The sequence below is a fragment of the Arthrobacter sp. SRS-W-1-2016 genome, from assembly GCF_002009585.1.
GTDB lineage: Bacteria > Actinomycetota > Actinomycetes > Actinomycetales > Micrococcaceae > Arthrobacter > Arthrobacter bambusae_A.
The window spans coordinates 1-55,647 of the sequence record NZ_MTPV01000045.1 but is presented as its reverse complement, the minus strand read 5'-3'; the positions used below and the strand labels follow the sequence as shown (position 1 = coordinate 55,647).

Below are 55,647 nucleotides of genomic sequence, written 5' to 3'. Positions count from 1 at the left end.
ACATCCGCCGCGGCCAGCGCGGGGGCGTCGTTGGTGCCGTCACCGGTCATGGCTACCAGCCGGCCGTGCGCCTGCTCGTCCTTGATGACAGCAAGCTTGTCTTCGGGGGTGGCCTCGGCGACGAAATCGTCGACGCCGGACTCCGCAGCAATTGCTTTGGCCGTGATGGGGTTGTCGCCCGTGATCATCACCGTCCGGATGCCCATCCGGCGCAGTTCGGCGAAGCGGGCGTGCATGCCCGGCTTGACCACATCGGCGAGGTGGATCGTGCCGAGGACCCGGGCTCCGCCGTCGTGCCCGACGCCGGCCACCAACAGCGGTGTGCCGCCCTGGGCGGAGATTTCCCGCACCGCGCGGTCCACCTCGGCAGGCGTCTGGCCGCCGGCATCCGCCACGAACTTCGCGACGGCGGTTGCGGCGCCCTTGCGGATCTTCCGTCCGTCGAGGTCCAGGCCGCTCATGCGCGTGCTCGCACTGAACTCGACAACCGCGAACTCTTCCGAGCCTTTCAGGAGTGCGGCGAGGTCAGGGCCGCCGACGCCCTTTTCCGCCGCGAGATCCACGATCGAGCGTCCCTCCGGCGTCTCATCGGCCAGGCTCGACAGGCGCGCCGCTTCGATGAGTTCGGACCGCTCGACGTCGTGGGCCGGGAAGAAGTTGACCGCGCGGCGGTTGCCGTAGGTGATGGTGCCGGTCTTGTCGAGCAGCAGGGTGGTGATGTCTCCGGCGGTCTCCACGGCGCGGCCGGACGTGGCCAGGACATTGTGCTGCACCAAGCGGTCCATGCCGGCGATGCCGATGGCCGGCACGAGCGCCCCGATCGTCGTCGGGATGAGACAGACAAGCAGCGCCACCAGCACGATCGGCGACGGCGTTGCCCCCGGCAGCGAAGCGAACGGTGCCAAGCTCATGGTGACGGCAAGGAAAACGATGGTCAGCGAGACAAGGAGGACGTGGAGTGCGATTTCGTTGGGCGTCTTTTGCCGGACGGCGCCTTCCACAAGCCTGATCATCCGGTCGATGAACGTTTCGCCCGCCTCAGCCGTAATGCGAACGGCGATGCGGTCCGAAAGGACCTTGGTGCCGCCGGTTACCGAGGAGCGGTCGCCGCCGGATTCACGGATCACTGGCGCCGATTCACCGGTGATGGTGGATTCGTCCACGCTCGCCAGGCCTTCGATGATCTCGCCATCGGAAGGGATGACGTCCCCGGCTTCGCACATCACGACGTCGTCCTTCCGCAGTTCCGTTCCCGGCACTTCCTTGAGGGTGCCGTCCTCAAGCCGAAGCCGGGCAACGACGCCTTTCCTGCTGGCCCGGAGACTGTCCGCCTGGGCCTTGCCGCGGCCCTCGGCGATGGCTTCCGACAAGGTACCGAAGAGCACTGTCAGCCAAAGCCAGATCGTCACCGAGATGCCGAACACGGCGGGTTTGAGGATGCATATAGCGGTGCAGAGAGCAGCGCCGACCAGCACGGTGAACATCACGGGCGAATGGATCATCTGGCGCGGCCCCAGCTTCCGCACTGCGACCGGCAACGCGGTCCGGATGCTGGCAAAGTCCAGCTTCGCCGGCGCTTTGGTGTGGTGTTTGTGCTCCCCCGGAGTGCCCAGAGGATTTCCGTCTGCGTAGGTCTGGGCGGCGGTGTCCGTTGTGGACGGGGTCATTTGAGGAGTCCTTCTGCGAGGGGGCCTAGGGCGAGGGCAGGGAAGTAGCTCAACGCCGTCATGATCACGGTGACGGAGAGCAGGAGCGAACCGAAGAGCCAGCCATGGGTGGGCACTGTTCCGGAGGATGCCGGGATCCGGGGCTGTTTTGCCATGGAACCCGCCAGAGCCAGCACCAGCACGATGGGCAGATAGCGGCCCAGGAGCATGGCGATTCCCATGATGGTGGACAGGTAGGGGCCGGAGGTGGTGATGCCGGCGAACGCGGAGCCGTTGTTGTTGGCTCCGGAGGTGAACGCGTAGAGCACCTCACTGAATTGGTGCGGACCGGAGGCCGGCGCGTTGGCCATGGCGTCCGGAAGCAGGACTGTGATTCCGGCCGTGGCCAGCACCACCACCGGCGTCACGAGGATGTACATGGCTGCGAGCTTCATTTCCCGTGGCCCGATCTTCTTGCCCAGGAATTCCGGTGTGCGGCCCACCATGAGCCCGGCGATGAACACGGAGACGATCGCAAGGATGAGCAGGCCATAAAGCCCTGACCCCGTGCCGCCGGGGGCCACTTCACCGAGCATCATGTTCACCATGGCCACGCCGCCGGCCAGGGGCGGCAGGGAATCGTGGGCCACGTTGATCGCTCCTGTTGAAGTCAGGGTGGTGGCCGTGGCAAAGATGGAGCTCTGGGCCGCGCCGAAGCGCTGTTCAAAGCCCTCGCCCAAACCGCCGGCTGCCGCGGTTGCCGTTCCCGCAGCCCCTGCAACGGCCCAGCCCATCAGCACCGTGGACGTCAGCCAGAGCGTGCCCATGACGCCGACTACCGTGTACCCCTGCCGTTGGTCCCCCACCATGCGGCCATAGGCGTACGGCAATGCGGAAGGAATGAGCAGGATCAGGAAGACTTCGAACATGCTGATGAAGACGTTCGGGTTCTCGAACGGGTGCGAGGAATTGGCATTGAAGTAGCCACCGCCGTTCGTGCCGAGGATCTTGATGGCCTCTTGGGAGGCTACCGGGCCGCCGGGGATGGTCTGGGTGACGCCTGTTGCTTGATTGACGACGTCGGTGGACCAGAAATTCTGCACCACACCGCCGATCACCATCACGATGGCCGCGAGCGCAGCCATCGGGAGCAGCACGCGGAACGAAGTGCGAGCCAAGTCCACCCAGAAATTCCCCAGCCTGTCCGTCCGGGTCCGCGCGATGCCGCGGATCAGGGCGACCACCACCACGATTCCGACGGCGGCGGAGAGGAAGTTCTGCACGGCCAGCAAGCACATCTGCGCGAAGATGCCCATGGTGGTCTCCGGCGTGTACGTCTGCCAGTTCGTGTTCGTAGCAAAGGAGATGGCCGTGTTCATGGCCGTCCAAGGATCCACGCCAGGGAGGGAGTTGTTCCCGGGGAGGACGCCTTGGAGCCGTTGGAGAAGGAAGACCAGCAGGATGGACACGGCAGAGAAGACCAGGACACTGCGCAGGTATATCGACCAGCGCTGTTCGGTATTTGGGTCCACCCCGGACAACCGGTAGAACAGCCGTTCCACCCGCGTTGACTTCTTGCCCTCAAACACGCTGGCGAGGTAAACGCCCAGCGGTTTGTGCACCAGGATCAGCAGCAAAAGCAGAACGGCTACCTGGGTGACGAAGGAGGCAATGCTGAAAACCATCCCGAATCACCACTTTTCCGGGTGGATCAAGACGGCCAGCAGGTAGCCGAACAAACACAGGCCTGCAATGAACAGGACCAACCACATCACGGCGTCCGCGCTCACTGCCCGTTCACCGGCCCATCGCCGTCGATGATTTTGCCCAGCAGGTGGGCAATCCACATCACGATCCCCATGGACACCACGAAGATCCCCACAACAGCCACGTCGGCCATTGGAACGTCCTTTCATCCGTGCCCCGTTTGCGGGGCTGATGCCAGTCAACTCCTCGGTTGGTAGCGAAAATCGGTTCCTGATGGTTCCTTAACACGGCGGGGCCGAATCTTGACGGCTTCTTAACAAGTGCGGGTGGATTCCGGGAAATCGACGTTAAGGATTCGTCAAGATCGGCTTCAACCAGCGAAAACACCTCTTGTCGGTGTTATGTTCAGCAATGATCGCGGTGCCTGCGCGTCGCGCGGAAAGGACACCATGACTACCTTGAGCAGGCCCCCGGCTGATCCTTCGGCCCCACGGCCCGGCGGCATGGCCTCCCTGCGGACATGGCTGCTGTTCGGACTGCAGGATTCCAAAGGTTCGCACCAAGGACCCGGCGCGGTGGGCGATCCCCATCTGAAGAAGCACTCATGGTGGCAGGTCATGTGCCTCACCGGCGTCGACTATTTCTCCACCCTCGGCTACCAGCCCGCCATCGCTGCCTTGGCCGCGGGAGTGATCTCCCCTTTGGCCACCATCGTCCTGGTGGCCGTCACGCTGCTCGGCGCCCTGCCCGTGTACCACCGCGTCGCCGGTGAAAGCCACCGCGGCGAGGGATCCATAGCGATGCTCGAGCGTCTCTTGCCCCGCTGGGGAGGGAAGATCCTCGTCCTTGTTCTCCTCGGGTTCGCGGCGACGGACTTCATGATCACCATGACTCTTTCGGCCGCTGACGCCACCGCACACGCGATCCAAAACCCGCTCGCCCCGGGCTGGCTGCAGGGACAGAACATCCTGGTTACTTTGTTCCTCCTCGCCCTGTTGGCCGCCGTATTCCTGCGCGGATTCAAGGAAGCCATCGGCGTGGCCGTCGTCCTCGTCGCGGTCTACCTGGGCCTCAATGTCGTCGTCGTATTCTCAACGTTTGTAGAGGTGTTCGCCCATCCGGTCGCGGTGGGCGACTGGTGGCATGCACTGTCCACTTCGCACGGAAACCCGTTCATGGTGATCGGCATCGCCCTGCTGGTGTTTCCAAAACTCGCCTTGGGCCTGTCCGGTTTCGAGACCGGTGTCGCCGTGATGCCCCAGATCCGTGGACGTGCCTCGGACACCGAGGAGAACCCCGCCGGACGGATCAAGGGGACCCGCCGCCTCCTGACCACGGCGGCCGTCATCATGAGTTCCTTCCTGATCGCTACCAGCTTCACCACTGTTGTGCTGATTCCGGAGAAGGAGTTCCAGCCCGGCGGCCAGGCCGATGGACGCGCCCTGGCATTCCTCGCGCACCAATATCTCGGCGTCGGGTTCGGCACCGTCTATGACCTGAGCACCATCGCGATCCTGTGGTTCGCAGGCGCCTCCGCCATGGCCGGGCTGCTGAACCTGGTCCCGCGGTACCTGCCACGATATGGAATGGCGCCTGGCTGGGCCCGTGCGGTGCGCCCGTTGGTCCTGGTGTTCACCCTCATCGGGTTCCTGATCACGTTCCTTTTCAACGCCGACGTCGACGCCCAGGGTGGCGCGTACGCCACCGGCGTGTTGGTGCTGATGACATCTGCCGCTGTGGCGGTGACCCTCTCGGCGCGCCGCTTGAGGCAGCGCAAGCGCACTGTCGGATTCGGGATCATCGCCGTCGTCTTTATCTACACAACGATTGCCAACATCTTCGAACGTCCCGAAGGTATCCGGATCGCCGCGATCTTCATCGTGGGGATCATCGTGATCTCGCTGCTTTCGAGGATCCGGCGCTCGTTCGAACTGCACGCCACCCACGTCCATCTGGACCGCCAGGCGCTGGAATTCATGTCCACCAATTTGAGCGGCCCGATTGCGCTCATCGCCCACGAACCCCTCCGACTCACCGCGGAGGCCTATCGGGACAAACTCACCTCGGCCATCGAAGTCAGCCACATTCCGGTGGATTACCAGGCGCTCTTCCTGGAAGTGATCGTGGACGATTCTTCCGACTTTGAAACCGCACTTGAGGTCCATGGCGTGGTCCGGCACGGACACCAGATACTGGAAGTCCACGGTCCCGTGGTCCCCAACACCATCGCGTCAGTGCTGCTGCACATCCGTGACGTGACAGGCCTCATGCCGCACATCTACTTCCGCTGGACCGAAGGAAACCCCGTCATCAACCTGCTTCGCTTCCTGTTCCTCGGCGAGGGAGAGATCGCTCCGGTCACCCGCGAAGTCCTGCGTGAAGCCGAACCCGATGTCAGCCGGCGCCCGTGGGTCCACGTCGGCTGAGCGCAGCGTAGGGGGCGCCCAGAAAGCACTGCTGTCAGGGCCGCTCCGGCATCTCGCCGTTCGCTACCGCTTCGATCCAGTCGACCGCCTCGTCCGAGAAATAGAACCCCGAAGGCCCACTCCGACCAACCCACCATGGATCCGAAGCAATCGGGCCGCCAGCTTGGGTGATCTCGACTACCACTTCCGGCGGAACCGCGTCGCCGTTGTTCTCAATAAGCCATTTCTGGGTAGACGGCTTCAGCTTCGACCACCAGTGCTCGATACTCATGGCCGAAGTCTGCCATGCCTGCCGCCATTGCTCGAGGCCTGGCCGTTAAGAGAGTGCTAAATCTGCGTCTGTTGGCATATGGAAACCATTAAGACCGCAGGCGGCGGATCCTTTCGGTGATCTGATCGAGGAAGTAATTCATGGCCAGCCTGGCCGTGGACCGGTCCTTCCGCAGGAGCTGACGCAACCATGAAACCCAACGGCTTTTCTCACGGAATGGCGACCGACGCCACAGTTCCGGGCATCCGTCCGAACGATTACGTGGTGGTTGATGAGGTCGGTGATTTCTCTTACTATCCGTCCGAGGCCGCAATGCTCAAAGACTTGGAATACGTGGACGAAGCATCATGCATTCTTGACCGACCCGGCAACGACTACCGCCTGACCATGGATACGGACAGGCACCTGCATCTGGGTCCCTCATTGGGCACGGTGGAATTCAACTGGCTCCGCCAAGCGTGGACGAACAACCAGCAGAGAAACATGCAGGCCCATCCCTTGCAGCGGTTCCACGCGACAACGCTGGAAGCCCTCCTTGAGGGACTATTTGAAATGCTTTACCTCGAACATGCCGGCAGGACCACGGACGCGCCGTGGGTCTTGGAGGTGGACGGCGAAGTAACCCACCCCGCGACTCTCCACGAAGTCAGTAGCCTCCTCACCCGCGTTGATCACCTCGAACGAGTCACGGTGCATGATCCCTTCGGCCACGACTACCAGCCAATCCGACACGCGGGGCATCGCTTCTTCTTTCCTGCGGCGGGGTCGGTCTATTACGTCGAGGTTGCTGGACGGTCCAAGGGGAGCGGCGCCTCACACTGAGGCACCACGACGCCGGCGGCGCCGTGGATTCACCGGATATCCGTCGCGAATAGCCAGCCGCGTGTCGTCAGCTACTTCCCCGCCGGCCATCCGGTGTACGACTCCGCCAGGTACGCCCGGGCATGCCGGGAAGAGACCACGGAGTGGAGCTCGCCGAGCTGGCGTGCGCGGCCGAAGTCGTCCGAACCGGGCGCGGTGTGCAGCATGGACGTCATCCAGTAGGAGAAGTGCTGTGCCTTCCAGACACGTTCCAGGGCACGGTCGCTGTAGGACTCGAGCTGCGCGTTGGAGCCGTTTGTGTAGAAGGAATCGAGGCCTTCGAAGAGAACTTTGACATCATGCAGGGCCAAATTGAGCCCCTTGGCGCCCGTCGGCGGGACGGTGTGGGCAGCGTCGCCGGCCAGGAACAGGTTCCCGTGGCGCATCGGGGTGTGGACGAAGCTGCGGAACGGCAGGACCATCTTCTCGAGTACCGGCCCCTCCTTGAGCTCAAAGCCGTTTCCGTTGACGCGCCTGCGGAATTCGGACCAGATGCGCTCGTCGTCCCAATCGGCCACGTTTTCCTTGGGGTCGCATTGGAAGTACATGCGCTGCACGTTCTCAGTGCGCTGGCTGATCAGGGCGAAGCCGTTCTTGGAGTTGGCATAAATCAGTTCGTCTGAGCTCCGCGGTGCCTGGGCGAGGATGCCGAACCACGCGAAGGGGTATTCGTGGAAGTACCACTTGCGGTTGGCCTCGGGGATCTGGAAGCGGCAGTGGCTGCGGGAACCGTCGGCGCCCACCAGGAAGTCCGCCTGGATTTCGAACTCCTGGCCCTCGGCGTCGGTGAACCAGACCTTGGGTTTGCCTTCGAGGTCGTGGATGGTGGTGTCCGTGACGCTGTACCTGACGTCGCCCCCGTCGTTCTTGCGCCGTGCGGCGAGATCGAGGAAGACCTCCGTCTGCGGGTAGAGCCACACGGATTCGCCTACGAGTTCCTTGAAGTCGATCCGGTGGCTTTCGCCGTTGAAACGCAGTTCGATCCCGTCGTGCCGGTCGCCGTCGCGCAGCACCCGGTCGGAAACACCGCTGTCCACGAGCAGGTTCACCGAGCCGTGTTCCAGGATGCCCGCACGGACTGTTTCGGCGATCTGCTGATGGCTACGGACCTCGATGACAGTGGATTCGATCCCCGAGGTGGCCAGCAGATGGGAAAGCATGAGCCCGGCCGGCCCGGCGCCCATAATGGCCACTTGGGTGGTGATGATCTTGCGTGCCATGGTGTTCCTCGCTTCATTGCGGAATCGCGCCTCACGGGCTGCGGTGGTTCTGCTGACCAGTGTGACCCCCGCCGCATGGTCGGCGTCATACGAATTCCGTTCAACGGAAAAAGCTAGGCGTCCCGACGCTCCCCAAGTTGGCGGGCGATTCCGCGTGCCGCAGTCTGCAGCGCAGGCACCAGGGCCTGTAGGCGCATTTCCGCGAGCGGAACCACGACGCCGAGCGCGGCTACCGTGCGCCGCTTGCTGTCCGTGACCGGCACCGCGATGCCCCACGTGTCCGGATCCACCACGCCCGCGAGCTGGGCGTACCCCTGCTGGGCGGTTTCCGCCAAAAGGTGACGGACGACGTCGGCCGTCACCTTTCCCGCGGGGTCGCTGAACTGCTTGAGGTACTCGGCCTGCTGTTCCCTCGGCTGGCCAGCCATCAGTGCCAGCCCGGCCGAAGAGATGTGGACCGGCATGCGTCCAGCAACGCGGGCGCGGTTGGCCACAGATCCCCGGCGGGACAGCCGCTCGACGAACAACGCTTCCCAGCCATCGAGCACGGCAAGGTTCACGTTCTGGTTCAGGACCTGCTGGATGTCCTCCATGAACGGCAGGGCCGCTTGCCGTAGGGCCAGAGTTGGCGAATTCCGGTTCACGAGTTCCCACAACCGCAGGCCCAAGCGGACACTACCGCTCGCGCCAAGCTCCAGGAGTCCGTGATCGGCGAGCTGCCGGACCAATCGATGGGCGCTTGCGAGGGGCAGGCCGGCGGTGTCCGCTAGTTCGGAAAGCCGCAGCGACGTGGAGCCTTCGGGGAACGCCTCGATAATCCGGACGATGCGGTCCACCACTGAATCGCCCGATGCCGAGTTTGCCAATGCGCCTTCACCGCTTCCATGTATTCCATTGAATGGAGCACTAGCTTAGACCGGCTCAGGCGCATCCGCTGAGCCGTCCTTGGTTTCCCGCCGCGAGATCTCCAAGCCGATCGCGTCGTAGTGAGCCAGCACCACCGGAGAGGCAGCTGTGCCGGGCTGGTCCAGCAGGCCGAAGGCGAAATCGCTCGCGGCAAGAAGTTCTTCATCGGAGCATTTGTCCAACGGCTGGAGTCCTGACGCATCGATCGAGGCAGTGAACTCGCCGGCGATCTCGATCGATTTGACTCCCGTTGGGGCCCCGAGCGGGAAACCGGCAGGCCTCTCGGTGAATTCCAACGAAACTCCGGATCCAGTGGCGAGGCCCACTTCCGTGGTACCGCCGTCGATCGCGTTGAGGTCATTGCGGAGTCCGGCCAAGGCCTGCGATTCGACCATTGCGGCGTGGGACAAGCCCACTCTGATGTGGGAGGTGATGCCCATTCGCCGAATCCGGCGAACGATCTGTACGAGTGCGGGCCTCGAATCTTGATTCAGGCTTCCCCGAACATCGATATCGACGGCGTCGGTGGAAACATCGAATTTAACGAGGGCGTGCAATCTACGGTCCATAGGTACTCCAAATAAGGGTGTCTATGGCCGACGGCTCAACCTCAAGAAGGTTATCCTCTGGCACCGCCGTTGTACACCCCGCGAGGTGGCCAACTGCGGTCCGGACTCACCCTGCCCGGGTGCGGCCGGGCTCCTGGGCCGGTTCTTCGAAGTGGGTCAGGGTGCCCGCCGCGTCGACGGAATCCACCAAGGACTTGGCGATATCCCGCAGTTTCAGGTTGCGGTTGCTTGAGGCCTCCGTCAGGATCCGGACGGCGTCCTCCTGGCTGCAGCGGCTCTGTGCCATGACAATTCCAACAGCGATATCGATGACCGTTCGGGACTCCATTGCTGCCCTGAGATTCTTTGCACTGTCCGCATGTAGGGCGAACCTGATCGCAAGACGCAAGGCCTGCGATACCTCACGGGTGTACCCGCGGGCCCGATCTGCGGCCCTTTCGTCGAACTTGTACGGGGCCTCGGAGTACAGATTGAGGGCTGCTTTGGCCTCTCCCTCCAGGTCGAACGGCAACGACAACACAGACCTCAGTCCGTGCGACGCAACGGCGTTCGCATAGTCAGGACCCCATCGGTTCTCCTCAAGGAGATCCGGCACGTGGACTTCGCGTTCCTCTTCGGCTGCCGTCAAGCATGGCCCCTGGGCCAAGGAGTACTGGATCTCGTCCACTTCACGGGCCTCATCACTGCTCCAACCAATCGTGAGTGCCTTCCGCTCGCGCAAAAGCGTGATCCCGCAGAGTGCGTCATCGCCGTCGCCCGCCATCTGGTGGGCAGAAAACCGTGCCAGCTCGTTCAGGAAGTCCTCAAAGTCGGCACTCTCCAGGATCAGGTTCTGGATCCGGTCGATGGTGGTCCAAGTGGAATCTGCAGGAAGCATGGCACGTTCTCCCGATGAATATGCTGATTGGGGCATGTGGAAATAATAAGTCCCTTTACATAAGGTCCCACACCGCCGGCGATAGAGAAATGCCTAGCGGGGAACGAGTTCCCTGACCCGGGACCATGCCGCAGGCGCCAGTACCACCGCGACGCCGACGGCGGCCCCGATCACCGTCTCGACGATGCGGTCCCGCAGCAAGAGCCCGGGCGGGACGTTGGCAACCAGCAGGGTGGAAATGAGCGCGAGCGGGGTGACGAATATCTGTGCCACGAGATATTGGCGCGCAATGAAGAGCTCAGCCCCGAACTGGCATACGGCAATCACCAACACCATCTGCCATGGCGCCGGGCCGAGCCAGAGGATTCCAGCCAACACCAGCAACCCCAGCAGGGTCCCCACGATCCTCTGGATTCCCCGTTGCACCCGATGCCTTGTGCTGCGCCCCACCAAGGGAACCACTGCCGCCACCATGGCCCAATAGCCGTGTCCGAACCCGAGCCACTGCCCGGCCAAGGTAGCAAGCGTTCCAGCCAGCCCGGCAGCAACGAAGTAGCCCAAGCCTTCCAGCCAAGCTGCCCGGACTTCCTGAGGAAGCAACCGGTCCGCCGCCGGCCGCTTCCAGGGTGTCCGGTGGCTCGGGACGACCCGCGCCGACATTCCGATCAGCAACGCCAACACAGCAGTCAAAACGGCGGCAAGCATCCCCTCCCAAAGCGGAGGCTGCTGAGGCACGGAGGCGATCGCGGCAAAAGCGAAAATGTGGAAGAGGGATCCTGCTGGGCGAAGCCGCCACAGCGCAGTCACGACGGAGCAAAAAGCTGCAACCAACGTGGTGCCCAGCGTGAGGATCCACACGTAGGCGTCCGAGCCCTGTCCGATCCTGGCGGTGAGGGTGGCGAGCAGGATGATGCCGAGCAGGAGCGATCCGGCCCGGAGCTGGCTTCGAAAACGGTGGCTATGGGGCTCGTTGCGGCCATAGATATTCGTAAACGCCGCAAAGCTGGCGAAAACAACAAGGTCCAGCCGTCCAAACAACACGAGGGTGATCAATGGCAGGAAGACGCCCACGGCGCAGCGTACAGCCGGGTGATGGTCCTTGTTGCCGGGACCGATCCTGAACATCTCTGCCAGCGCGTTCACTGGATTGCCTGCCTCTGTTTTGCTTCTCTTGAGCGCTGTAGGGCTCAACTAATACTGCCCGACGGCGGCACTGGCATCCGGTCCGAGCTTACGCCGGACGGCCCCGGGAAGCCCGATCGCCTTCCGTTGAATGACGTAAAAATTGCCGGGGGTGTGACGCCTGAACGGCGTCGATTGATAGTCTCGTTTCGGTTGTCACCAGCCGGGCCGGGGGCTCATTCCGGCCACCGCACCCGTACCCATTCACCGGAGGTCATTCCATGCTCAAAGGTTTCAAGGACTTCGTTCTTCGCGGCAACATTATCGAGTTGTCCATCGCCGTCGTCATCGGCACTGCGTTCACCGCCCTGGTCGCAGCGTTCACCACCAACATCATCAACCCGGTTATCGCCGCCGCCGGCGGAGTCAACGCGCAGGGACTGGGCTTCTCTATTTGGCCTGACAACGCGAAGACTTTCGTCAACTTCGGCGCCGTCATCACCGCGTTCGTCACCTTCCTGATCACGGCCGCCGTCGTGTACTTCATCTTCGTGGCGCCCATGAACAAGATCAACGAACTGACCAAGCGCCGTGCGTCCATCGAAGAGCCCGAGGACGAACCGCTTCCGGCCGACACCGCCCTGCTTGTTGAAATCCGTGACCTGCTGACGGAGCTCACCGCCGCCAGCAAAAGCGACGAGACCACCCGCTAAGTTCGCGCCCCAGGGCCAGTTCGGCGCATCCGGTCGGCGCCGAACTGGCCCCGATCAGGGCTGCCCAAGATCGTGACGCAGGCGCAATCCGCCTGAAACAGGGTTCGGGCACGATGGTGCCATGAAGCCGAACAAGAGGACTTCCATTACCGCTGAGCTCTCCTGCGAAGTGTGCGGCGAGATGCCCGAGGCCCCGAAGGCCAGGGTAACCGTGGCCCAAATCGCGGTGATGCTTCCCATCGAACTTCTTGTCCACGCCATTGTGGTTGAAACGCAACTGCCTTACCTGGCCAAGGTGCTCCTCCTGACCGTGACCGCAACGGTCCTGGTCATTTGGGTTGCCGAGCCGTCCGCAGCCAGGATCCTGCAGCGCTGGATCCACGCGCCTGCCCTCCGCCATCGCAGGAAGCTCGATTCGGCCCCGGCGCTTTGGCGGGCGAGGACGGTGCTCCGCGACCAGCCAGGTTCCCTCCAACGGATCACCCACTCGCTCGCCCGGATGAACATCAACATCCTCAGCATCCATGTCCACCCCATGGATGGAGCCGTCATGGACGAATTCGTGTTGTCTGCTCCCGGCCACCTCGGCGAGCAAGAGCTACTGACAGCGCTCGACGACGGCGGCGGCCGGGATTCGCACGTGTGGCCTACCACTGCACTCGCCATGGCGGACGGCCAGACCAAGGCCCTGAGCCTGGCTGCCCGGATCGCCGACAACCCGGACGAACTGCCGCTGGCGGTCGCCGAGCTCTTGTCGGCGAAAATCATCGCCCCGGAACCCGAAGGCCCGGCCGCCGGGGCGCGCGCCGCCGTCGGGCCCTCCACGACGCTCCTCAAGATCCCCACCGCCTGGCACGGGCCGCTCCTGTTCTCGCGACCGGACGAACCGTTCACGCCGGCAGAATCGGCACGCGCACATCGGCTTGCCGAGCTGGCTGAAATCCTGGCGCACACCCGGAGGGGCAGCCGACCCTGAGCAGCCCTGCGCCCCGTATTTCGCATCGTGAACGCCACCCCGGTGCCCGCGATCTCCACAGGTACAGTTTGTCGGGTGACTACGAACATTGATCTTGAGCGTGCTGCCAATACCCTCCGGGCGTGGGCATTGGATGAAGGCCTCAAGCAACGCGTCATGTCCACACCAGCCTTGGCGACAATGGCTTCACGCGTGGCAAGTCGGTACTCGGCCGGGGACACAGCCGCGGAGGCCATCGAGGTAGCGGCGGCGGCGGTGGCCCGCGGGCATGCCGCCAGCATCGAATATGCCGGCGAGAGCGTGCGCAACACCGACCTCGCACGCTCTGAAGCCGCAGTGTTCCTTGAGTTGGGCGCCGGCCTCGGGAAGGCTGGCCTGCCGAGCACCGTCTCCTTCGATCTCTCCCACCTCGGCGCACTCGTTGACCGCGATCTGGCGCTCAACCATGTACGCCAGCTTGCCGCGATAACTGAACCGTATGGAACGGGACTGATGATCTCGGCCGAAGGTTCGGATCGGACCGATTTGGTCCTCGACCTGTACGACGAACTCGTAGCCGAGATCCCCCGCGTCGGCATCACACTCCAAGCCCGCCTGCACCGCACCCCCGGAGACCTCGAGCGGGTCCTTCGCCATCCGGGTACCGTTCGCTTGGTCAAAGGCGCGTTCCTCGAGCCCGAGTCTGTCGCCTACCCCCGCAACAGTGCCGAACTGACGGCTGCGTACCTCGATCTGGCGAGCCAGCTCATCCTCTCGGGCCACTCCCTGTCCCTCGCAACCCACGACGACGAGCTCGTCAACACGCTCATCTCCAGGCACGGAGAGTCGCTGAAGACAGACGCGATCGAATTCGAGATGCTGCTCGGCCTGGGGACCGACCTTCTCGATCGGCTCCACAGGGACGGCTACAGGACCCGGGAGTACGTCATCTTCGGTGGCGAGTGGTGGCTGTACGTCCTCAACCGCATCGCGGAACATCCCGAGCGGGCGCTGACGGCTCTGGCCGACCTCGACCCGAGCTAAGCCCTCCCGAGCCGGCCCTAAAAGCGCCTGGCGACACGGAAAATTCCCTGCGGCCTCGGAATTCCGGCGTCGGCGAGGCTTCTCCGCATCGCGTAACAGGTTGCGCGTCGTGAGGTAGGGAGAGCGCCGGTATCCCATCCCGACATCGCTTCCGGCGCCGGCGGCCACATGTCGCCAGACTTGACGCCCGGTCACATTCCGTTTCTTCACTTTGTATACCAAAACCCTTGACAGTGCGCCGGGTCACATCTACTTTTGATTTTGGGATCCCAAAACGGGATCCCAAAACGGACTCAACGAACCGGCAGCGTCCCTCCTCCCAGAAAGAGGACCGGGCCGCAACTGCTGCCGCCGGCGCGAGTCCAGCTGCCGCGGCAACCCGCACCCAGCACAACAATTCAAGACTTTCCCCGCTCCTCAAACTCCCCCTGAAGGAGAAACTGTGTCTCTCCAAAACACCGAAACTGACGCGCATGTAGTCGAAGGAAAAGCAGCAGAAAAGGACGGCGTGCAGCGACGCACGAGTGTCCGCTGGAGGCTCTTCGTCCTGCTGCTCATCCTGGTAGCCGTCAACTACATCGACCGCGGCTCCATCTCCGTGGCATTGCCCATCATCCAAAAGGAATTCAACCTCGCGCCGGAACTCGTCGGGCTCCTGCTTTCGGCATTCTTTTGGACCTATGCCCTCATGCAGATCCCGGTCGGATTGCTCATCGACAAGTTCGGCCCCCGCAAAGTCGTCACGGCCTCGTGCATCGGCTGGGGTGCCGCCACGGCAGCATCCGGCCTGGCCGGCGGCTTCCTCAGCATGTTCATCGCACGCCTGGGCATCGGCGTCGCCGAGGCGGGAGTCATGCCGGCCGGAGGGAAGCTCAACGCGATCTGGATGCACAAGAAGGAGCGCGGCCGCGGCGCCACGATCCTTGATGCAGGCGCCCCGCTCGGCGCCGGCCTGGGCGGCATCCTCATCACCTGGCTCATCGCCTCAACGGGAAGCTGGCGCTTCTCGTTCATCATCGCCGGCGCCGCGACAGTCCTCATGGGCCTGGCCGTCTGGTGGTACGTCCGCGACAATCCCCGCAACCACAAACGCGTCAACGACGCCGAGGCCAGCTACATCGAGGCCTCCCACGCCGAGGAAGACGCCGAGGCCAAGAAGGACGGCGTCCAGGGCAAGCGCGCCCTCCTCCCCTACCTGAAGTTCCGCTCCTTCTGGGCAATGTGCTTTGGCTGGCTTGGCTTCAACGGCGTCTTCTACGGCCTCCTGACGTGGGGCCCGCTCTACTTGGCCCAGGCCAAGCACTTCAACCTGAACACCATCGGCTGGTCCACCTTCGTGATCTTCGGCGCCGGATTTGTCGGCGAAATCCTGGGCGGCACCATCGCGGACAAATGGCGTGCGGCCGGCGCGTCGGCAAACAAGGTCATGCGCACCCTGCTGGGCATCTCCAGCGTCGTCGTGATTGGCGGCCTGGTAGGTGTCACCATTGTGGCAGACCCGACGACGGCGGTTGTCCTGCTGTCCGTAGTCATGTTCTTCCTCCGCTGGGTTGGCCTGTTCTGGAGCATCCCCGCCATCTTGGGCGGCCGAACCAACTCGGGCGTCCTGGGTGGCGCCATGAACTTCAGCGGCAACATCTCAGGCTTCGTCACCCCGATTGTGGTAGGTCTGATTGTCGGGGCCACAGGCTCCTACACCTGGGCCCTCCTATACTTTGTCGGCTCCGCGATCATCATGGGCGTGTCCGTGCTGACGCTGGACTACGGCAAACGACTTCCGGTCTAACTCGCCTGACCGGTCTGGCCGGACGGTCCTGAACCACCAAAGGCCAGACGCCCGCCGGGAATGCCGGGCGCAGTGACCCAAGAGAACACGAATGGAGCAAAAATGCTGATTGCAGATGAAACCCCCACCACGGACCGCCCCCTCCGGGAATCCGTGCGGGACGCCATCCGTTCGCGAATCTTCGAGGGTCATTACGCGCCCGGCACCCGGCTGGTGGAGCGGGACCTCGCCGCAGAATTCAACGTGTCGCGACTCCCCATCCGCGAAGCGCTCCGCATGCTGCGGCAGGAAGGCCTCATCCAGGACCGGGCCTCCCGCGGTTCCGAAGTCGCAGGGCTGAGCCCCAAAGACGTCGAGGACCTCTTCGATGTCCGCCAATCATTGGAAGTCCTCGCCTGCCGCCTGGCAGCGACCCGCGCCACCGACAAGGACCTCAAGCACCTGGCTGGGCTCCTCGACGAGGCCGATCGCTTCCTCGCGAAAGGCTCAATCCTCGAAGCACACCGCGCCAACAGCGAATTCCACGATGCCATCACGGCCATCGCCAACAACGATTTTCTCCGCACCGCGCTGGAACCGCTCCAAGGCCGCATGCACTGGCTTTTCCGCCATGTGGACGACCTGCCGGAACTGATCCAGGAGCACCGCGATCTCTACGCCGCCATCGCCAGCGGCGATCCCGAGCGCGCCGCAACCCAATCGGCGTCGCACATTGGAAAGTACCGCGAGCAGTTCCCCCAGAACGAGCCCGCCACAGAACTCAAATTGCAAGGCAAACGACCATGAAATTGCTAGTCATCAATCCCAACATCAGCACGGATGTCACTGCGCTGATCGACGCCGAAGCCCGCCGCTCGGCGGGGACTGACACCGAGCTGATCGTCAGGACCGCCGGACATGGCGTCGAATACATCGAGACCCGCTTCGAATCCCTCATCGCAGCCGGAGCCGTCGCCGAAATCATCGCCGAGCGCTGCGGGGGCGATCCGGCAGCGGACCGCATAGACGGCGTCGTAGTGGCCGCATTCGGCGACCCCGGTATGCCTGCGCTCAAGGAACTCACCGACGTGCCGGTCATCGGCATCACGGAAGCCGCCCTTTGCGCCGCGGCCCTGCAGGGCCAACGCTTCTCCATCATCGCCATTTCGGACCGCATCACCGCTTGGTACCGGGATTGCGTGGAGCATTTCGGACTTGGCGGCCGTCTTGCCTCGATCCGGTCCATCAACCAGAGCCTCAACGGCATCGGCACCGTGCAGCAGGATTTCAAGGAAACCCTCCTGGCGCTGAGCCGGCAGGCGGTCGCGGAGGACGGCGCCGACGTCGTCATCCTGGCAGGTGCGCCGCTAGCCGGACTCGCGCGCGAACTTGAAGGACAGATCCCCGTGCCCGTGGTGGACGGAATCTCAGCCGGGATCCGCATGACCGAAGCGGTCGTGGCCCTTCAGTCAGGCTTCCATCGCCAAGGCGCTTTTGCGCCGCCGCCCGTCAAGCATCGCCAGGGGCTGTCCGAAAACCTCGACGCCGCCCTGACCGCCATCCAGTCCGCCGCTCGCGCCTCAGTTACTGCCAATGCTGTCGCAGCTGCCGTTCCAGCCGGAAAGTAGGATCACCGTGACCATTCCCGATCTCGTCATCGCCCACGGCATGGTGGTCAACAGCTTCGGCCGGCAAGAAGCCCACGTCGTGGTCGACGGCGGCCGCATCACCCAGCTCATTGACGCCGCGGAACCGGTCCCCGCCGCCTCCCGCACCATCGACGCCTCCGGCAAGTTGGTGATCCCTGGCGGCGTGGACGGCCATTGCCACGTGGCCCAAGTGACCGGCCGCTTCCGCACCCTGGACGACTACCGCACTACCTCCACCGCGGCCTTGTGGGGCGGCACCACAACGATCATCGACTTCGGAATTCCGCGTGATGCCCAGGAATCTCCGCTGTATGCAGTCCTGAACAAGAAGCGCTTGGCCGCCGAGTCCCGCTGCGACGTCGCGCTGCACGGCTCCGTGGTCAGTTGGGATGACACCGTGCCCTGGCAGCTCGAGCAACTCGCCGCCGAGGGCGTCCGTTCAGTGAAGATGTACACCACCAACCGCGGCTCCACCATGGCCGACGGCGACACCATCCTGAAGGTCATGCGCGAAATGGCGCGCCTGGACGGACTGACGTACATCCATGCCGAGCACGATCCCATCATCGCCGACTGCACCGGGCAGCACGCCGCGGACGGCCGGATCGGCATCGAGCACTTGCATTCCACACGGCCCGAGCTCGCCGAGGAAGTCTCGGTCAAAGAGACCCTCGCCATGGCCGAGTACACCGGGGCGCCCGTCTACTTTGTGCACCAGTCGACCCCCGGTGCCGTGGATCTTGTCACCGAGGCCCGCGGGCGCGGCCAGGAAGCCTACTCCGAGACCTGCCCGCACTACCTGACGCTTGATGACACCGTCTACGGCTCAGAATTCCCGGAGTGGTATGCCTGCTGCCCGCCCATGCGCAGTGCCGAAACCGTAGCGGCGCTGAAGGAACGCCTCGCGGCCGGAGCCATCCACACCGTGTCCTCGGACCACTCCTGCTACGACCTCTCACAAAAGCGCGAGCGCACCGACGATATCCGCTTCATGCCGCACGGGCTGCCCGGCGTCGAAACCAGAATGCCCGTCACGTTCACCGCGATGGCACCCAACAGCACTGTGGAGGACTTCGTCGAGGTCTTCTCGGCCGGCCCCGCGCGGATCAACGCCGTGCCTGGCAAGGGCACCATCGCGGCAGGGTTCGACGCCGATCTGGTCATCTTCGATCCCGCCGAAGAGCGCGAAGTCGACGGCGGCGCCCTCCACATGGGAACGGACTTCTCGCCTTTCGAAGGGAAGACGCTGAGCGGCTGGCCCGCCGTCGTCGTCTCCGCCGGACGCGTGGTGGTCGACGACGGCGGTTTCCACGATCCCGGCCCGGTGGGCCGTTTCGTTGCCCGCAACGGCTTCGCCGCCCACCGCGACGCCCTGTCTGCTCGAAAATCGCCCTCCGTTCACGCCACCGTTTCTGCCTAGGAGAACCATGCCTTCCGCACACCGCCCCACCCGCATCGGCATGATCGTGCCGTCGTCCAATACGTGCCTGGAGCCGCAGAGCTATCGGATCCTTGGTGAGCGCCAGGATGTCACGATCCATTTCACACGGATTCCGGTTACCCGGATTGCGCTGGATGATTCCTCGGACAAACAGTTTGATCCGGCCGTCATGCGGGAGGCCGCCGCATTGCTCGCGACGGCGGACGTCGACGTCATCGCGTGGAACGGAACCTCAGGTTCCTGGCTCGGCGCCGCGCATGACGAGGCCTTGGTCCGGGAAATCACGGAGGAAACCGGCATCCCGGCCACGACCTCGACCTTGGCCTACCTCGAGGCCTTCCGGACGTTCGGCACGGAAAGGATCGGCATGTTCACGCCGTATACCGGGGACGTGAACGAAGCCGTCATTGAGTCGTATGCGAGCGAAGGAATCAAGACGGTTGGCCACCGCCACCTGGACCTCAGCAACAACGAATCCTTCGCCCGCGTCACGGACGCGGAAATGCTGCCCGGGTCCTTGGAACTTGCCGCCTCGAACCCGGACGCGCTCATTTATTTGTGCACGAACCTTTACGGCGCCAACATCACCGCGGAAGTGGAGGAAACCACCGGAGTGCCGGTGCTGGATTCCGTAGCGGTGACGCTGTGGCATTGCCTCAAGCTTGCCGGGGCGCCTTTATTGGCACCCACGTGGGGCCGGCTGCTTGCAGAACTGCCTTAGGAAAAGTGCCCTACTGTCACAGGGGATGGATGTTCTCCGCCTGGGGGCCTTTCGGGCCCTGGACGACGTCGAACTGGACCCGCTGATTTTCGTCCAGTGATCGGTACCCACTCGAGGCGATTGCTGAGTAGTGGGCAAAAACGTCCGCCGAACCGTCGTCGGGGGCAATGAAGCCGAAACCCTTCTCGGCGTTGAACCACTTGACAATACCTGTTGCCACGGCCATGTTCCTTCTCTGAATCTGACTGGCCATCGGCTTCAAACCCGATGCCCCCGGACGCATACGTCCGCTTCCTCAAACCTACGGTGCGGGGTTCGGGGGCGCAAGGATCCGCGTTGACTGATTGGAACCTTCCTAGAATCGAACCATGACTATGCAGAGCCATTCGAAAGTCGCAGTTGTGACGGGGGTCGGCCGACGGCGCTCAATCGGGGCGAGTCTCGCGGTCGGTTTGGCGCGCGACGGCTGGGACGTCGCCCTCAACTATTGGCGGCCGTACGACGATCGGGTCGGACTGGAGCGCAACGCCGACGATCCGGAGTCCATCGCCAGCGAATGCCGGGCGTTGGGAGTCGCCGTCGAGCTCGTTCCGGGCGACTTGAGCGATCCAGCGGTGCCGGCTGAGCTCATCAAGGCTGCCGGAACGCTCGGACCGGTCACGGCTTTGGTCATGTCGCACTGTGAATCCGTGGACAGTTCGATCCTGACGACCGACCTTGAGAGCTGGGACCGCCACTTCGCAGTCAACGCCCGGGCGACGTGGCTCCTCATCAAGGCCTTCGCGGAGCAACTACGGGAACCCGTTGTACCGGGCGACGTCGGCGGCCGGATTGTCGCCTTGACGAGCGATCACACCGTTCATAATCTGCCATACGGAGCGAGCAAGGGAGCCCTGGACCGCATCGTCACCGCAGCCGCCGTTGAGCTGGCAGATCGGGGTGTGCGTGCGAACGTGGTGAACCCGGGCCCCATCGACACTGGATGGATGGACGACGCGACGCGGCGTTCGGGCATTGGGGCGACCCCGGCCGGCCGGCTCGGCACGGCCGAGGACACCGCGGACCTCGTCAGATTCCTGTTTTCCGAGCAGGGCTCGTGGATGAATGGCCAGATTCTTTACAGCAACGGGGGTTTCAAGGTCGGCTGACCCGTTAGAGCAGCCCGACCTTGGTCATCAGCTCGGTGACCTTCTCGCTATTGAGCTTGGCGGGGTCCACCGAGGGTGCCTGGAGATCCTTGAGGGGCACGAGCTTGGAATTGGCCGGTACGTCGGAACCAACTGTGTACTCGAAGGAGTCACCGTTCTGGAGGACCTGCTGACCTGTTTTACCCGTGATGAACTTCAGGAACTCCTGCGCTTGGGCCTGCTTCTTGCTGGACGCCAGAACAGCGCCGCCCGACACGCTGACGAAAGCACCCGGGTCCTGGTTCTTGAAGTAGTGAAGAGCAACGTTCTTGCTGTTTTCTCCGGTCTGCGCCTGGTCCACGAAAGAGTAGTAGTGGTACAAAACTCCAGCATCGACCTCGCCTGCGTTCACGGCCGCGAGCACCGGGGTGTCGTCCTTGTAGGACTTGAAGTTGGACTTGGCCGCCTCCAGCCATTTCTGGGTAGCGTCTTCCCCCTTGAGCGCAAGCATCGCGCTGACGATGGCTTGGAAATCAGCTCCGCCTGTGGACGCGCCCACACGGCCCTTCCATGACGGATCCGCGAGGTCCATCAAGGACTTGGGGAGCTGGTCCTCGCTGAGCTTGGTCTTGTTGTAGGCAAGCACGGTGGAGCGGGCCGCGATGCCCGTCCAGTCACCCGTGGAGGGCCGGTACTGCGCCGGGACCTGGCTGAGGGTTGCCTGGTCCACCGGGGCAAGCAAGCCGGCACTCGCAATGCGTACCATGGCCGGGGAGTTTTCGGTCAGGAAAACGTCGGCCGGAGAGTTCTTGCCTTCCTCGCTGAGCTGGTTGCTCATTTCAAGGTCGTCACCATTGCGGAGCGTAACCTTGATTCCCGTCTCCTTGGTGAAGGCGTCCACCCATGCGCCGGTGAGGTTCTCATGCTGCGCGTTGTATACGACGATGCCGTCGCCGGATGCCGCGGAACTACCGCTTGGGGCGCCGCTGCACGCCGAAAGTGCCAGCAGCGAGGCCGTGGCGGCGGCAAGGACCGTAGCGGATTTGATGCCGAATTTCATGGGGGCCTTTCAAGGTTTCCGGCTGGGACCAGAATGGTTGGGGTAGCCCCGCCCTTCACGCGGGGCAGCCCGACGAGTCGGGGCGGAACGGCAGCGTGATAGGCAAGGCAATCCTTACTCTAATAACAACATGCCATTGTTGCGTAATTCTGGGCATGCTGGCGGCCGACTGTTACAAACGTGAACGGGGGCGCTAAATTTGCTCCCACCGGCGTAAGGAAACCATTAAGGACCGATGCCGGCCGGTCCGTTTGGTGGTCTGATGAAGGCAGGACGCAACGCCTATCCGGGCTTCGGACTGACCCTTCGTAGGAGCTGATTCACCATGAAACGCACCGACCTCAGCAAAGGAACCGCACACGATACCGAGCTTGCCGGCGCGGATCCGGCAGACTACGTCGTGGTCGATGAGCTCGGTGATTTCACCTACTATCCTTCTAAAACCGCCATGCTCAAGGACCTTGAGTACGTTGAGGAAGCAGCCAGCATCCTGGACCGGGCAGGCAACAACTTCCATTTGACGTTGGAGGAGGGCCGGAAGCTGAACTTAGGCTCCTCGTTCGGCCGGGTCGAATTCACGTGGCTCCGCCAAACCTGGATCACCGACCGACGCCGGGAACCGCAAGCGCATCGGCTGCTCCGCCTCTACCCCACAACCCTGGATGCCCTTCTGGCCGGAATATTCGAGACCCTCACCCTGGAGCTCGCCAGCAGCGCCATCAGTTCGCCCTGGGTAGTGGATGTAGCGGGTGAAGAGACCCATCCCGCGACACTCAGGGACGTCGATGGCCTCCTCGCGCGGCTGGATCACTTTGAACGTGTCACGGTGCGCGATCCCTTCGGACACGACTACCGGCCGATTCGTCACTCACCGCACCGCCTCCACGCCCCTGGCACGGGGACGATCTACTACGTGGAGATTGAACCCCACGGCGGAGAAGCCGGGCACGCTCCCACGCTTTCCGACAACTTGCCCTGAGCTCCTTGGATATGGGATTACCGGCCGATAGACGCGTTCTGCGATAGTTGGGGACATGGTGAACGTCCAGACCGAAATACTGATCCGGCAGCCCCGCGAGATCGTGGCAAGTTATGCTTCCAATCCGGACAACGCGCCGGTCTGGTACGTGAACATACGATCTGCACAATGGCAGACGCCGAAGCCGCTCGCGGTCGGATCCCGGGTTGCCTTCACCGCACGATTCCTGGGCCGAAATCTGGACTATGTCTACGAATTCACCGAGTTTGTCCCCGGCGAGAAACTCACCATGCGCACAAGCCAAGGTCCTTTCCCAATGCGGACCACGTACACCTGGTCCGATGAAAATGGCGCCACCCGCATGACGCTCCGCAACACAGGCGAACCTTCCGGGTTCTCTGCCCTTGCAGGCATCGTGATGGCGCCGATGATGCGCATAGCGATGCGCAAGGACCTGGAGAACCTCAAGAAGATCCTCGAAGCCAGCTAGAAACGTCGGCCCCAGGCTCTCCCCCTCGGCTGCGAATGGCCGACGCAGTTATTCGCTCAAACGCTGGCGAATTTCCGCCGGCGCGTGCAAGGATGTTCCGTACGCTTGCAGCGGTCCACATTTGGGGGAAAAATGACCGAAAGCACCAACCTGCCGGAAAACATGCAGCCCGGCAGCAACGAATACGGCGCGTCGCAGCGTCCCCAGCCTGAGTTCGGGATGAGCGCCCCGGAATCCTCCGGCCCGCAGATTCCCTCTTGGCATCCGGAATCCAACCAATCCCAGGCACCAGCATGGCCGCCCGCCCGCCCGATTCGAAGGGCCGAGAACGTGGGCAGAGGAGCCCTGTTCGCACTCCCGGCCCTCCCGATCGGCGTCGTTCTGTGGCTTGTCATCTGGAATTTTGGCTGGATGTCCTCGCTCGTCACTTTCGCCGCTGCCGCGATGGCGGCCCGTTTCTATGCCATGGGAGCTGGCGGGCTGAGCAGGAAAGGAGTGTGGGTGATAGCGGCCATCACAGCTGCCACCGCGATTTTGTCTTTCGTCGCTGGAGTCTGGCTGGACGCCGCCAAGTACATCAATAGGCAGCCCTTGTCCCTGATCACCAGCTCCGAGCCGTGGGACCTGATGAACTACAACCTGGCGAACAACCCGGATTTCGTGAAGGGGTACATGGGCGACTTCTTCATGGCGCTACTCTTCGGCGCCTTGGGTTGCTTCTTCACGCTGCGCCGCATGTTTGCCGCGACCAAGAACTCCTAACGCTCAGCAGGAAGCGGCGGCTGCGAATCTTCGCGGCCGCCGCTTCCGCGTTAAGCGCTAAGCGCTAGGGCACGACGGCGACCACGTCGATCTCGACGAGGAAGTCACCCAGGAACGAACCCACCGTTGTGCGGGCCGGGTACGGGGTTTCGACGAACGTTTCGTAGACGGTGTTGAATCCTGCAAAGTCGCGGCCCGGATGGTGCAGGTGCACCGTCGCTTTGACAACGTGGGAGAAGTCGAGCCCGTACGCGGCCAAGACCGCGCCAAGGTTGTTCATGGCCTGGAGTGTCTGCTCTTCAATGGTGGTTCCCACGGCGTCACCGCTGATGGGGTCATGCGGAGTCTGGCCAGCCGTGTAGAGGAAGCCGTTGGCGACGATGGCCTGGGAGTAGGGGCCGGCCGGACTGGGTGCGAGTTCGGTTGTGACCTGCTTGCGGGACATTGATGGGTTCCTTTCCGGGGACCGGCCGTTGGCCGGCCGGGATTGCCGATGTTTAGAGGACCTTCGAGAGGAAGGCCTGGGTGCGTTCGTGTTGCGGGTTGCCCAGGACGTCCTCGGGCCTGCCGCTTTCAACAACTACCCCTTGGTCCATGAAGACCACCTGATCGCTGACTTGGCGCGCGAAGCCCAATTCGTGCGTAACCACCACCATGGTCATCCCTGCTTCGGCCAGGGACTTCATGACATCGAGCACTTCGCCCACAAGCTCCGGGTCCAGCGCCGACGTCGGCTCGTCGAAAAGCATGAGCTTGGGCTTCATGGCCAGTGCGCGCGCAATCGCGATGCGCTGTTGCTGCCCTCCGGAGAGCTCCTGGGGATAGGAATGCCCCCGGTTGCCGAGACCCACCCGGTCCAGCAAGGCCTGGGCTTCCACGGTGACCTCGTTGCGGGGGCGTCCCAGGACGTGTATCGGCGCTTCCACGACGTTCTCCAGCACGGTCATGTGCGGGAAGAGGTTGAAGCGTTGGAAGACCATCCCCGCGGTCAGCCGGGAACGAGCGGTCTGCCGTTCCTTCATTTCGTAGAGGCGTCCGTTCCGCTCGGAGTACCCGACCAGATGTTCGTCAACGTACAGGCGTCCGGCGTCGACCTTCTCCAAGTGGTTGATGCATCGGAGGAAGGTTGTCTTTCCTGAGCCTGAGGGGCCGATGAGGCAGGTCACGGAGCCTCGTTCGACCTTCAGATCAATGCCCTTGAGGATTTCCGTCGAACCGAAGCTCTTGCGGACTCCTTGGGCCTCCACCATCGCGGTAGTCATCGTGCTGTCCTTGTCTTTAGCCGGCGCGTCCGTCGCGGTGCGGCGTCGAAGCCGCGGCCGTACCGTCGTTCGAGTTTGGTTTGGAAGAAGCTCAGGATGGTCGTCATAAGCAGGTACCAGAGGCTCGCGACGATGAGCAGCGGGATGGTCTGGTAGTTGTTGGCGTAGATGATCTGTGCCGAATACAGCAGGTCGGAGATGGCCAAGACGCTGACCAGGGCGGTGCCTTTGAGCATCGAAATGACCTGGTTGCCGGTGGGTGGGAGGACGACGCGCATCGCTTGCGGGAGGATGACCCGGCTCATGAGCTTGTTGCCGTTCATGCCAAGAGCCCGGGCGGCGTCGTACTGGCCTTTGTCCACGGATCCGATGCCGCCCCTGATGATCTCGGCCATATAAGCGGCCTCGTTCAGGGACAGTCCGAGCAACGCCGCACCGAGCGGAGAGACCAGCACGTTGGCCGAACCAAGGACCACGGAGGGGCCGCCGAAGGGCAGTCCGAACGCGATCACCGGATACAGGGCGGCAATGTTGTACCAAAAGATCAACTGCACAAGCAGCGGGGTGCCGCGAAAGAACCAGATAAAGGCCCGGCTGATGGTGTTGACAATCGGGTTGGCCGAAAGCCGCATGATCGCCAGGACCGTGCCAAGGGCAATGCCGACGCTCATCGACACCACGGTGAGGAGGATGGTGAGCCCGGCTCCCGTGATGATCTGCGGGGCGAAGAGATAGGAGACGACGACGTCCCAGTGGTACCGCTGGTTTGCCGCCACATCCCATGCGGCACTGAATGCGACAAGAATGAGGACGACGGCGATTGCCAGGCGGACGGGGTGTCGGAGCGGCACCACGGGGATGGAGTCGCCCGGGGCCGTGGGAAGGCTTTGCCTTGTGTCGGAAATGGAGTGTTGCTGCATGATGGTCACCTTTTATTGGGCGAAGTTGACGCGCGCGTCGGTAATGGCGCTGGATTCAAGGCCGTACTTCCCGAGGACCTTGACGTAGGAGTCGCTCCCGATCACGGTGTTGAGGGCCGCTGAGACAGACTTGACCAGGCCGGAGCCCTTCGGCATACCGACGCCGACCGGTGCGAAGCCGTACTTGGCGGCGATCTCGATTTGCGGGTTCTGCGTCGCGGCGAAGTTCAGGATGGGCGAATCAGCCAACACGGCGTCGAGGCGTCCGCTGGTGAGGGCCGAAATAGCCTGGCGAGTGTCCTGGAACTCGCTTGTCTGGATCTTGTCTTTGCCGCCGTCCGTGCATGTTTTGTCGAAATCTGGGACGTCGACTGTGAGCTGGTAGGAACCAGTCAGGACTCCGACCTTCTTGCCACAAAGCGACTTCTCATTGAGCCCCAGCGGATTGCCCTTCGCGACCGCGATGGTGCTGCCCATCTGCATGTAGTCAACGAAATCAAGCACCTTCATCCGCTCCGCCGTCGGGGTCATCGAGGAGACGGTCATGTCATACCGCCCAGCGGCGATTCCCGGGATGATGGAATCGAAATTGGCTACCTGGATCTCGACCTTCACTCCGAGCGCCTCCCCGATCAGGCGGGCGACGTCGGGGTTGGCACCCGTCATCTCCTGGGTGCCTTCCCGGTAAAACTGGGTGGGCGGCTCGTTGGTGGGGATGGCCACACGCAGGACCTTGCTCGCCTTGATGGATTCCGGGAGCAACTGGGCGGCGGCCTGGTTGACGTCCAGTGCGGGAACGCTCGCGTCCGGCCCGGGGGTACCGCCCGGCGACGCTGCCGAAGAGGCGGACGTTGCGGGAGAACAGGCGGTGACGGCAAGCAACAGTGCTGCCGTTCCGACGGCGGCGGCGACGCCGAACGGGGAGTGTTTCGTGCGGGGGCTGGTGGTTGGGGATTTCATCGGGAGGACCTCGTTTCTGCGTAGGCCATCTGGGCCTCAAGAGTGGGGATAGTACCTGGGAACGATTCGCTGCGATGACGGATCAGCTCGCGGCCTTCTTCGCGGAGTTCCTGGATCGTGGAGACTCCGAGGAGCATCATGGTGCGCGTGATTTCGGCGGCGAAGAGTTTCAAGACGTGAGCTACTCCCGCTTGGCTGGCCGCTGCCAGTCCGTACAGGTAGGGGCGACCGATGGAGCAAGCGTCAGCGCCAAGGGCGATTGCCTTGACGACGTCGGAGCCGCGGCGGATGCCGCCGTCGACGATGATTTCAAGCCGGCCGGCCGCCTTCTCGGCAATGTCGGGAAGCACGTCCAGCGGGGAAGCCATGTGGTCCAATTGCCGGCCGCCGTGGTTGCTGACCTGGATGGCGTCGATGCCGAGCCCGGCGGCAATGACGGCGTCGTTGGGATTGACGACGCCTTTGAGGATGATCGGACCGTTCCAGCGCGACCTCAGGTCACGAATGTCGTCCCAATCCGTCGGTTCGTAGGATCCAGCCAGGAGGGTCCGCCACATGTCCGGGCTGCTGGAGAGCGGGCCTTCGGGAATTTCGGCGTCGAGATTTGGGAAGGCAATCGCATCGTGGGCCAGGAACCCTAGGGCCCACCTGGGATGCAGCGCACCTTCGATGACAGTCTTGGGCTTGATCGACGGCGGCGCGGTGAATCCGTTGCGGTAGTCACGTTCCCGGTGGCCAATCGCGCGGCAATCGACGTTGACGAGAAGCGCTTCGTATCCGGCATTCGAGACCCGGTCCAGGACGGCCTGGAGCAATCCCTTGTCCGCAGTGGGCTCGATATTGAACCATCGCCGAAGGCCCGGGGTCGCGGCACTGACGTCCTCCATGGTGGTGGTGCTCATGTGCGCCAGTCCGTAGGGAACGCCTGCCTCAAGGGCCGCGCGGGCGACGGCGGTCTCGCCGTCGGGGTGGAAGAGCCGGGTGCCGCCGGTAGGCGAGAGCGTCAGCGGCATCGCCACCGGACCGCGCAGGAGGGTTGAGCCGAGGTCCAGATGCTCCACCGAACCCCACTTCGGGAGGAAGGCCCAGTCGTCGAAGGAGGAGCGGTTGCGCTTCAGTGAGGCCTCGTCCTCGCCGCCACCCTCGATGTAATCGAACACGCTTCCCGGAAGGCGTTTCGCGGCCAGTTTCCTCATGTCCTCGACGCTGTAGCAGCGCCTGGACAGCCGCTCGGACACGGACCGGGCCGGTCCCTGCACCGAGGCCAGCGCCCTGATGTCCTTGAATCTCATTTTCTGTTCCTCTGTCTTTTGGGGGAATTCTCTTTCGGTACCTTCCTCAATGGTGATGTAGATCTCTTCCCTTCTACATGTTGATTCCTCCATAAGATTTGCTCTGGACTTGTGATATCTTCCAACTATGGATGCGAAGGAAAGGCACCCCGGAGAGCCCGGTTTCCAGACCGCGGTCGTGCGATTGTCCGATTGCATCCAGCTCATGCAGGCCGATCTGGTGCACGCGAATCCCACCCCGGACAACCTCGGACATCCTGTCTCGGACGTACTCATGTACGACCCCATGGACGAATGGACCAGCGTCGATGGCCGGATCGTCCTCGCCGTCGGGCTCATGTGCGGTTCGCCGGATTTTGACCAGCTTCTTCACCGGGCGTCGAATAGCAACGCGGCCGCAGTAATCGTCAAGGCCCATGGGGCGCCCTTGGAGGAGCTGCGCTCTGCCGCGATCCGCTACGATCTGGCGGTCCTCATCGCACCTGACTCCGCCGATTGGACACGGCTCGTGGCACTGGCCCGGGCGTCGGTCATGGGTGCTGCCGTGGACTCCGTCTCCGGCGTCCGACTCGGGGATCTTTACGCGTTCGCCAACGCTGCCGCATCCATCACCAACGGCGCGGCCAGTATTGTGGATCCGCTCGGCAGGATCCTGGGCTACTCGACACTGCCCGGCCAGCCCATCGACGAGCTCCGCCGTGTCACCACGCTCTCGCTGCAGGAGATCAAGCCGCCGGCGTTCGATGCTGACTTCAAGACCGTTTACGCGTCCGGCGGGGCCGTGCTCATCCCCGGAATCGATGAAGAGATGCCAAGGCTCGCCCTTGCCGTGAGGGCCAGCGGCGAACTGCTTGGCTCGATCTGGATCATCGACCCGGGCGAAGACAAACGGGAGGCGGCCCTGGAAGCACTCGACCGGATGGCGCCGCTGGCCGGACTGCACATGCTCCATGCCCGCTCCGCGTCCGATTTCGGGGAACGCAGGAACGGAGACCTGATCCGGACCCTCATGGAGGACCCCGGACATGCGCCCTTTGCCGCAGCCCAACTGGGGCTCGAATCCTCCGGCGGGCTCGCCGTCGCGGCCTTTTCGATCGTTCGGGCCGAAACAGGCAGCTTGGAGTCGGTGCGTGAAATCCATCGGCTGCTGCACTTGGTGACCACCGTTTGCAACGTGCAGTTCAACACCAGCCACAGCGCCCTCATCGATTCCGTGGTCTACGCGCTTCTTCCCTCCGACGGGGCTACTTCAAGGGCGATCCATCGGCGCGTGGTGCAGGAAATCGGCGCGTACGGCCACACGATCAGCTCCTATCCGCTCATCGCTGCCGTCGGCGGTATTGCAGCCCGTGTGGAGGAGCTGCCAGGATCCCGGTCAGAAGCCCTGCAGACACTCCAATACCTGCTCCACCAACAATCGACGAAGCCGGATGCCGCCGGCGGGCCCGCCCCCTCCGTCGGGCTCTTCGAGGATTACAGGATCCCCCTGAATCTCCTGAAGATCGGGACCTTCATCAGCGAAAGCGGATTTGCCGAGCTCGACGACATCGCGAAAATCCAGGCATACGACGCCGAGCAGCAGACCGACTATTTGGACACCCTGCGGTCGTACATGGCCTCGAACGGAAATATCTCCGCGATGGCGGCCCGCCTCCACGTGCACAACAACACCGTCCGCTACCGGATCTCACGCTTGGCCAAGGACTTTGACCTCGATCTGGACGACCCGCAGAAACGGCTCTGGCTCTGGCTGCGGCTCACAACCATGGACCTGGCGGTTGAAGCGGAATGGGCGGCAGCGCCAACCGCATCCAAGTAGCAGGACCTCTTTCGCACCGATTCAGCCGTTGGTGAGGGTGACGTCGTCGAGGTACATCCAAGTGTCGTCGGCGGGGCTGGAGCCGTCGAGGTGGACGTTGAACCAGAGGATGATGGTCTGGCCTTTGTAGGCGGTGAGGTCGGCGGTGAGCTGGGTCCAGGTGCCGTTGTTGTTGCAGAGTTTGAACAGGCTTCCCAGGGTGGTGCCGGTGGTGGTGCGGGCTTGTGCTTCCATCCAGTCGTAGGGGCAGGCGTTGCCGGTGCAGGGGTCTTCCTGGCTGTGGGGCTGGTACCAGAAGGACAGGGTGGTGGTTCCGGTGGCGGGGACGGTGATGGTCTGGGACAGGCTGCTGTCGCCCAAGGGTTCCGCACCCGAAGCCAGGCCCAAAAGCGCCGAGCCTGTGCCGGTGTGGGCGACGGTGGAGGCCACGGGCGCTTTGACGCCGCCGGTGGTCCATGCGGTGAGCCCGGATTCGAAGCCGCCGTTGGTGATGGCCGAGGTTGTCGTGCCCGTCGGGGTGACAGCGGCAGAAGCGGCCGACGCCGGGGAGGTGCCGATTGCGTTCGTAGCGGTGACCGTGAACGTGTAGGCGGTGCCGTTAGTCAGCCCGGAGACGGTTGCCGTCGTCGCCGGCGGGTTCCCGGTCACGGTGACCGGGGCCAGGGCGGTGGTACCTGCTTGCGGCGTGACCGCGTACGAGGTGATCGCGGAGCCGCCGTTGGCCGGCGCAGTCCAGGACACGGTTGCCGAGGCGTTACCTGCCGTCGCCGTCACGCCGGTGGGCGCGGCGGGTGCCGTCGCCCCCGCCGTCGGGGTGACAGCAGCAGAAGCGGCCGACGCCGGGGAGGTGCCGATGGCGTTCGTAGCGGTCACCGTGAACGTGTAGGCGGTGCCGTTAGTCAGCCCCGTGACGTTCGCCGTCGTCGCCGGCGGGTTCCCGGTCACGGTGACCGGGGCCAGGGCGGTGGTGCCTGCGTGCGGGGTGACCGCGTAGGAGGTGATCGCGGAGCCGCCGTTGGCCGGCGCAGTCCAGGACACGGTTGCCGAGGCATTACCTGCCGTCGCCGTCACGCCGGTGGGCGCGGCGGGTGCCGTCGGCGTCGTTTGGGTGTTGGTGAGGGTGACGTCGTCGAGGTACATCCAAGTGTCATCCGCCGGGCTGGAGCCGTCGAGGTGGACGTTGAACCAGAGCACGATGGTCTGGCCGTTGTAGGCGGAGAGGTTGGCGCTGAGTTGGGTCCAGGTGCCGTTGTCGTTGCACAGCTTGAACAGGCTGCCCAGGACCGTGCCGCTCGTGGAGCGGACCTGCGCTTCCATCCAGTCGTACCTGCACGCGGTGCCTGTGCAGGTCTCGTCAGCCGTGTGCGGCTGGTACCAGAAGGACAGTGTGGATGTCCCGGAGGCCGGCATGGTGATGGTCTGGGACAGGTTGCTGTCGCCCAGCGGCTCGGCCCCTGATGCCAGGCCCAGGAGCGCCGAGCCGGTGCCGGTGTGCGCGGTGGTCGAGGCAACCGGCGCTTTGACCCCTCCGGTGGTCCAGGAGCTAAGTCCGGATTCGAAACCGCCGTTGACGACGCCGGGAACGGGTGCCGTGGGAGTTACGGGCGCCGAGGCGGCCGACGGCGCGGATGTCCCGACGGCGTTGCTCGCCGTCACCGTGAACGTATAGGCCGTGCCGTTGGTGAGGCCGGTGACGGTCGCCGTCGTCGAGGGCGGATTTCCGGAGACCGTTACCGGAGCCAGTGCCGTGCCGCCGGACGAAGGCGTCACGGCATACGAAGTGATCGGAGACCCGCCGTTGGCAGGCGCCGTCCACGACACCACCGCGGAAGCATTACCCGCCGTCGCGGTCACCCCGGTGGGAGCGGCCGGAACTGTCGGGGCCGTCGGGGTGACGGGCGCCGACGCCGCGGACTGGGGTGACGTCCCGACGGCGTTGGTGGCCGTCACCGTGAACGTGTAGGCGGTGCCGTTGGTGAGGCCGGTGACGGTCGCCGTCGTCGAGGGCGGATTACCGGAGACCGTTACCGGAGCCAGTGCCGTGCCCCCGGACGAAGGCGTCACCGTATAGGAAGTGATCGGGGAGCCGCCGTTGGCAGGTGCCGTCCACGACACCACCGCAGAAGCGTTACCCGCCGTCGCGGTCACGCCGGTGGGAGCCGCCGGCGCCGTCGAGGCAGCGGGACTGACGTCGATCATCGAGTAGTCATCCGTGGTGATCGAGCCGTTGGACTGGATGTTCAGGCCGAAGCTGATACCGGAGGCGCCTGCCGGAAGAGCAGGCGTGGTCCAGGTGATCTGTGTCCAGTTGCTGCTCGCGTTGAACAACGGGCTCGCCGTCCAGTAGGTCCAATACCCCGTTCCAGTGCGGTAGTAGACCTCGAATTGGGTGATGACATTGGATTTATACCAGGCACTGAGCTGATAGATATGGCCCGGAGTGCCCGTGGGTGAGCAGCCGCCGAGGTCCAGGGCCGGCAGGAGCTTCGCGTCGCCGCTGACGTAGCCGCTCATGGTCAGCAGTTCCGCGTTGTTGCCTGTGTGGCCAGGCGAGACCACTGAAAAGCTGGGGGTGTTGGTGCCGTACCCACCCGCAGCCCAACACTGCGGAATCCCGCTGGTCAGCGTCTCGAGGCTCGGGTTCTGGATCATGTTGGTTCCCTGTGGTGGCGGGGGCGGCACAGGCGGACCCGAGACGAGCGGCTGGACCGGGCCACCGATGACCTGGTCGACGGTCTTGACGGCAACGCTGCCTGCCGTCTGTTGTTGCGCTAGCCAGGAGGCGAATTGGTTGAACAAGTCGGGGCTGATGGTGAGGGTCGGATCGGTCCCCACAGCGATGTGGTGGAACGTCAGCTGAACCCAACCGCCGCCGGCAGCCTGAGCCTTGGTCACGGAGTCTTCCAAGTTGGACAAGGTCCACGTGCTGTCCACTTCCTCCGGCGCCGCGGTGTCGTACGGGTTGGCGGGAGGGATGGTTTCTGCCGCCGGGAGCCCGGGATCGTCCTTGCTGTAAAGGTCGCCGAGCCCGCGTGCGCTGTTGAAACCGCAATTCTTCACGATGGTCTGCACCGCGGGATCCTGGGACGCGAAGGGGTAGGCGAAGCTGGTGACTTTGAACCCCATGTTTGCCAGGGCAACCCGGCCGTTGCATACCTGCCGCGTCACTTCATCCGAGGTCAACGTGACCAAGTCCGGGTGCGTGACGGTGTGCCCGGCAATTTCGTTGCCGTCCGCATACAGTTGCTGCAAGTTCGCCGACGTGAAATAGCTCGGCTGATCGATCCATCCGGAGACTGTGTAAAAGGTGCCGTGAAGCCCCAGGTTCTTCATGGTGGCAGCGGCGGTCAACTGGTCCGCGTTGCTGTCATCAAAGGTCAGGGAAATGACTGTGTTGGCTGCGGCATGCGCGGGCAGAGCAAAGCCGCTGAGCAGTGCCAGGACCATCGCTGCGCACGCTCCGACGGCGGTCCAACGTACCCCGAAATACCGTGTGACCATCTGCTCATGCGTCGAGGATCCAACCACTCCACTCACCGTCCATTCGAAGCCGGGCAACCGTCAAGGATGGGAGCATTCCCACCCTGGGTCTTCGGCGATGATAGGACGCTGCATCCGGCCGCGTCTTGAGTGTGCTCACCCGGCTGGCAGCAGCTGCGGGCCGCGATCCTGAGTGTGCTCACCTGATTCGGCAGCGGAGAGGCGCGCGAGCACCCCAGGGTTGGTTAACTAAGCTTGAGCGCCTTGACCGCACTTAACACTTTGGTGAGGGATTCCTTGGCGTCGCCAAACAGCAGCGTGGTCTGGGGTTCGTACATGAGTTCGTTCTCGATTCCCGCGAATCCCGGCCGCATCGAGCGCTTGAGGAAGACTACTTGGCGCGCGTCGGCCACCTCAAGGATGGGCATCCCGTAGATCGGCGAACCTGCGGTGGTTTTCGCGGCGGGATTGACGACGTCGTTCGCGCCGACCACCAGCGCGACGTCGGCTGTCCGGAATTCCGAGTTGATCTCGCCCATTTCCTTGAGGGACTCGTAGGGCACATTGGCTTCGGCAAGCAGGACGTTCATGTGCCCGGGCATGCGGCCAGCCACTGGATGGATCGCGAAGTCCACGTCGATGCCCCTCTCCTCCAAGGCAAGGGCCAGCTCGGCCGCCGTGTGCTGCCCTTGCGCTACCGCGAGCCCATAGCCAGGAACGATGATGACCCGTTGCGCGTAGCCAAGGAGCACGGCCACGTCTTCCGGGCTGGAGGAGCGGACGGGCCGATCGCTCACCGCCGTCGAGCCCGCCGTCGAGCCTCCCTTGAACGCGCCAAAGAGGATACCCGCAACACTGCGGCCCATGGCCGCCGCCATGGCCCTCGTGAGGATGGTGCCCGAGGCGCCCACCAAGGTGCCGGCCACCACCAAGAGCACATTGCCAAGCACCAGGCCCGAGGCAGCCACGGCCAGGCCCGTGAAGGCATTCAGCAGCGAGATGACGATCGGCACGTCCGCGCCGCCAACCGGGAGTACCAGCAGGACGCCTGCCACCAACCCCAGCACTAGGAGCAGCAGCGCGAGCGCGATGGAACCACTGAAGACGACGGCGACGGCGGCACCCACCGCCGCGAGCAGCACCGCCCCCATGAGGGTCGGCAGGCCGGCGAACACCACCGGACGGGTGGTCATGAGCTCCTGCAGTTTGGAAAAAGTGATGGCGGAACCTGCGAACGACACCGCCCCCACCAGCAGTGTAAAGACAATGGCCACGCGCACCCAGCGGTCCTCAGTGTGCGCGAGTTCCAGGAGCGCAACAAGCGCCGCGGCGCCGCCGCCCACGCCGTTGAACAGCGCCACGAGCTGCGGCATCTGGGTCATCTTGACCTGCCGCGCGACCGGCGCGGCCACGCCCGAACCAACCACCATTGCGCCCAGGATCCAGGGAACATTGTCCATTTTGACGGACATGAACACCGTGGCGACGGCGAGCGCCGCACCGAATGCGCCCACGAGGTTGCCCCGCCGGGCGGTTCGCGGGGAGTTGAGTCCCTTGAGGGCGAGGATGAAGCACACGGCAGCCGCGAGGTAGAGAAGCGAGGTCCACGCCGGGTCGATGAGGGTCATCGCGTGCGCTCCTTCGACTCAGCCTCTACGGGCCCGGCCTTACCTCCGGGCGGTGCCACGCGTTGACGGCCGTGGAACATCTCCAGCATGCGGTCCGTCACCACAAAGCCGCCCACCAGGTTGGCGGTGGCGAGGACGACGGCGAGCAACGCCACGGCGAGGACCCACGGATCCGAGGCCTGACCGGCGACGATGATCGCCCCCACCAGGATGATGCCGTGGATGGCGTTGGCCCCTGACATCAAGGGGGTGTGCAGCGTGCTGGAGACCTTGGAGACCACTTCGAAGCCAACGAAGACGGCCAGGACGGTGATAGTGAGCAGGGCGATGCCGTCCATCAGGAGACCCCCTCGTTGGCGGTGCTGACAGGTTCCGCCGTCTCGGCGGAGAGCGCCGCAAGGGCCTCCGCCGTCGGACCGTGCCGTACCTCGCCGTCGTGCATCAGGCACGCACCCGCCACCACCTCATCACCGAAGTCGGGGACGACGGCGCCGTCACACGTCATCAGTGCCAGCAGGTTCGCGATGTTCTTCGCGTAGAGGCGCGATGCGTCCGCGGGCATGGCGGAGGCGGCATCCTTCATCCCCACGAGAGTGACTGCGCCCTGGCCGTCCGCCGTCGGGATTTGAAGATCCAGGCCAGGCACCGAGCCTTCCACGTTGCCGCCGGATTCCGCGGCGAGGTCCACCACCACCGAGCCCGGGCGCATGTGCTGGACCATCTCGCGACTCACCAGGAGGGGGGCCCGCCGTCCGGGGACCGCCGCCGTCGTGATGAGCACGTCCGCTTGGGCCACGTGCGGGGCGAGCAGCTCACGCTGCAGGGCACCGCGGTCGGCGCTGAGTTCGCGCGCGTAGCCGCCGGACGATTCGGCCGTCTCGACGTCGAGCTTGATGAAGGTGCCGCCCATGGATGCGACCTCGTCCGCCGAGGCCGGCCGGATGTCGTTGGCGGAGACCCGTGCGCCCAGCCTCTTCGCGGTGCCGATGGCCTGCAGTCCTGCCACGCCCGCTCCAAGCACCAGCACGCGGGCCGGGGGAATGGTTCCAGCGGCCGTCATATAGAGCGGGAAGAAGCGCGGGAGGCGCATTGCCGCCTCGAGCACGCAGCGGTATCCGGCTACCAGTGCCTGGGACGTGAGCGCGTCCATGGATTGTGCCCGGGAAATGCGCGGCACCAACTCAAGGGCGAAGGAAGTCACGCCCGCATCGGCGAGCGCGCGGACGGTGGGTAGTTCCGACGACGGCGAGGCCAGGCCTACAGTGACGGCGCCCCGCCGCAGCGCAGCCGCCGTCGTGGGTTCGAGGGGACGGACGTGCGCGAAGACATCCAGTTTGGCCAGATCCAGCGCGGGGACGACGAGGGCGCCTGCCTTCCGGTAGTCCTCGTCGCTGTGCCCCGCGGCCGTTCCCGCTCCGCTTTCGACGACGACTTCCAGGCCGAGTCCGGCCAACTGCGTGACAGTCTCCGGCGTCGCAGCCACACGCCGCTCACCGTCCAGGCGTTCCCGAGCTATGCCAAGTTTCACCCGCGCTCCCTTTTCCGAAACCCCGTTGTCCTTCTGAACGTCATTGCCCTGAGCCGTTGTTGGCTTGAGTCTAGGACGCGGAAGGCCCGGGCGGGAGTAGGGACGGCGCCCACTGTCAGATGTATGAATATCCGGACTCTGTGCGATGTTGGCATATCCATACGTCGGGGAGGCCTCAGCGGCCGGCCATTCCCATCTCCGGGCTGCTCTAATAAGCTCGCTGTGGGCTGGGAGCCTCCAGTTACCGCACCGTCGATGAGCCGGTTCCGGCCGCGCCGTCGGGAAGGAACATTGCCATGGCCACGTACAAGATCGGATACTTCGTCGGCAGCCTTTCAAGCCGCTCCATCAACAGGGTCCTGTCCAAGGCGCTCATCAGCGTGGCGCCGGAAGAGCTCGAATTCACCGAGATTCCTATCAAGGACCTGCCCCTGTACAGCCCGGACTACGACGCCGACTACCCGCCCGCCGGCCGGGCCCTCAAGGACGCGATCGCGGCGTCGGACGGCATCCTGTTCATCTCGCCGGAGTACAACCGCTCCGTCCCCGGCGCCCTGAAGAACGCCATCGACTGGGGATCCCGGCCCTGGGGAACCAATTCCTTCGCGCGCAAGCCAACGGGCATCATCGGAACGTCTCCCGGCAGCATCGGCACGGCCGTGATGCAGGCGTCCATGCGCAGCGTCCTGAGCTTCCTCGACGCACCCCAGCTGAACGCCCCGGAGGCCTACATCAAATTCGATCGCACGGCCTACAACGAGGACGGATCGGTCAGGGACGAAGGCACGGCATCCATCCTGCGCCACTACGTGGAGGAATACTGTGCGTTTGTTGAGCGCGTCTTGGCTGCCAACGCCCCGGGGCACATCGGCGACCACCATCCGGACCACGCCAAGCTGACGCGGTAGCGTTACAGCCTCAGCGCGTCCAGAGAATGACCTCGTGGGTGGGACCGGCGAACTGGCTGGCTTGGTGGAAGCCGAGGTGCGTCAGCTTGGCGGCGTCAGCGCCGGCGTCTGGCTTCTTTTGGGGCGTGGTGACCAGCCACACCCTGGACGTTCTGGCAACCTGATCCTGCACCGCATCGAACGGGAGCTGGAGTGACCACGGGGACGTCAACCGTTCGGGTCCGGTCACTGCTGCGATGTCCCGGACGTTGCGGAAAGACGCCGGGTAGCCGGAGAGCGCGTTTCGTCCGGATTCGATCGGGTCTCCCGGGCTGTCGTCGAAGAGGATTCCATCTCCCGTTGTGCTGTGGCCGTCGATGGTCCCGGCGATGAAGGAGAAATCGTCGATGACGAACTTCCCGTTGGGCTGCCGTTGCGAAACGTAGATCGGAGCGGCAATCCCTGCCAGAAGCACCACCGCCGTGACTTTAGGCCAGACCCGCGGCAGGTTCCCGAGGGCACATGCGAGCAGGATCGCAAAGGCGGGAACCGTGGAAATCAAGTACTTCGGCGTGTATGCCGGTGAGACCAGGAAGGAGTAGACGAACACCGCGACTGTCGGCACGACGACGCCCGGCACCGCGAAGAGCAATGCCCGGCGATACCGCTTCCATCCCGTGACCAGCAAGGCGGCAACGAGTATCCAGGCGATTCCGGCCAGCACGACGGCGAGCGATCGCACCCATTCCTGGTCCGGCGTCGTGAAGCGCACCACGGTCTTGTAAGGGAAGAATTGCTCCACGAAGACTTGGGCAAACATTTGGGCCGGAGTGGTGTTGATCCAGCTGATCTGCGCTGCCGCTTGGGTGCGGGCAAGCAGGAAGAGCGGGACGGTCACGGCGAATATCCCGGCAGTTGCCACGCTCAGGACGATCCTTGACCGCCGCGTTCGGGACAAAAGCATGCCGGACAGCCACAGCGATCCGACCGCGAGCACGGCATACATGTGCAGATACACGGCAATGACGCCCACCACAACGTAGGGCACAGCGCTGAGGATCCGGCCGCGTTCCGTCAGGAGCAACATCAGCCAGCCAAGAACGGCAACCATCGCCGCGCACATCGCATAGGAACGGGCCTCGATTCCCATCGCGGTCATCCTCGGCAGCACGGCGAACGCCAAGCCGGCGGCAAGGCCCAGCCAGCGGCTGTGCAGCCGGGTCCCGATCGCGACGACGGCGGCCACGCCGACGCCGACAGCAACGGCGCTCGGAAACCGCAAGGTCAACGGGTTAGTCCCCACAAGGCTCAACCAGCCATGCATGAGCCAGTAGTACAGCCCGAAGACGCCGTCGATGCGCCCTACGATGGCAAACAGTTCCTCACTCGAATGGTTGGCCACATAGGCGGTGGCAGCCTCGTCCCTCCAAATCGATGGGATCCAGCTTCCGGCGAAGGACAATAGAAAACCGAACAGTCCAGACCACAAGGGATCCAGCCGGGGAGGGAATCGCCGCCGAACCCGGCGGCTCTCCAACGCCAGGTCAGACATGGGACTCCTCAGGACGGTATAGCGCTCCAAACCACTCTAACGTGCTGGTTCCGGGCTCACCTGACGACTATCGTGTCCCCGCCTACTCCCCGATAAGCCCATCCACCGACTCTCTGAGCAGGTCGGCGTGGCCGGTGTCCCACGGAGGCTGGCGGTCCCGGTTGTGCAGGTATTGGGAAAACCAGTGCTCCTCGACATAGGCCATGTGCTTGAGCAGACCGCCGAGGGTCATCGACGTCCGAGCCACGGTCGCCCCCCAGCCGGATGCGTCGAGCCCCTCGCACTTCCATTCGAAGGTGGCTCGCTGGTAATCCAGGAAGCCCAGCAGGGTGGCGGCCTCATCGGCTGCGAGGGGAGGTTCCGGTCGTCCTTGCTCATCCACGTCGGTCATGGGCCGTGAGCCTACGCGCCGCAACGCGCCGTGGCAACGACCCTAAACGCTAGTGCTTCGCCGAGACGTCCTGCGATATCGCCTGGGCTGTTCCGACGATCTGCTCCCGGACGGATTCAAGGTACGCCTGGGGGTCTGGCTGCGCAGCAACGTTTTGGGCTTGGAGCGAGACGTTGACCGCCGCAGCCACATGTCCGGCATTGCGGTTCCACACCGGCGCAGCGATGGACATGAGCCCGAGTTCCAGCTCCTGGTCCAGGAGGCACCAGCCCTGATTTCGCACCCGGTCCAGCTCGGCAACCAACTCTTCGCGGGACGTGATGGTCCGCGGCGTCAAGGCCTTGAACTCCACGTCGGCCAAATATTGGTCCAGTTTCTGCTGCGGCAGCCCGGCCAGAAGCACCCTGCCCATGGATGTGGCGTAGGCGGGGAAGCGGGTACCCACCGAGATCCCCACCGTCATGATCCGGCGCGTGGTCACGCGGGCCACGTAGAAGATGTCCGCTCCATCCAGCACCGCGGCCGACGTCGACTCCCCCAGCTTCAGCGACAACTCCTCAAGGTGCGGCTGCGCGAGCTGGGGCAGTGACAACGCCGACAAGTACGAATAGCCAAGCTGCAGCACCATCGCCGTGAGCGCGAAAGTCTTGCCGTCGGTGCGCACATAGCCCAGCTCCACCAGCGTATGCAGGAACCGCCGGGCCGTGGCACGCGTCAGGTTTGTGCGCGCCGCCACCTCGCTGAGCGTCATGACGGGGTTGGCCGCGTCGAACGCACGGATCACGGACAAGCCGCGTGCCAGCGACTGCACGTACTGGTCACTCGCTTGGGGAGCACCTGCCTGCGGCACTCCGGCTACTGCTGCGTCGGTCATGGTAACCAATCTTATTGGCGCGAACTGGCAGGAGATGCCCCTTGGATTGCTTCCAGAGGGCATTTGCTGCCAGCTCGCGATCGACTGTAGGCGCGTTTAGACGCCGACGACGGCGCCCGCAGCCTTCTCGTCGAAGGGCACCAGCCGGACCGGCACCAGGGCCTGGAGTTCCTCGAAGGTGCAGCCGAACGTCTCACGCACGGTCACGCCGTCGGGCCCTATCAGAAAGACGGCTTTGTCCGTGTACACGCGGGTCACGCAGCCCACGCCCGTCAGCGGGTAGCTGCAGGTGCCGACGAGTTTGGACACGCCCTCGCGGGTCAGGAGTGTCATCATCACAAACACGTCCTTCGCGCCGGTGGCCAGGTCCATCGCCCCGCCGACGGCCGGGATAGCGTCCGGTGCTCCGGTGTGCCAGTTGGCGAGGTCACCCGTGGCGGAGACCTGGAAAGCGCCGAGCACGCAGATATCCAGATGGCCGCCGCGCATGATCGCGAAGGAATCGGCGTGGTGGAAATAGGAGGCGCCGGGGAGTTCCGTGACGGGGATCTTGCCGGCGTTGATCAGGTCGCCGTCGATCTCCTCGTCCTTGGCCTCCGGGCCCATCCCGAGCATCCCGTTCTCCGTGTGGAGCGTGATGTTCTGCTCTTCCGTGAGGTAGTTGGAGACCAGCGTGGGCTGCCCGATGCCGAGGTTCACGAACGAACCCGGCGCGATGTCCCGCGCCACGAGCCGCGCGAGATCGTCGCGGCCGAGGGGTGTTGTTGAGTCTTGGATGCTCATGTCAGGCCACCTTCACGATGCTGTTGACGTAGATCCCGGGAGTCACTACGTTCTCCGGGTCCAGGGCGCCGGTCGGGACGATCTCGGACACCTGGACGATGGTCTGCTTGGCCGCGGCGGCCATGATGGGGCCGAAGTTACGGGCGGTCTTGCGGTAGACAAGGTTGCCCTTGCCGTCGGCCTTGAGCGCCTTGATGAGCGCGACGTCGGCGTGGATGGGCGTCTCGAATACCTGCCATTTTCCGTCCAGCAAGCGGGTTTCCTTGCCTTCGGCGAGCATGGTGCCGTAGCCGGTGGGAGTGAAGAACCCGCCGATGCCCGCCCCGGCGGCACGGATGCGCTCGGCCAGGTTTCCCTGCGGGACGAGTTCCAGTTCAATTTCCCCGGCCTTGTACTTGGCGTCGAAGTGCCAGGAATCGGACTGCCGCGGGAAGGAGCAAATCATCTTCCGGACCCGCCCTTCCTTGATGAGCAGCGCCAGGCCCTGGTCGGCCTGGCCGGCGTTGTTGTTCACCACAGTGAGGTCCGTAGCGCCGGAATCGAGCAGCGCGTCGATGAGTTCGAACGGCTGGCCCGCGTTCCCGAAGCCCCCGATCATGACGGTGGAGCCGTCCTTGATGCCCGCGACTGCTTCGCCGACGGTGTCAATGAATGTCAGCATGTCCTGTAGCCCTTCACTCCGGCGGTGACGTTCTCCAGCACCACGGCCAGTCCTTGTCCGACGCCGATGCAGATCGCCGCGACGCCCCAGCGCTCACCGGAGGCCTCCAGGCTGCGAGCCAGGGTGCCCAGGACGCGCGTGCCGGAGGCGCCCAACGGGTGCCCCATCGCGATCGCGCCACCATGCCGGTTCACGATGGACGGATCGATCCCCCACGCATCGATGCAGGCCAGGGACTGCGCGGCGAAGGCTTCGTTGAGTTCGACGGCGCCCACCTGCTCCCAGCCGATGCCCGCCTTCGCGAGTGCCTTGTTGGCAGCCTCAACCGGGGCGTAGCCGAAGAACTGGGGATCGTTTCCGTGCGCGCCGCGGCCGGCGATGCGGGCGAGCGGCTCCAGCCCGAGCAGCCCGGCGGCGTTGTCGCTGCCGATCCAGGCCGCGGAGGCGCCGTCGGACAGCGGCGAAGCGTTCCCTGCTGTGACCGTGCCGCCTGTTGTCTTACCTGCGGCGGCGTCCGAGGATTCGGGACGGAACACGGTCTTGAGGCCGGCGAGCTTCTCCGCCGTCGAGCCCGCGCGGATGCCTTCGTCACGGACCAGCTCGGTGCCCGGAACCTGGGTCACCAGCTGGTCGTAGAAGCCTTCGTCCCACGCCGCGGCGGCGAGGTTGTGCGAGGCCGCGGCGAACTCGTCCTGCCGCTCCCGGGTGATCCCGTACTTCTCACGCAGGCGTTCCGTGGCCTCGCCCAGGGAAATTGTCCAGTCCTTGGGCATGGCCGGGTTCACCAGGCGCCATCCCAGGGTGGTGGAAGCCAGGGTCATGTCACCGGCCGGGTACGGCTTGGAGGTCTTGGGCAGCACCCAGGGTGCGCGGGACATGGACTCGGCACCGCCCACCAGGACCAATTCGGCGTCGCCGGCGTTGATCTGGCGGGAAGCGATGATCGCCGCGTCCAGGGACGAACCGCACAGCCGGTTGACCGTGGTGCCGGGGATCGACGTCGGGAGCCCTGCGAGCAGCGTGGCCATGCGGGCGACGTTCCGGTTCTCCTCGCCCGCGCCGTTGGCGTTGCCGAACACCACTTCGTCGATGCGCTCAACATCCAAAGCGGGGGCGCGCTTGACGGCTTCGCGCACCACGTGGGCCGCGAGGTCGTCCGGCCGGACCCCGGCAAGGCCCGAGCCGAATTTTCCAAAAGGTGTGCGCACGGCGTCGTACACATACGCCTGGTTCATGGGGTCTCCTCTAATTTTCTGTAGTCCCAACTAGCTCGCAGTTAATGTCGTTATGAGGGCTCAAAACGACATCTAATGCGAGTCAGTTGGGTGGGGCCGGGGCTTCGGGGGTCGCGTCGAGTTGCGCGAAAACGCCCTGCGCGGTCTTGAATGCTGTGTTGGCGGAGGGAACTCCGCAATAGATGGCGGTCTGCAGCAGGATTTCCTTGATCTCGTCCCTGCTCAGCCCGTTCGTGATGGCCGCGCGGATGTGCATGGCCAGTTCTTCCCAGTGCCCGTGCGCCACCATCGCGGTGATGGTGACGGCGGAGCGCATTTGCCGCGTCAGGCCGGGCCGGGTCCAGATGCCACCCCAGGCGATGCGGGTGATCATGTCCTGGAAGTCACCAGTGAATTCGTCTTTGGCAGCGTTCGCTCGGTCCACGTGCGCATCGCCTAGTACTTCGCGGCGGACCACCATGCCGGCGTCGTGGATTTCCTGCGAGGTGGCGTCACGCTGAACCGCGCCTTGCGCAGAATCAGTGCTCATTGTCCGGCCTCCTTCATGAAAGTCCGCATGAGGTCCGCGACGACGGCGGGCGCCTCCGCGGGCGCGAGGTGCCCGACGCCGTCGAGCGCCACAGCAACAGCGCTGCCGCCGCCTGTGTTGAATCCAGCGTTGATGCCCGCGACAATTTCTTCAGCGCACGACGGCGGCGCAACAGTGTCCTCGACGCCCGCCAGTGCCTGCGTGGGGACGATGATGCTGCCGAGCTGGGAGCGGACATCGAATCCGGCGAGGGCCTCGCAGCAGAAGGCGTAGCTGAAGCGGTCGGCGTCCCGCAGGGCATGCAGCAGGCGGCTGCTGACCACGGGCTGGCGATCCATGAAACCGGGAGCGAACCAGCGCTGCGCGGAACCCTGGATCATCACCGCGGTACCTTGCGCACGGACGGTTTCGGCGCGTTCCAGCCAACCCTCCGGGGTGCCGAGCTTCGCTCCGGTGCACTGCACGGACAGGGACTTGAGCCGTTCACCGTGTTTGATGGCCAATTGCAGTCCGGTGGCACCGCCCAGGGAGTCCCCGGCGTAGTGGAACACGGCGCCCGGCACGATCGAATCCACCAGGTCAACCACCGCGTCTGCCAGCTCGGCGACGCTGAACGTTTCGGAGGCCGCGGGCGAGACGCCGTGGCCGGGAAGGTCCCAGCCGACAACGTCGAACTCGTCGCCGAGCAGGGCTGCCGTCTCGGTCCACAGCACGGTGGACGTTCCGAGCGAGGGCCCCACCACCAGGAGCGGCTTCTCCCCGAGGGTGCGCTGCGGGGACAGCAGCACCGCCTTGACGTTGGGCTTAGCCACGATCGGCTCCCTTCGGGTTGGTGTGCGCGAATTCGGGGTACGCGGCAAGGATACGGCGGCTGATCTCGGCAGCCTCACCGATGTAGTTCGCCGGGTCAAGAAGGTCCTCCAGTTCCTCGTCGGACAGCTTGCTGGCCGGGACTACTTCGCGGAGGAGCTTGGTATAGATCCGGGGCTGCTCCGCTGCAGGTGCCCCGAGCGTCTCGTCAACGACGGCTTGCAGCTTGGCCTTCGCTTCACTCCTGTCCGCGCCGAGGAGCGGGGCAACAGACGATGCAACGGCTTCGCTCAGCAGCAATGGCCCGGAAATTTCCAGGTTGCGGCGCATCGCCTCGGGGAAGACGCGGAGTCCTTCGGCGAGCTCGCGCAGCTGGGCGGCGGCACCGAGGGCGAGCCGCAGCAAGCTCCTCAAGGCCTGCCATTCGCTATGCCAGGCGCCGTCCGGGCGCTCGTCGTTGAAGTTCGCGGCTGCCATGTGAAGCTGGGCCGCCAAGCCAGGTGCCTGGAGCGCCGCGCTGCGGATCAGCACTGAGAGCACCGGGTTCTGCTTTTGCGGCATGGCCGAAGAAACGCCGCGGCCCGCGGCCTGGGGTTCACCCAGTTCTGCAACCTCGGGGCGGCTGAGGAATAGCAGGTCCGAGGCGATCTTGCCGAAGGAATCCGTCAGCGAAGCCAAGGAGTCGCCAAGCGCGGTGACGGCAAGGCGGTTGGTGTGCCACGGCGCAGGAGCGGGAGCCAAGCCCAGTTTCCCGGCCAAGGCATCGGCCAAGTCAAAGGGGCTCGACGACGAGCCTTCCGTGAGTACGGTACCGGCAGCCAGGGTGCCCGCGGCGCCGCCGAACTGAACCGGCAACTCCAGGGTTTCAAGGCGGCCGGCCGCGGCGGCCACTCCGTGGAACCATTGCGCCGCCTTGAGCCCGAAGGTGGACGGAAGCGCGTGCTGCGTCAGGCTCCTGCCCACGCACAGCGTGTCCGCATGCTGCTCCGCAAGGGCGGCGAGCGCCGTCGTCGTACCTTTTGCTTCGGCGAGAAGCGCTGAAACCACGCGGTGCGCGAGCAGCATCAGTGCCGAATCCAGGACGTCTTGGCTGGTCAAGGACGTGTGCACGGCTGCGAGCGCACTAGCGTCCAGTCCTCTGACCCTGCCGCGGAGATCGGCCAGCAGCGGAATGACCGGGTTGGCGCCGCCTTGAGCGCGTTCGGCGATGGAAGCGGCATCGTAGGCCCAGGATTCCGCGGCTTCGGTGACGACGGCGGCAGAACCGGCGGGCGCGAAGCCGGCCTCTTCGAGCACGGATGCCCAGGCGGCCTCGACGTCGAGGATGGCCGCGATCACCGCACGGTCACCCGTCAGCGCCACCACGGCGGGCGACGCCGACACCGGGCTGAGCAGCCCGAAATCGCCGTCCCCACTCATCGGGAGGCGCCTTCGAAGCGCTCGAAGTCGAGAAAGACGGTCTCATTCCCGCCCTGCAGGCGCAGGTCCCATGTGAGTCCGCCGTCCGCGTCGCGGCGCGCGATCAGGGTGCTGCGGCGCTCGGGATCGAGGGAGCTGAGCAGCGGATCGGCAGCGAGCGCTTCCTCGTCCTCCGGCAAGTAAATGCGCGTGAACAAGCGGTTCATGAGGCCACGGGCAAAGACAGCGACGGAAATGAACGGCGCCGCCCCCGGTTCAGTGGGGCCGGGGTTGACCGTGGTGAAGGTGAAGACGCCGGAGTTGCCGACTGCGGCACGGCCCCAGCCGGTGAAGGTGTAGCCGTCGCGGACCAGGGAGCCCGTGCGCTGGACCACGTTGCCTTCGGAGTCGGCCTGCCAGATCTCCAGGATGGCGTCCGGGATGGCTTCGCCGGCGCCGTCGTACACGGTGCCTTGCAGGCGGATGCTCCCGGGACTGCCCGGGGCAAGAAGCTCGTTGTCCTTGGTGAAGGGAAGGGCGTAGCCGTAGAACGGGCCGACGGTCTGGCCGGGTGTGGGTGTCAGCTTGCTCATGTTCTACTCCTCATCCCCGGCGTCGCCAAAGGCTTCGTTTTCGGTCCAGGTCCGCCTCGACCCGCTCAGGACAATGTCCCAGTTGTAGCCGAGGGCCCATTCGGGGCTCGTCAACTCGTGGTCGTACTTGGCCACGAGGCGGTCGCGGGCGTCCTGGTCCACGATCGATTGGTAGATGGGGTCCAGCGGGAACAGCTGGTCACCCGGGAAGTACATCTGGGTGACGATGCGCTGCGTGAAATCCGTGCCGAACAGCGAGAAGTGGATGTGCGCCGGTCGCCAGGCGTTGAGGTGGTTCTTCCACGGGTAGGCGCCGGGCTTGATGGTGGTGAAACGGTACGAACCGTCCGGTCCGGTGATGCAGCGCCCGACGCCGGTGAAGTTCGGGTCGAGCGGGGCGGGGTGCTGGTCGCGCTTGTGGATGTAGCGGCCGGCAGCGTTGGCCTGCCAGATCTCCACGAGCTGGCCGGCGACCGGGCGGCCGTCGCCGTCGAGCACTTTGCCCTGCACGATGATCCGCTCGCCCTGGGGCTCGCCGTTGTGCTGGATGGTGAGGTCGGATTCCAGGGCGTGCACGTCCTGGTGCCCGAACGCCGGCGAGTACAGCTCGATGGTCTCCGGGTCCGCGTGGTGCAGGCTCTTGGTGGGGTGGCGCAGGATGCTGCTGCGGTACGGCGCGAAGTCCAGCCGGGGCTGGGTCTCCGGAGCGGCACCGCCTTTGAGCGCCTGGGCGTACGCTTCGCCGATGGCTTTGATCTCGGAGCTGAGATCCGCTTGGGTTTCGGCTGCGGCGTCCAACGGGGCGTGCCCGGCATGCGGTTCGGCCGCCGGTACGAGCTCGTCGTCTTGGTAGTGCCCGGCATTTGCGTCTAGCAGCACGGCCGGCTCCTTTCGGGTGGTTGCTTTCCTGGTTCCTGCTGGTGTTTCTGCTTAGCGCTGCACGTGGTGGGCGTGAAGCGAGTCGTACTGGACGGCGTGCCGCACGGGGGCGTTGGGGGCGCCGTAGCCGTCGTAGTCGCCGCGGCGTTCCACCATTTCGAAGAACACGCTGCCCACCGTGGCAGTGTAGAAGTGGAGGAATTCACCGTTGGCGTCCCTGTCGTAGAGAAGGTTCAGTTCCTTGAGGGTCGCAAGGAAGGCAGGATCCAGGGCGAAGCGCGCATCCAGGTCCTCGTAGTAGTTGGCCGGTATCCGGAGGAAGTCGAGCCCCCGCGCCTTCGCCGCCCGGGCCGTGGCCACGAGGTCGTCCACGGCGAAGGCGATGTGTTCCTGGTAGCTCTTGCGGGCGCCGCTGCCCTGCTGGCCAGCTTCCTGCTGGATGACTGGAGCCAGGTTCAGCACCAGGCGCACGGCACGGTCGGAAGTCTGCATGACCTGCGAGCGCACCAGGCCACTGGGGCTCGGCACCTCGGCGAACGGCTGAGGTTCCAAGGCAAGGGCACTCGTGTAGAAGAGGACGGCTTCGTCGAAGTGCTGCCAAGGCTGGGCGAGGTTTACGTGGTCGATCACCGCTTGCGCTCCCGCAGAAGGGTGCTCGAGCCCTTCGCCGAATTCGCGGGTCCATGCTGCGGTGCCATCCGGGCTGCCCTGGCAGAGGAAGATCTCGGTGGAGTCCGGGGCGGCGATGCCTTGGAACACTTCCTCGTCCGCCTGGACCTTGCGCGGCACCACGGGGGCCTTGAGTTGCTGGGCGCGGGCCGAAGCAATCACGGGCGAGTCGACGTCGAACCCCAACGCCGCGATGGCAGGTTCGCTGTGCGACGGCGCTTGTTCGTTGATGATGACGCGTGCCTGCCCCATGGACCACAACTGCACGTCCTTGGTCCGGTGCCGGCCATCGAATTCGAAGCCGAGCTGGCCCAGAAGCGTCTCGAGCTGTGCGGGTTCATCGGTCTTGACCTCGGCGAAGTTGAATCCCGCCGGTTCGGCCACCTTGGGAAGGGTGGCCAGCTCCATGGGATAACGACGGCGGCCGGCAGCGTTGGCGGTCGAATCACCGCCGCCGCCTGCGGGCACGAGGGATGCCGCATCCAGCCATTTGGCGCTCTGTTCCTCAAGCCAGATGAGCGAGCGCATCGCGTCGACGGCGGTGCGCTCTACATCGGATTGGCGGAAGACATCATTGAAGACCTCCAGCGAGACCGGGCCGGAGTAGCCCGCGCGGGCTACGTGGCCCATGAATTTGGCCAACTCGAACTGTCCTTCGCCCGGGAACACGCGGTAGTGGCGGCTCCAGGACAGGACATCCATGGAGAGCTTCGGCGCGTCGGCCACTTGGACGAAGAAGATCTTTTCTGGCTTGATCGCCTCGATGGGAGCGGTGTCCCAGTCGCGGGAAAGGATGTGGAAGGAGTCCAGGCAGGTGCCCAGGTTGGGGTGGTCCACGGTGTGCACCAAGCGGTGCGCATGTTCGTAGTCGTTGACGTATTTGCCCCAGGCGAGGGCCTCGTACGCTACTTTGACGCCGTGTTCGCCGGCCAATTGCGCGAGGCGGGAGAGCTGCTCCGCCCGCAGGTCGTCGTCGTCGATCGTGGCGGTTCCCACATTGGTGCACACCAGGATGGTGTCCATGCCGAGGCGGGACATGAGCCTGAATTTGGCGTCCGCCCGGCGCAGGTTTTCCTGCAGGATGTCCTCGGAGACGCTGTCGAAGTCGCGGAACGGCTGGTAGAGATCCAGGCCGAGTCCGAGGTCCGCTGCCATCTTCCGCACGTCCTCCGGGCTGAGCGGCGAGGTGACGAGGTCCTGTTCGAAGATCTCGATGCCGTCGAAGCCCGCGATGGCACAGGCCTGCATCTTTTCCTTGAGCGTCCCGGAGAGGCAGACGGTGGCGATTCCTGTGCGCATCAGTGACCCGCCCCGGCGAGTGCCTTGTCGGCCTTGGACCCTTCAGCCTTGGCTTCCTCGGCGCCCACCAGCTCCAGGAAATGTGCCCACATCCGTTCCGGATCGGCGTCGCGGCCGGTGAAGACGCGGAAGGCGTCGGCGGCCTGCCCCACGGCCATGCGTCCGCCGTCGAGCACGCGGCAACCCTTGGCCCGGGCCTCGAGCACCAGCTGGGTCTCGATCGGCCTGTAGACGATGTCGGCTACCCAGTGCCTGGATTCGACGAGGGACATGTCCAGTGGGAGGCCCGGATGAGCGGCCATGCCCACCGGGGTGCAGTGCACCAAACCGTCGGCGAGCGGCATGAGCTGCGGCAGCTCCGCCGTCGTGCGCGCCGTGACGGTGCTGCCCGGGAACAGGGCGGCGAGTTCCGCCGCCCGTTCGGCGCAGCGCGCGGGGTCCACGTCCACAAGGTCCAGTTTCTTGACGCCCGCGGAAAGTAGGGCGTATGCGACGGCGGAGCCGGCACCCCCGGCGCCCAACTGGACGACGCGGTCCAGGCCGGCGTCGGGAAGGCCGCTGGCCAAAGCGGAGCCGAAGCCGGAGAAGTCCGTGTTGTGGCCGACGAAACGGCCGTCCTTGATCAGCACGGTATTCACGGCGCCAAGCCGCCGGGCGTCCTCGGAAACTTCGTCCAGGAACGGCAGCACCAGTTGCTTGCACGGATGCGTGATGTTGAGTCCGTTGTAGCCAAGCCGGGAGGCTGCGGTCAGCAGCTCGCCGACGGCGGAGCCGGGCAAGGAGAGCTCCAGCAGGTCGATGGGCCGGTACAGGTAGCGCAGCCCCTGTACGTCAGCCTCCCTCTCATGCATGGGCGGCGTCAGCGAAGGCGATACGCCTTCACCGATCAGGCCCACCAGGAAGGATTCAGCTCGGTTGCTCATGCTCATTGCTCCTTTGACAACTGCACCCGTGGACTGGCGCTCCCTGGCGTCCCTCGGGACGTCCAGGCCGTGCTGCTCCGCCGGGCGGTATGAATCAGAATACACAAATTGTTCACATATTGCACTAGTGTTCTTATCGCGAACAAAAATGATGGCTATTATCGCTGCGGCAGGCGGTCTGCGAGCTCGGACGCTGCGCTTTTCAGCAAGGGGACCACGGCCACGAGTTGCTCCACGCTCATCCGGAAAACCGGGACTGCAGTGGCAAGCGAAGCGAAGGCAACGCCCTGGGAATTGAGGACAGGGACCGCGACGGCGCGCATGCCCACCTCGTTTTCCTCGTCCATGACCGCGTAGCCCTGGCGCCGGACCTTCTCGATTTCCAAGCGGAAAGCGTCGCGGTCGGTAATGGAGGACTCCGTCAGGGGCTCCAACTCGAGCCCTTCCACCAATTGCTGCCGTTCGTCGTCGTCCGCGAAGGCAACAAGCGCCTTGCCCACTGCCGTGGTGTGAAGCATTCCGAGATGCCCCGGATCGCTGGTGACCCGGAACATCTGCGGTCCGTCCACCTTGTTGACCGTGAGGTGATGGTGGCCATCCCGTACGGAAAGGATGGTCGCTTCGCCGGTCCCTTCCGTCACGCGCTGCAGGATGGGACGCGCGGTGCCGGCGAAGCCGTGATGGTTTGATACCCGTTGACCGAGCTGGAAGACCCGAAGTCCCAGGTGGTAGCGGCGGCCGTCGGCCTCATAGTCGACGAATCCATCGCGAGTCAGGGATCCGAGCAGCCGGTACGTAGTGCTGAACGGCAGCTCCGCCCGGCGGGCGAGCTCGGAGGCGCTGGCCCCCTTCGGCTCATTGCCCAGCAATACGAGGAGGCCCAGGGCCTTGCCGATCATGTCGGTCTTTGTGTCTTCCTTCACATCCATAACTAAAGATTGCCACATCGTGAGAGCTATATCTAGATGGTGAGTAAATATCTTGACAAGTGACTGCGCTCACAGCCATTATTGCTGTATCGCACAAGTAGCTCTCACAATGTGGCTACAGTGTGAGGCCGCTGCCGGACCTACACCGACGTTCCAGGTACGCACATTTCAGCCAGATGCGACATCGCCGTCACACAAAGGAACACCATGAGTCACACGATCCCGTCTACGACGCCGGGCACCGCCACGGCGGGAACGCCGAAGAAGGCCGCTCTCGCCAGCTTCCTCGGTAGCGCCGTCGAGTACTACGACTTCTTTATCTTCGGTTCGGCCGCGGCATTGATTTTCCCGCATGTCTTCTTCCCGAGCGCCGACGCCAACGCAGCCATCATGTCCTTCGCGACATTCGGCTTCGCGTACGTGGCAAGGCCGGTTGGAGCCATCATTCTGGGGCACTTCGGCGACCGCATCGGCCGCCAGCGCGTGCTGATGTTCACCCTGGTACTCATGGGCGGTGCCACGTTCATCATCGGCTGCCTTCCTGATTTCAAGGCCATTGGATGGTGGGCTCCGGCGCTGCTGGTCTTCGCACGCCTCTGCCAGGGCCTCTCGGCCGCCGGTGAACAAGCAGGCGCCTCATCCATGACGCTGGAACACGCTCCGGACAACCGCCGTTCCTTTTTTACTTCCTGGACCCTCACCGGAACCCAGGGTGGCCAGATCCTCGCAGCATTGGTGTTCATCCCCGTCGTCGCCCTCCCCGACGAGATCAAGTACGGCATCGGCTGGCGCATCCCGTTCTGGCTCAGCGCCGTGGTGGTCCTGGTAGCGTTCTTCATCCGCCGCACCCTGCATGAGCCGCCGGCATTCGCCGAGGCCAAGAAGAACAACCAGATCGCCAAGCTTCCCGTAGCCGACCTCCTCCGGCTGCACTGGGCCGACGTCCTGCGCGTTGTCTGCTGCGCCTTCATCTCCGCAGTGAGCACCGTCTTCGGCACCTTGGCCATCGCCTACGCCAAGGACGTGGCCCACGTGAACAGCACCATCACCCTGTGGCTCGTTGTGGCGGCAAACGTCGTCGCGCTCGGCACCCAGCCGGTGTTCGGCAGGATGGCCGACCGGATCGGCCGCAAGCCCGTCTTCATCTACGGCGCCGTAGCCAGCGCCATCATGACGCCCGTGTTCCTCTTGACGCTCGAATCAGGAAACGTGCCCCTGATGTTCCTGGTCTCGGTGGTGTACTTCTCCCTCGGATACGCCGCTGCAAACGCAGTCTGGCCCTCCTTTTACGGCGAAATGTTCAGCACCAAGGTCCGCTTCTCCGGCCTGGCCATCGGAACGCAGATCGGCTTCCTCATGGCGGGCTTCGCCCCGACCATCGTCACCGCGATGGGCGGCACCAAGGCCGGCGGCTGGGTCCAGATCAGCATCTTCACCGGCGTCATCTGCGTGATCGCGGCGGTCTCCGCGATGACAGCGCGCGAATCCTTCAAGACGCCGACGGCGGAACTCGGCCTGAAGTAGCCCCTCCCCCGATTCCCCGTGGATCCATTGCCCACCCAACGGTTTAGGCCGGGGGTGGGCAATGGATTTTTTTGCTAACGGAAGTCTTACCCACGGCTAACCCGGCCGAAATCACCCGGCAACATTGGGCCGCCACACTGGAATAGCCGGCAAGTGCTGGCAGCTCCAGCCAGGGAGGCCAACCATGTTGAAGGAAGTATCAACCCACCCCACAAGAATCCGCGCGCTTGACCAGCTGCACCGCGGCGACCATATCGAAGCCCGCCTCTCCGTCGGACCCTCCTACGATGACGTTGTCATCCGCAGGGGTCGCGTCCAGGAAACGGCCCCGGGCATCGGCGTCGTCTGGATCATGGATCAGCTGACGGGTCTGCGCAAGGCCATTAATACCGACGAGTGCACAGTCTGGCGAGTGGCCTGACCTGGCCCCGAACCGCTCAGCCGCCAGCCACGGACTGGATGATCAAGACCTCCTGGCCGGCCGCAACCTCAGTTTCCAGACCCTTCAGACGCCGGACCTCCTCGCCGTTCACGTAAATATTCACGTAGCGGCGGAGCGAACCGGTTTCATCCCGGAGCCTCCGGGCCAGCACCGGGTAATTCCCGGTCACGGCATCAAGCAAGCTTTCCACGGTCACAGCTCCGTCGGCGGGCGTAGTCAGGTAGGACTGCCCGCCGGCGAGGGGCTGGAGAACGCTGGGCAACAGCACAGTGATATCGGGCAAGGTCAGTCCTAGGCCGGAACACCGGAAGCTGCGGCGGCAGCGGCGAATTCGGCCGCAACATCCGGGGAAACAACGCCGGAGACAACCGCGGCCCGCACGCACAAGACATCAGGCAGATGCGAGGCGACTTCGATGAAGGACTCGCCTTCGTCGGCGCTGGCATAGACCGAACCGCCGCGCGTTCCGAAGTACACCCCAGCGGGTTCAGCAGAATCCACCGCGGCTGCGTCACGGAGCACGGCGTTGTATTCGTGGTCCGGGAGGCCCACGTCCAGGCGCTTCCACGACTCGCCGGCGTCGTCGGTGCGATGCACTGCAAGCCGGCCGTCCGGCGGAATCCGCTCGCTATCGGCCTTGATCGGGATCACCCAGGCGGTGCCTTCGCGACGCGGGTGGGTGAGCATGACGAAGCCGAAATCCGCCGGGAGGCCGTCCGCGATGGAGATCCAGTTCTCACCGTTGTCATCCGTGCGGTACACACCGTGGTGGTTCTGCGCATACAACCGGCCTTCGACGGCGGCATCCGCAGCGATCTTGTGCACGCACTGGCCGAACTCGGGATTCGGATCGGGCATGAAGCGAGCGGATATCCCCTTGTTGCGGGCCTCCCAGGAGGCTCCGCCGTCGAGCGACCGGTAGACGCCTCCCGTGCTCATGGCGACGTGGACGTTCTCCCCGGAAGGGTTGACGACAATCGAATGGGCTGCAGCCCCGCCGTATCCCGCTCCCCACTCGCTGCGATGCGGGTGATCCCACAGGCCGCGGTTCAACTCGAAGTGCTCGCCGCCGTCGGTGGACTTCCAGACGGAGATCGGCTCACAACCGGCCCAGACGACGCCGGGGCGCGAGGCGGAATCGGGGTAGATCTGCCAGATCCTTTCCAGAGCGGCATCGGTGCCCTCCGGGAATTTGATGGCGCCTTGCTCGGGCTCTGTCCACGTGGCGCCCAGGTCATCGGAGTGGGCCACGGTGGGACCCCAGTGTTCGGAGCGCACCCCCACCATGATCCGGGGTTTGTCCCCGCGCGTATCAATCCCGATGCTGGGGATCTCGCTCATGAGGAAGTGCGGACCGGAAAGGGACCATTCCCTGCGGTCGGTGCTGCGCGCCAGCCACAGCCCTTTTTTGGTCCCGATCGCCAAGACATAACTCTCTGCGGTAGCCATGCACCCCATGCAACCATCCCCGCCCGGGAGCCGCAACGGTTTTGTGAACCGGTCTAGGAAACCGCCTCAGTCCACGAACTCGGACTGCGTCTCGATGAAGTCCCAGTCGGCGTCGCTCAGCCCGCCAGCCAACTCCTCAAGGCGCGGGCCGCCGACATCGGCAATGCGCTGCAGGACTTCCAGCGGAAGCTCCGCGGCACGCAGGTTTTCGCGCAACCATTCCTTGCTCTTGAGGTCTATGTCCAGCCACCACATGAAGATCTCCACGTGGACCACCCCTTCCTGTGCATGTTAACGCTAGGCCCGCGCCGGGTGCTCTACAAGGGGCACCGAGCTGATCAGACACCGGACTTCGGCGCGAATCCGGGGCTGGAAAAAGTAAAGTGAAAGTAGTTATTCAGATTGGTAGCGGAGGGCTGCTGGGGCACGTAAGCTAATTGTCAGCAGGAACCCAAAGAACCTGCTCCAAAGTCCGCTCCGGAGTGCGTATCCCCCAATAACGCACTCCGGAGCTCTTTGTTTTAGCCGGGTTCCGGGGAGCCGGGGTTATAGGACAAAACGTGTGTAAATCCCGGGCGCGTCATGATCGTCCTGCCCAGCCTGTGCGGTGCCAGAGTCCT

55 protein-coding genes (1 of these 55 only partly in view) are annotated in these 55,647 nt (G+C 64.4%); 18 read left to right on the top strand and 37 right to left on the bottom strand.

What is annotated here, in order from left to right; translation table 11 throughout:
- The 3 genes in view from kdpB to BMF89_RS11245 are tightly spaced (at most 6 nt apart) and all read right to left on the bottom strand, a layout consistent with a single transcriptional unit that may run on beyond the window.
- Nucleotides 1-1,667, bottom strand: the 5' portion of a protein-coding gene (gene kdpB, locus BMF89_RS11255; RefSeq protein ID WP_078107174.1) for a potassium-transporting ATPase subunit KdpB. It extends 460 nt beyond the left edge of the window; 1,667 of the gene's 2,127 nt are visible here — the first part of the coding sequence; its start codon is at nt 1,665-1,667; the stop codon falls past the left edge of the window.
- On the bottom strand, nt 1,664-3,331 hold the full coding sequence (gene kdpA, locus BMF89_RS11250; protein WP_078107173.1) for a potassium-transporting ATPase subunit KdpA: 1,668 nt from the start codon (nt 3,329-3,331) through the stop codon (nt 1,664-1,666). The genes kdpB and kdpA overlap by 4 nt, the downstream gene beginning before the upstream one ends.
- 6 nt (nt 3,332-3,337) lie before the next feature.
- Nucleotides 3,338-3,418 (bottom strand): potassium-transporting ATPase subunit F, encoded by an 81-nt coding sequence (locus BMF89_RS11245; RefSeq protein WP_231497388.1) that lies wholly within the window; start codon nt 3,416-3,418, stop codon nt 3,338-3,340.
- A gap of 384 nt (nt 3,419-3,802) precedes the next feature.
- On the opposite strand from BMF89_RS11245, the gene BMF89_RS11240 reads away from it, so the two are divergent.
- Nucleotides 3,803-5,779, top strand: a complete 1,977-nt coding sequence (locus BMF89_RS11240; RefSeq protein ID WP_078107171.1) for an amino acid transporter — start codon at nt 3,803-3,805, stop codon at nt 5,777-5,779.
- Between the two features lie 34 nt (nt 5,780-5,813).
- On the opposite strand, the gene BMF89_RS11235 is transcribed toward BMF89_RS11240, so the two are convergent.
- Nucleotides 5,814-6,050, bottom strand: a complete 237-nt coding sequence (locus BMF89_RS11235) for a hypothetical protein (protein ID WP_078107170.1) — start codon at nt 6,048-6,050, stop codon at nt 5,814-5,816.
- Nucleotides 6,051-6,239: 189 nt separating this feature from the next.
- Between BMF89_RS11235 and BMF89_RS11230 the strand changes: the two genes are divergently transcribed.
- Nucleotides 6,240-6,872 carry a hypothetical protein gene (locus BMF89_RS11230; protein WP_078107169.1) on the top strand — a complete coding sequence of 211 codons (633 nt, stop codon included), beginning with the start codon at nt 6,240-6,242 and terminating at the stop codon, nt 6,870-6,872.
- Between the two features lie 71 nt (nt 6,873-6,943).
- Here BMF89_RS11230 and BMF89_RS11225 read toward each other — a convergent pair whose 3' ends face one another.
- The 5 genes from BMF89_RS11225 to BMF89_RS11205 form a co-directional block, all read right to left on the bottom strand.
- A complete protein-coding gene (locus BMF89_RS11225) occupies nt 6,944-8,131 on the bottom strand; it encodes a 4-hydroxybenzoate 3-monooxygenase (RefSeq protein WP_078107168.1) in 1,188 nt (395 codons plus the stop codon).
- 113 nt (nt 8,132-8,244) lie between these two features.
- A complete protein-coding gene (locus BMF89_RS11220; RefSeq protein ID WP_078107167.1) occupies nt 8,245-8,997 on the bottom strand; it encodes an IclR family transcriptional regulator in 753 nt (250 codons plus the stop codon).
- Nucleotides 8,998-9,042: 45 nt separating this feature from the next.
- Complete coding sequence (locus BMF89_RS11215; RefSeq protein ID WP_078107166.1) at nt 9,043-9,606, bottom strand: hypothetical protein; 564 nt, start codon at nt 9,604-9,606, stop codon at nt 9,043-9,045.
- A gap of 106 nt (nt 9,607-9,712) precedes the next feature.
- Nucleotides 9,713-10,483 carry a GAF and ANTAR domain-containing protein gene (locus BMF89_RS11210; RefSeq protein ID WP_078107165.1) on the bottom strand — a complete coding sequence of 257 codons (771 nt, stop codon included), beginning with the start codon at nt 10,481-10,483 and terminating at the stop codon, nt 9,713-9,715.
- A 93-nt stretch (nt 10,484-10,576) separates the two neighbouring features.
- Nucleotides 10,577-11,626 (bottom strand): FUSC family protein, encoded by a 1,050-nt coding sequence (locus BMF89_RS11205; RefSeq protein WP_253190790.1) that lies wholly within the window; start codon nt 11,624-11,626, stop codon nt 10,577-10,579.
- Between the two features lie 260 nt (nt 11,627-11,886).
- On the opposite strand from BMF89_RS11205, the gene mscL reads away from it, so the two are divergent.
- The 8 genes from mscL (at nt 11,887) to BMF89_RS11165 (ending at nt 19,893) form a co-directional block, all read left to right on the top strand.
- On the top strand, nt 11,887-12,318 hold the full coding sequence (gene mscL / locus BMF89_RS11200) for a large conductance mechanosensitive channel protein MscL (RefSeq protein WP_078107164.1): 432 nt from the start codon (nt 11,887-11,889) through the stop codon (nt 12,316-12,318).
- 121 nt (nt 12,319-12,439) lie between these two features.
- Entirely contained in the window at nt 12,440-13,294 is an 855-nt protein-coding gene (locus tag BMF89_RS11195; RefSeq protein ID WP_078107163.1) for an ACT domain-containing protein, read from the top strand.
- Nucleotides 13,295-13,369: 75 nt separating this feature from the next.
- On the top strand, nt 13,370-14,317 hold the full coding sequence (locus tag BMF89_RS11190; protein WP_253190789.1) for a proline dehydrogenase family protein: 948 nt from the start codon (nt 13,370-13,372) through the stop codon (nt 14,315-14,317).
- A 442-nt stretch (nt 14,318-14,759) separates the two neighbouring features.
- On the top strand, nt 14,760-16,103 hold the full coding sequence (locus tag BMF89_RS11185) for an MFS transporter (RefSeq protein WP_078107162.1): 1,344 nt from the start codon (nt 14,760-14,762) through the stop codon (nt 16,101-16,103).
- 102 nt (nt 16,104-16,205) lie between these two features.
- Nucleotides 16,206-16,889 carry a GntR family transcriptional regulator gene (locus BMF89_RS11180; RefSeq protein ID WP_078107161.1) on the top strand — a complete coding sequence of 228 codons (684 nt, stop codon included), beginning with the start codon at nt 16,206-16,208 and terminating at the stop codon, nt 16,887-16,889.
- Complete coding sequence (locus tag BMF89_RS11175) at nt 16,886-17,710, top strand: aspartate/glutamate racemase family protein (RefSeq protein WP_078107160.1); 825 nt, start codon at nt 16,886-16,888, stop codon at nt 17,708-17,710. The genes BMF89_RS11180 and BMF89_RS11175 overlap by 4 nt, the downstream gene beginning before the upstream one ends.
- A gap of 7 nt (nt 17,711-17,717) precedes the next feature.
- On the top strand, nt 17,718-19,151 hold the full coding sequence (locus tag BMF89_RS11170) for an amidohydrolase family protein (RefSeq protein WP_253190788.1): 1,434 nt from the start codon (nt 17,718-17,720) through the stop codon (nt 19,149-19,151).
- 7 nt (nt 19,152-19,158) lie between these two features.
- The gene (locus tag BMF89_RS11165) at nt 19,159-19,893 is read left to right on the top strand and encodes an aspartate/glutamate racemase family protein (RefSeq protein ID WP_078107158.1); all 735 of its coding nucleotides are present in this window, start codon (nt 19,159-19,161) and stop codon (nt 19,891-19,893) included.
- Between the two features lie 16 nt (nt 19,894-19,909).
- Here the strand turns inward: BMF89_RS11165 and BMF89_RS11160 are convergent, their stop codons facing one another.
- Complete coding sequence (locus tag BMF89_RS11160) at nt 19,910-20,113, bottom strand: cold-shock protein (RefSeq protein WP_078107248.1); 204 nt, start codon at nt 20,111-20,113, stop codon at nt 19,910-19,912.
- A gap of 148 nt (nt 20,114-20,261) precedes the next feature.
- On the opposite strand from BMF89_RS11160, the gene BMF89_RS11155 reads away from it, so the two are divergent.
- Nucleotides 20,262-21,041 carry an SDR family oxidoreductase gene (locus tag BMF89_RS11155; RefSeq protein WP_078107157.1) on the top strand — a complete coding sequence of 260 codons (780 nt, stop codon included), beginning with the start codon at nt 20,262-20,264 and terminating at the stop codon, nt 21,039-21,041.
- 4 nt (nt 21,042-21,045) lie between these two features.
- Here the strand turns inward: BMF89_RS11155 and BMF89_RS11150 are convergent, their stop codons facing one another.
- A complete protein-coding gene (locus BMF89_RS11150) occupies nt 21,046-22,080 on the bottom strand; it encodes an iron ABC transporter substrate-binding protein (RefSeq protein ID WP_078107156.1) in 1,035 nt (344 codons plus the stop codon).
- A 325-nt stretch (nt 22,081-22,405) separates the two neighbouring features.
- Here BMF89_RS11150 and BMF89_RS11145 point away from each other — a divergent pair, with 325 nt between their 5' ends.
- The 3 genes from BMF89_RS11145 to BMF89_RS11135 all read left to right on the top strand — a co-directional run bounded on the left by BMF89_RS11145 (nt 22,406) and on the right by BMF89_RS11135 (nt 24,311).
- Nucleotides 22,406-23,059, top strand: a complete 654-nt coding sequence (locus BMF89_RS11145; protein ID WP_078107155.1) for a hypothetical protein — start codon at nt 22,406-22,408, stop codon at nt 23,057-23,059.
- Nucleotides 23,060-23,114: 55 nt separating this feature from the next.
- Entirely contained in the window at nt 23,115-23,549 is a 435-nt protein-coding gene (locus tag BMF89_RS11140; RefSeq protein ID WP_078107154.1) for an SRPBCC family protein, read from the top strand.
- A 132-nt stretch (nt 23,550-23,681) separates the two neighbouring features.
- Nucleotides 23,682-24,311 carry a hypothetical protein gene (locus BMF89_RS11135; protein WP_078107153.1) on the top strand — a complete coding sequence of 210 codons (630 nt, stop codon included), beginning with the start codon at nt 23,682-23,684 and terminating at the stop codon, nt 24,309-24,311.
- 64 nt (nt 24,312-24,375) lie between these two features.
- On the opposite strand, the gene BMF89_RS11130 is transcribed toward BMF89_RS11135, so the two are convergent.
- Genes BMF89_RS11130 through BMF89_RS11110 form a run of 5 tightly spaced genes read right to left on the bottom strand, consistent with a single transcriptional unit; the run spans nt 24,376 to nt 28,745 of the window.
- Nucleotides 24,376-24,756 (bottom strand): Rid family detoxifying hydrolase, encoded by a 381-nt coding sequence (locus BMF89_RS11130; RefSeq protein WP_078107152.1) that lies wholly within the window; start codon nt 24,754-24,756, stop codon nt 24,376-24,378.
- Between the two features lie 52 nt (nt 24,757-24,808).
- Entirely contained in the window at nt 24,809-25,573 is a 765-nt protein-coding gene (locus BMF89_RS11125) for an amino acid ABC transporter ATP-binding protein (RefSeq protein ID WP_078107151.1), read from the bottom strand.
- A complete protein-coding gene (locus BMF89_RS11120) occupies nt 25,570-26,493 on the bottom strand; it encodes an amino acid ABC transporter permease (protein ID WP_078107247.1) in 924 nt (307 codons plus the stop codon). Before BMF89_RS11120 ends, BMF89_RS11125 begins: the two co-directional genes overlap by 4 nt.
- Nucleotides 26,494-26,505: 12 nt before the next feature.
- The gene (locus BMF89_RS11115; RefSeq protein ID WP_078107150.1) at nt 26,506-27,453 is read right to left on the bottom strand and encodes an ABC transporter substrate-binding protein; all 948 of its coding nucleotides are present in this window, start codon (nt 27,451-27,453) and stop codon (nt 26,506-26,508) included.
- A complete protein-coding gene (locus BMF89_RS11110; protein WP_171983460.1) occupies nt 27,450-28,745 on the bottom strand; it encodes an alpha-hydroxy acid oxidase in 1,296 nt (431 codons plus the stop codon). Before BMF89_RS11110 ends, BMF89_RS11115 begins: the two co-directional genes overlap by 4 nt.
- Before the next feature lie 127 nt (nt 28,746-28,872).
- On the opposite strand from BMF89_RS11110, the gene BMF89_RS11105 reads away from it, so the two are divergent.
- Nucleotides 28,873-30,564 carry a helix-turn-helix domain-containing protein gene (locus BMF89_RS11105; protein ID WP_078107149.1) on the top strand — a complete coding sequence of 564 codons (1,692 nt, stop codon included), beginning with the start codon at nt 28,873-28,875 and terminating at the stop codon, nt 30,562-30,564.
- Between the two features lie 21 nt (nt 30,565-30,585).
- On the opposite strand, the gene BMF89_RS11100 is transcribed toward BMF89_RS11105, so the two are convergent.
- The 4 genes from BMF89_RS11100 to BMF89_RS11085 form a co-directional block, all read right to left on the bottom strand.
- Nucleotides 30,586-34,065 (bottom strand): fibronectin type III domain-containing protein, encoded by a 3,480-nt coding sequence (locus tag BMF89_RS11100; protein ID WP_078107148.1) that lies wholly within the window; start codon nt 34,063-34,065, stop codon nt 30,586-30,588.
- Nucleotides 34,066-34,289: 224 nt separating this feature from the next.
- Nucleotides 34,290-35,672, bottom strand: coding sequence for an NAD(P)(+) transhydrogenase (Re/Si-specific) subunit beta (locus BMF89_RS11095; protein ID WP_078107147.1), 1,383 nt, complete (start codon nt 35,670-35,672; stop codon nt 34,290-34,292).
- Nucleotides 35,669-36,010, bottom strand: a complete 342-nt coding sequence (locus tag BMF89_RS11090) for an NAD(P) transhydrogenase subunit alpha (protein ID WP_078107146.1) — start codon at nt 36,008-36,010, stop codon at nt 35,669-35,671. Before BMF89_RS11090 ends, BMF89_RS11095 begins: the two co-directional genes overlap by 4 nt.
- Nucleotides 36,010-37,200: a Re/Si-specific NAD(P)(+) transhydrogenase subunit alpha gene (locus tag BMF89_RS11085; protein WP_078107145.1), complete on the bottom strand. Its 1,191-nt coding sequence runs from the start codon at nt 37,198-37,200 to the stop codon at nt 36,010-36,012. The genes BMF89_RS11090 and BMF89_RS11085 overlap by 1 nt, the downstream gene beginning before the upstream one ends.
- A 296-nt stretch (nt 37,201-37,496) precedes the next feature.
- Between BMF89_RS11085 and BMF89_RS11080 the strand changes: the two genes are divergently transcribed.
- On the top strand, nt 37,497-38,108 hold the full coding sequence (locus BMF89_RS11080) for an NADPH-dependent FMN reductase (RefSeq protein WP_078107144.1): 612 nt from the start codon (nt 37,497-37,499) through the stop codon (nt 38,106-38,108).
- Nucleotides 38,109-38,118: 10 nt separating this feature from the next.
- Here BMF89_RS11080 and BMF89_RS11075 read toward each other — a convergent pair whose 3' ends face one another.
- The 14 genes from BMF89_RS11075 to BMF89_RS11010 all read right to left on the bottom strand — a co-directional run bounded on the left by BMF89_RS11075 (nt 38,119) and on the right by BMF89_RS11010 (nt 51,612).
- The gene (locus tag BMF89_RS11075; RefSeq protein ID WP_078107143.1) at nt 38,119-39,639 is read right to left on the bottom strand and encodes a glycosyltransferase family 39 protein; all 1,521 of its coding nucleotides are present in this window, start codon (nt 39,637-39,639) and stop codon (nt 38,119-38,121) included.
- A gap of 82 nt (nt 39,640-39,721) precedes the next feature.
- Nucleotides 39,722-40,030 carry a DinB family protein gene (locus tag BMF89_RS11070; RefSeq protein ID WP_078107142.1) on the bottom strand — a complete coding sequence of 103 codons (309 nt, stop codon included), beginning with the start codon at nt 40,028-40,030 and terminating at the stop codon, nt 39,722-39,724.
- Nucleotides 40,031-40,079: 49 nt separating this feature from the next.
- Nucleotides 40,080-40,904, bottom strand: coding sequence for an IclR family transcriptional regulator C-terminal domain-containing protein (locus BMF89_RS11065; RefSeq protein WP_078107141.1), 825 nt, complete (start codon nt 40,902-40,904; stop codon nt 40,080-40,082).
- Nucleotides 40,905-41,000: 96 nt separating this feature from the next.
- Nucleotides 41,001-41,687 (bottom strand): 3-oxoacid CoA-transferase subunit B, encoded by a 687-nt coding sequence (locus tag BMF89_RS11060; RefSeq protein ID WP_078107140.1) that lies wholly within the window; start codon nt 41,685-41,687, stop codon nt 41,001-41,003.
- Between the two features lies 1 nt (nt 41,688).
- Nucleotides 41,689-42,348, bottom strand: coding sequence for a 3-oxoacid CoA-transferase subunit A (locus tag BMF89_RS11055; protein WP_078107139.1), 660 nt, complete (start codon nt 42,346-42,348; stop codon nt 41,689-41,691).
- Nucleotides 42,342-43,583 carry a thiolase family protein gene (locus BMF89_RS11050; protein ID WP_078107138.1) on the bottom strand — a complete coding sequence of 414 codons (1,242 nt, stop codon included), beginning with the start codon at nt 43,581-43,583 and terminating at the stop codon, nt 42,342-42,344. Before BMF89_RS11050 ends, BMF89_RS11055 begins: the two co-directional genes overlap by 7 nt.
- Before the next feature lie 82 nt (nt 43,584-43,665).
- Nucleotides 43,666-44,112 (bottom strand): 4-carboxymuconolactone decarboxylase, encoded by a 447-nt coding sequence (gene pcaC, locus BMF89_RS11045; protein WP_078107137.1) that lies wholly within the window; start codon nt 44,110-44,112, stop codon nt 43,666-43,668.
- The gene (locus BMF89_RS11040) at nt 44,109-44,924 is read right to left on the bottom strand and encodes an alpha/beta fold hydrolase (protein ID WP_078107136.1); all 816 of its coding nucleotides are present in this window, start codon (nt 44,922-44,924) and stop codon (nt 44,109-44,111) included. Before BMF89_RS11040 ends, pcaC begins: the two co-directional genes overlap by 4 nt.
- Entirely contained in the window at nt 44,917-46,341 is a 1,425-nt protein-coding gene (locus BMF89_RS11035; protein ID WP_078107135.1) for a lyase family protein, read from the bottom strand. The genes BMF89_RS11040 and BMF89_RS11035 overlap by 8 nt, the downstream gene beginning before the upstream one ends.
- Nucleotides 46,338-46,913 (bottom strand): protocatechuate 3,4-dioxygenase subunit alpha, encoded by a 576-nt coding sequence (gene pcaG, locus BMF89_RS11030; protein ID WP_078107134.1) that lies wholly within the window; start codon nt 46,911-46,913, stop codon nt 46,338-46,340. Before pcaG ends, BMF89_RS11035 begins: the two co-directional genes overlap by 4 nt.
- Nucleotides 46,914-46,916: 3 nt before the next feature.
- Nucleotides 46,917-47,789, bottom strand: a complete 873-nt coding sequence (gene pcaH, locus BMF89_RS11025; RefSeq protein WP_078107245.1) for a protocatechuate 3,4-dioxygenase subunit beta — start codon at nt 47,787-47,789, stop codon at nt 46,917-46,919.
- 54 nt (nt 47,790-47,843) lie between these two features.
- Nucleotides 47,844-49,760, bottom strand: a complete 1,917-nt coding sequence (locus BMF89_RS11020) for a sugar phosphate isomerase/epimerase and 4-hydroxyphenylpyruvate domain-containing protein (RefSeq protein WP_078107133.1) — start codon at nt 49,758-49,760, stop codon at nt 47,844-47,846.
- On the bottom strand, nt 49,760-50,683 hold the full coding sequence (locus BMF89_RS11015; RefSeq protein WP_078107244.1) for a shikimate dehydrogenase: 924 nt from the start codon (nt 50,681-50,683) through the stop codon (nt 49,760-49,762). Before BMF89_RS11015 ends, BMF89_RS11020 begins: the two co-directional genes overlap by 1 nt.
- 158 nt (nt 50,684-50,841) lie before the next feature.
- Nucleotides 50,842-51,612 (bottom strand): IclR family transcriptional regulator, encoded by a 771-nt coding sequence (locus BMF89_RS11010; protein WP_078107132.1) that lies wholly within the window; start codon nt 51,610-51,612, stop codon nt 50,842-50,844.
- A gap of 207 nt (nt 51,613-51,819) precedes the next feature.
- On the opposite strand from BMF89_RS11010, the gene BMF89_RS11005 reads away from it, so the two are divergent.
- Complete coding sequence (locus BMF89_RS11005; protein WP_078107131.1) at nt 51,820-53,136, top strand: MFS transporter; 1,317 nt, start codon at nt 51,820-51,822, stop codon at nt 53,134-53,136.
- Nucleotides 53,137-53,320: 184 nt separating this feature from the next.
- Nucleotides 53,321-53,557 (top strand): hypothetical protein, encoded by a 237-nt coding sequence (locus BMF89_RS11000; protein WP_078107130.1) that lies wholly within the window; start codon nt 53,321-53,323, stop codon nt 53,555-53,557.
- 16 nt (nt 53,558-53,573) lie between these two features.
- On the opposite strand, the gene BMF89_RS10995 is transcribed toward BMF89_RS11000, so the two are convergent.
- From BMF89_RS10995 to BMF89_RS10985, 3 genes are read right to left on the bottom strand one after another with little or no spacing between them, the layout of a single operon-like run.
- Entirely contained in the window at nt 53,574-53,861 is a 288-nt protein-coding gene (locus tag BMF89_RS10995; RefSeq protein WP_078107129.1) for a MoaD/ThiS family protein, read from the bottom strand.
- Between the two features lie 8 nt (nt 53,862-53,869).
- Nucleotides 53,870-55,036 carry a glycosyl hydrolase gene (locus tag BMF89_RS10990; protein WP_078107128.1) on the bottom strand — a complete coding sequence of 389 codons (1,167 nt, stop codon included), beginning with the start codon at nt 55,034-55,036 and terminating at the stop codon, nt 53,870-53,872.
- A 57-nt stretch (nt 55,037-55,093) separates the two neighbouring features.
- A complete protein-coding gene (locus BMF89_RS10985; protein ID WP_078107243.1) occupies nt 55,094-55,294 on the bottom strand; it encodes a hypothetical protein in 201 nt (66 codons plus the stop codon).
- Nucleotides 55,295-55,647 lie beyond the last annotated feature (353 nt).

Excerpts from the sequence above, each read along its gene's own strand:
- BMF89_RS11095 (WP_078107147.1), bottom strand. The coding sequence starts at position 35,672 with ATGACCCTCATCGACCCGGCGTGGACCTCGCTTCTCTACCTCGCGGCT.
- BMF89_RS11105 (WP_078107149.1), top strand. The coding sequence starts at position 28,873 with ATGGATGCGAAGGAAAGGCACCCCGGAGAGCCCGGTTTCCAGACCGCG.
- BMF89_RS11155 (WP_078107157.1), top strand. The coding sequence starts at position 20,262 with ATGACTATGCAGAGCCATTCGAAAGTCGCAGTTGTGACGGGGGTCGGC.
- kdpA (WP_078107173.1), bottom strand. The coding sequence starts at position 3,331 with ATGGTTTTCAGCATTGCCTCCTTCGTCACCCAGGTAGCCGTTCTGCTT.
- BMF89_RS11210 (WP_078107165.1), bottom strand. The coding sequence starts at position 10,483 with ATGCTTCCTGCAGATTCCACTTGGACCACCATCGACCGGATCCAGAAC.
- BMF89_RS11245 (WP_231497388.1), bottom strand. The coding sequence starts at position 3,418 with ATGTGGTTGGTCCTGTTCATTGCAGGCCTGTGTTTGTTCGGCTACCTG.
- BMF89_RS11035 (WP_078107135.1), bottom strand. The coding sequence starts at position 46,341 with ATGAGTGGGGACGGCGATTTCGGGCTGCTCAGCCCGGTGTCGGCGTCG.
- BMF89_RS11175 (WP_078107160.1), top strand. The coding sequence starts at position 16,886 with ATGAAATTGCTAGTCATCAATCCCAACATCAGCACGGATGTCACTGCG.
- BMF89_RS11080 (WP_078107144.1), top strand. The coding sequence starts at position 37,497 with ATGGCCACGTACAAGATCGGATACTTCGTCGGCAGCCTTTCAAGCCGC.
- BMF89_RS11180 (WP_078107161.1), top strand. The coding sequence starts at position 16,206 with ATGCTGATTGCAGATGAAACCCCCACCACGGACCGCCCCCTCCGGGAA.
- pcaC (WP_078107137.1), bottom strand. The coding sequence starts at position 44,112 with ATGAGCACTGATTCTGCGCAAGGCGCGGTTCAGCGTGACGCCACCTCG.
- BMF89_RS11050 (WP_078107138.1), bottom strand. The coding sequence starts at position 43,583 with ATGAACCAGGCGTATGTGTACGACGCCGTGCGCACACCTTTTGGAAAA.
- BMF89_RS11235 (WP_078107170.1), bottom strand. The coding sequence starts at position 6,050 with ATGAGTATCGAGCACTGGTGGTCGAAGCTGAAGCCGTCTACCCAGAAA.
- BMF89_RS11020 (WP_078107133.1), bottom strand. The coding sequence starts at position 49,760 with ATGCGCACAGGAATCGCCACCGTCTGCCTCTCCGGGACGCTCAAGGAA.
- BMF89_RS11055 (WP_078107139.1), bottom strand. The coding sequence starts at position 42,348 with ATGCTGACATTCATTGACACCGTCGGCGAAGCAGTCGCGGGCATCAAG.
- BMF89_RS11140 (WP_078107154.1), top strand. The coding sequence starts at position 23,115 with ATGGTGAACGTCCAGACCGAAATACTGATCCGGCAGCCCCGCGAGATC.
- BMF89_RS11230 (WP_078107169.1), top strand. The coding sequence starts at position 6,240 with ATGAAACCCAACGGCTTTTCTCACGGAATGGCGACCGACGCCACAGTT.
- BMF89_RS11005 (WP_078107131.1), top strand. The coding sequence starts at position 51,820 with ATGAGTCACACGATCCCGTCTACGACGCCGGGCACCGCCACGGCGGGA.
- BMF89_RS11100 (WP_078107148.1), bottom strand. The coding sequence starts at position 34,065 with ATGGTCACACGGTATTTCGGGGTACGTTGGACCGCCGTCGGAGCGTGC.
- BMF89_RS11060 (WP_078107140.1), bottom strand. The coding sequence starts at position 41,687 with ATGAGCATCCAAGACTCAACAACACCCCTCGGCCGCGACGATCTCGCG.
- BMF89_RS11145 (WP_078107155.1), top strand. The coding sequence starts at position 22,406 with ATGAAACGCACCGACCTCAGCAAAGGAACCGCACACGATACCGAGCTT.
- BMF89_RS11130 (WP_078107152.1), bottom strand. The coding sequence starts at position 24,756 with ATGTCCCGCAAGCAGGTCACAACCGAACTCGCACCCAGTCCGGCCGGC.
- BMF89_RS11125 (WP_078107151.1), bottom strand. The coding sequence starts at position 25,573 with ATGACTACCGCGATGGTGGAGGCCCAAGGAGTCCGCAAGAGCTTCGGT.
- BMF89_RS11115 (WP_078107150.1), bottom strand. The coding sequence starts at position 27,453 with ATGAAATCCCCAACCACCAGCCCCCGCACGAAACACTCCCCGTTCGGC.
- BMF89_RS11090 (WP_078107146.1), bottom strand. The coding sequence starts at position 36,010 with ATGGACGGCATCGCCCTGCTCACTATCACCGTCCTGGCCGTCTTCGTT.
- mscL (WP_078107164.1), top strand. The coding sequence starts at position 11,887 with ATGCTCAAAGGTTTCAAGGACTTCGTTCTTCGCGGCAACATTATCGAG.
- BMF89_RS11225 (WP_078107168.1), bottom strand. The coding sequence starts at position 8,131 with ATGGCACGCAAGATCATCACCACCCAAGTGGCCATTATGGGCGCCGGG.
- BMF89_RS11075 (WP_078107143.1), bottom strand. The coding sequence starts at position 39,639 with ATGTCTGACCTGGCGTTGGAGAGCCGCCGGGTTCGGCGGCGATTCCCT.
- BMF89_RS11010 (WP_078107132.1), bottom strand. The coding sequence starts at position 51,612 with ATGGATGTGAAGGAAGACACAAAGACCGACATGATCGGCAAGGCCCTG.
- BMF89_RS11215 (WP_078107166.1), bottom strand. The coding sequence starts at position 9,606 with ATGGACCGTAGATTGCACGCCCTCGTTAAATTCGATGTTTCCACCGAC.
- BMF89_RS10990 (WP_078107128.1), bottom strand. The coding sequence starts at position 55,036 with ATGGGGTGCATGGCTACCGCAGAGAGTTATGTCTTGGCGATCGGGACC.
- BMF89_RS11165 (WP_078107158.1), top strand. The coding sequence starts at position 19,159 with ATGCCTTCCGCACACCGCCCCACCCGCATCGGCATGATCGTGCCGTCG.
- BMF89_RS11240 (WP_078107171.1), top strand. The coding sequence starts at position 3,803 with ATGACTACCTTGAGCAGGCCCCCGGCTGATCCTTCGGCCCCACGGCCC.
- BMF89_RS11110 (WP_171983460.1), bottom strand. The coding sequence starts at position 28,745 with ATGAGATTCAAGGACATCAGGGCGCTGGCCTCGGTGCAGGGACCGGCC.
- pcaG (WP_078107134.1), bottom strand. The coding sequence starts at position 46,913 with ATGAGCAAGCTGACACCCACACCCGGCCAGACCGTCGGCCCGTTCTAC.
- BMF89_RS11070 (WP_078107142.1), bottom strand. The coding sequence starts at position 40,030 with ATGACCGACGTGGATGAGCAAGGACGACCGGAACCTCCCCTCGCAGCC.
- BMF89_RS11065 (WP_078107141.1), bottom strand. The coding sequence starts at position 40,904 with ATGACCGACGCAGCAGTAGCCGGAGTGCCGCAGGCAGGTGCTCCCCAA.
- BMF89_RS11015 (WP_078107244.1), bottom strand. The coding sequence starts at position 50,683 with ATGAGCAACCGAGCTGAATCCTTCCTGGTGGGCCTGATCGGTGAAGGC.
- BMF89_RS11150 (WP_078107156.1), bottom strand. The coding sequence starts at position 22,080 with ATGAAATTCGGCATCAAATCCGCTACGGTCCTTGCCGCCGCCACGGCC.
- BMF89_RS11000 (WP_078107130.1), top strand. The coding sequence starts at position 53,321 with ATGTTGAAGGAAGTATCAACCCACCCCACAAGAATCCGCGCGCTTGAC.
- BMF89_RS11120 (WP_078107247.1), bottom strand. The coding sequence starts at position 26,493 with ATGCAGCAACACTCCATTTCCGACACAAGGCAAAGCCTTCCCACGGCC.
- BMF89_RS11195 (WP_078107163.1), top strand. The coding sequence starts at position 12,440 with ATGAAGCCGAACAAGAGGACTTCCATTACCGCTGAGCTCTCCTGCGAA.
- BMF89_RS11135 (WP_078107153.1), top strand. The coding sequence starts at position 23,682 with ATGACCGAAAGCACCAACCTGCCGGAAAACATGCAGCCCGGCAGCAAC.